General features: G+C 66.0%; 39 protein-coding genes, 2 tRNA genes and 3 rRNA genes (1 of these 44 running past the window's edge). 18 read left to right on the top strand and 26 right to left on the bottom strand.

Annotation, left to right across the window (positions count from 1 at the left end; genetic code table 11):
• From ACR9ZH_RS11615 to ACR9ZH_RS11585, 7 genes are all read left to right on the top strand, one after another.
• Positions 1 to 692: ribosomal RNA gene (locus tag ACR9ZH_RS11615) — 16S ribosomal RNA — on the top strand; its annotated part reaches 392 nt to the left of the window's first position; the annotation flags it as partial.
• Between the two features lie 97 nt (positions 693 to 789).
• Positions 790 to 866: transfer RNA gene (locus ACR9ZH_RS11610), tRNA-Ile, on the top strand.
• 16 nt (positions 867 to 882) lie between these two features.
• A tRNA-Ala gene (locus ACR9ZH_RS11605) sits at positions 883 to 958 on the top strand.
• Between the two features lie 192 nt (positions 959 to 1,150).
• Positions 1,151 to 4,035, top strand: a 23S ribosomal RNA gene (locus tag ACR9ZH_RS11600).
• 115 nt (positions 4,036 to 4,150) lie between these two features.
• Positions 4,151 to 4,265 (top strand): 5S ribosomal RNA (gene rrf / locus ACR9ZH_RS11595).
• A gap of 103 nt (positions 4,266 to 4,368) precedes the next feature.
• Positions 4,369 to 5,970, top strand: coding sequence for an ExeA family protein (locus ACR9ZH_RS11590; RefSeq protein WP_481290902.1), 1,602 nt, complete (start codon positions 4,369 to 4,371; stop codon positions 5,968 to 5,970).
• Positions 5,971 to 5,972: 2 nt separating this feature from the next.
• Entirely contained in the window at positions 5,973 to 6,656 is a 684-nt protein-coding gene (locus ACR9ZH_RS11585; protein WP_481290901.1) for a rhomboid family intramembrane serine protease, read from the top strand.
• Here ACR9ZH_RS11585 and ACR9ZH_RS11580 read toward each other — a convergent pair.
• Both ACR9ZH_RS11580 and tfpB read right to left on the bottom strand, forming a co-directional pair.
• Complete coding sequence (locus ACR9ZH_RS11580; protein WP_481290900.1) at positions 6,645 to 7,382, bottom strand: glutamine amidotransferase; 738 nt, start codon at positions 7,380 to 7,382, stop codon at positions 6,645 to 6,647. The genes ACR9ZH_RS11585 and ACR9ZH_RS11580 overlap by 12 nt on opposite strands.
• Positions 7,379 to 9,193: a type IV pilus assembly ATPase TfpB gene (tfpB, locus tag ACR9ZH_RS11575; RefSeq protein WP_481290899.1), complete on the bottom strand. Its 1,815-nt coding sequence runs from the start codon at positions 9,191 to 9,193 to the stop codon at positions 7,379 to 7,381. The genes ACR9ZH_RS11580 and tfpB overlap by 4 nt, the downstream gene beginning before the upstream one ends.
• 65 nt (positions 9,194 to 9,258) lie before the next feature.
• Between tfpB and glyQ the strand changes: the two genes are divergently transcribed.
• Positions 9,259 to 10,173: a glycine--tRNA ligase subunit alpha gene (glyQ, locus tag ACR9ZH_RS11570; RefSeq protein ID WP_481290898.1), complete on the top strand. Its 915-nt coding sequence runs from the start codon at positions 9,259 to 9,261 to the stop codon at positions 10,171 to 10,173.
• On the top strand, positions 10,163 to 12,307 hold the full coding sequence (glyS, locus tag ACR9ZH_RS11565) for a glycine--tRNA ligase subunit beta (protein WP_481290897.1): 2,145 nt from the start codon (positions 10,163 to 10,165) through the stop codon (positions 12,305 to 12,307). The genes glyQ and glyS overlap by 11 nt, the downstream gene beginning before the upstream one ends.
• Before the next feature lie 50 nt (positions 12,308 to 12,357).
• Here glyS and ACR9ZH_RS11560 read toward each other — a convergent pair whose 3' ends face one another.
• Positions 12,358 to 12,954 (bottom strand): helix-turn-helix domain-containing protein, encoded by a 597-nt coding sequence (locus ACR9ZH_RS11560; RefSeq protein WP_481290896.1) that lies wholly within the window; start codon positions 12,952 to 12,954, stop codon positions 12,358 to 12,360.
• Between the two features lie 540 nt (positions 12,955 to 13,494).
• Between ACR9ZH_RS11560 and ACR9ZH_RS11555 the strand changes: the two genes are divergently transcribed.
• From ACR9ZH_RS11555 to ACR9ZH_RS11545, 3 genes are all read left to right on the top strand, one after another.
• Entirely contained in the window at positions 13,495 to 16,539 is a 3,045-nt protein-coding gene (locus ACR9ZH_RS11555; RefSeq protein ID WP_481290895.1) for a TonB-dependent receptor, read from the top strand.
• Between the two features lie 491 nt (positions 16,540 to 17,030).
• Positions 17,031 to 20,081: a TonB-dependent receptor gene (locus tag ACR9ZH_RS11550; protein WP_481290894.1), complete on the top strand. Its 3,051-nt coding sequence runs from the start codon at positions 17,031 to 17,033 to the stop codon at positions 20,079 to 20,081.
• Between the two features lie 330 nt (positions 20,082 to 20,411).
• Positions 20,412 to 21,257, top strand: a complete 846-nt coding sequence (locus ACR9ZH_RS11545; RefSeq protein ID WP_481290893.1) for a DUF1481 domain-containing protein — start codon at positions 20,412 to 20,414, stop codon at positions 21,255 to 21,257.
• Between the two features lie 61 nt (positions 21,258 to 21,318).
• Here the strand turns inward: ACR9ZH_RS11545 and ACR9ZH_RS11540 are convergent, their stop codons facing one another.
• From ACR9ZH_RS11540 to pepN, 5 genes are all read right to left on the bottom strand, one after another.
• Positions 21,319 to 23,115, bottom strand: coding sequence for an autotransporter outer membrane beta-barrel domain-containing protein (locus ACR9ZH_RS11540; RefSeq protein ID WP_481290892.1), 1,797 nt, complete (start codon positions 23,113 to 23,115; stop codon positions 21,319 to 21,321).
• Between the two features lie 173 nt (positions 23,116 to 23,288).
• The gene (locus ACR9ZH_RS11535; RefSeq protein ID WP_481290891.1) at positions 23,289 to 25,622 is read right to left on the bottom strand and encodes a Tex family protein; all 2,334 of its coding nucleotides are present in this window, start codon (positions 25,620 to 25,622) and stop codon (positions 23,289 to 23,291) included.
• Between the two features lie 91 nt (positions 25,623 to 25,713).
• The gene (locus tag ACR9ZH_RS11530) at positions 25,714 to 26,472 is read right to left on the bottom strand and encodes an RDD family protein (RefSeq protein ID WP_481290890.1); all 759 of its coding nucleotides are present in this window, start codon (positions 26,470 to 26,472) and stop codon (positions 25,714 to 25,716) included.
• A gap of 161 nt (positions 26,473 to 26,633) precedes the next feature.
• Positions 26,634 to 28,508 carry a tRNA uridine-5-carboxymethylaminomethyl(34) synthesis enzyme MnmG gene (gene mnmG, locus ACR9ZH_RS11525; protein WP_481290889.1) on the bottom strand — a complete coding sequence of 625 codons (1,875 nt, stop codon included), beginning with the start codon at positions 28,506 to 28,508 and terminating at the stop codon, positions 26,634 to 26,636.
• A gap of 415 nt (positions 28,509 to 28,923) precedes the next feature.
• Positions 28,924 to 31,572: an aminopeptidase N gene (gene pepN, locus ACR9ZH_RS11520; protein WP_481290888.1), complete on the bottom strand. Its 2,649-nt coding sequence runs from the start codon at positions 31,570 to 31,572 to the stop codon at positions 28,924 to 28,926.
• A gap of 69 nt (positions 31,573 to 31,641) precedes the next feature.
• Between pepN and ACR9ZH_RS11515 the strand changes: the two genes are divergently transcribed.
• From ACR9ZH_RS11515 to ACR9ZH_RS11500, 4 genes are all read left to right on the top strand, one after another.
• Entirely contained in the window at positions 31,642 to 32,646 is a 1,005-nt protein-coding gene (locus ACR9ZH_RS11515; protein WP_481290887.1) for an aldose epimerase family protein, read from the top strand.
• Positions 32,643 to 33,593: a threonine ammonia-lyase gene (locus ACR9ZH_RS11510; protein ID WP_481290886.1), complete on the top strand. Its 951-nt coding sequence runs from the start codon at positions 32,643 to 32,645 to the stop codon at positions 33,591 to 33,593. The genes ACR9ZH_RS11515 and ACR9ZH_RS11510 overlap by 4 nt, the downstream gene beginning before the upstream one ends.
• 130 nt (positions 33,594 to 33,723) lie before the next feature.
• Positions 33,724 to 34,272: a DNA-3-methyladenine glycosylase I gene (locus ACR9ZH_RS11505; RefSeq protein ID WP_481290885.1), complete on the top strand. Its 549-nt coding sequence runs from the start codon at positions 33,724 to 33,726 to the stop codon at positions 34,270 to 34,272.
• A 46-nt stretch (positions 34,273 to 34,318) separates the two neighbouring features.
• Complete coding sequence (locus tag ACR9ZH_RS11500; protein ID WP_481290884.1) at positions 34,319 to 35,182, top strand: DUF72 domain-containing protein; 864 nt, start codon at positions 34,319 to 34,321, stop codon at positions 35,180 to 35,182.
• A 10-nt stretch (positions 35,183 to 35,192) separates the two neighbouring features.
• On the opposite strand, the gene bioC is transcribed toward ACR9ZH_RS11500, so the two are convergent.
• Genes bioC through bioB form a run of 5 tightly spaced genes read right to left on the bottom strand, consistent with a single transcriptional unit; the run spans position 35,193 to position 39,831 of the window.
• Complete coding sequence (bioC, locus tag ACR9ZH_RS11495) at positions 35,193 to 36,080, bottom strand: malonyl-ACP O-methyltransferase BioC (RefSeq protein ID WP_481290883.1); 888 nt, start codon at positions 36,078 to 36,080, stop codon at positions 35,193 to 35,195.
• Positions 36,077 to 36,850 carry a pimeloyl-ACP methyl ester esterase BioH gene (bioH, locus tag ACR9ZH_RS11490; RefSeq protein WP_481290882.1) on the bottom strand — a complete coding sequence of 258 codons (774 nt, stop codon included), beginning with the start codon at positions 36,848 to 36,850 and terminating at the stop codon, positions 36,077 to 36,079. The genes bioC and bioH overlap by 4 nt, the downstream gene beginning before the upstream one ends.
• Entirely contained in the window at positions 36,847 to 37,584 is a 738-nt protein-coding gene (locus tag ACR9ZH_RS11485; protein ID WP_481290881.1) for a sulfurtransferase, read from the bottom strand. The genes bioH and ACR9ZH_RS11485 overlap by 4 nt, the downstream gene beginning before the upstream one ends.
• Positions 37,585 to 37,612: 28 nt before the next feature.
• Positions 37,613 to 38,830: an aminotransferase class I/II-fold pyridoxal phosphate-dependent enzyme gene (locus ACR9ZH_RS11480; protein ID WP_481290880.1), complete on the bottom strand. Its 1,218-nt coding sequence runs from the start codon at positions 38,828 to 38,830 to the stop codon at positions 37,613 to 37,615.
• Entirely contained in the window at positions 38,827 to 39,831 is a 1,005-nt protein-coding gene (gene bioB, locus ACR9ZH_RS11475; protein WP_481290879.1) for a biotin synthase BioB, read from the bottom strand. The genes ACR9ZH_RS11480 and bioB overlap by 4 nt, the downstream gene beginning before the upstream one ends.
• 139 nt (positions 39,832 to 39,970) lie before the next feature.
• Between bioB and ACR9ZH_RS11470 the strand changes: the two genes are divergently transcribed.
• Positions 39,971 to 40,174, top strand: coding sequence for a hypothetical protein (locus tag ACR9ZH_RS11470; RefSeq protein ID WP_481290878.1), 204 nt, complete (start codon positions 39,971 to 39,973; stop codon positions 40,172 to 40,174).
• A 15-nt stretch (positions 40,175 to 40,189) separates the two neighbouring features.
• Positions 40,190 to 40,909: a ComF family protein gene (locus ACR9ZH_RS11465; protein WP_481290877.1), complete on the top strand. Its 720-nt coding sequence runs from the start codon at positions 40,190 to 40,192 to the stop codon at positions 40,907 to 40,909.
• Positions 40,910 to 41,034: 125 nt separating this feature from the next.
• On the opposite strand, the gene ACR9ZH_RS11460 is transcribed toward ACR9ZH_RS11465, so the two are convergent.
• The 13 genes from ACR9ZH_RS11460 to ACR9ZH_RS11400 form a co-directional block, all read right to left on the bottom strand.
• A complete protein-coding gene (locus ACR9ZH_RS11460) occupies positions 41,035 to 42,528 on the bottom strand; it encodes a CehA/McbA family metallohydrolase (RefSeq protein ID WP_481290876.1) in 1,494 nt (497 codons plus the stop codon).
• Entirely contained in the window at positions 42,528 to 45,017 is a 2,490-nt protein-coding gene (locus ACR9ZH_RS11455; protein ID WP_481290875.1) for a TonB-dependent receptor, read from the bottom strand. The genes ACR9ZH_RS11460 and ACR9ZH_RS11455 overlap by 1 nt, the downstream gene beginning before the upstream one ends.
• Before the next feature lie 195 nt (positions 45,018 to 45,212).
• Positions 45,213 to 46,094: a 4-hydroxybenzoate octaprenyltransferase gene (ubiA, locus tag ACR9ZH_RS11450; RefSeq protein ID WP_481290904.1), complete on the bottom strand. Its 882-nt coding sequence runs from the start codon at positions 46,092 to 46,094 to the stop codon at positions 45,213 to 45,215.
• Positions 46,095 to 46,249: 155 nt separating this feature from the next.
• Positions 46,250 to 46,408, bottom strand: a complete 159-nt coding sequence (locus ACR9ZH_RS11445) for a hypothetical protein (RefSeq protein WP_481290874.1) — start codon at positions 46,406 to 46,408, stop codon at positions 46,250 to 46,252.
• A 105-nt stretch (positions 46,409 to 46,513) separates the two neighbouring features.
• The gene (gene ilvN, locus ACR9ZH_RS11440; protein ID WP_481290873.1) at positions 46,514 to 46,855 is read right to left on the bottom strand and encodes an acetolactate synthase small subunit; all 342 of its coding nucleotides are present in this window, start codon (positions 46,853 to 46,855) and stop codon (positions 46,514 to 46,516) included.
• A 2-nt stretch (positions 46,856 to 46,857) separates the two neighbouring features.
• The gene (gene ilvB, locus ACR9ZH_RS11435; protein ID WP_481290872.1) at positions 46,858 to 48,720 is read right to left on the bottom strand and encodes a biosynthetic-type acetolactate synthase large subunit; all 1,863 of its coding nucleotides are present in this window, start codon (positions 48,718 to 48,720) and stop codon (positions 46,858 to 46,860) included.
• Between the two features lie 159 nt (positions 48,721 to 48,879).
• Positions 48,880 to 49,899, bottom strand: a complete 1,020-nt coding sequence (ilvC, locus tag ACR9ZH_RS11430; RefSeq protein ID WP_481290871.1) for a ketol-acid reductoisomerase — start codon at positions 49,897 to 49,899, stop codon at positions 48,880 to 48,882.
• Positions 49,900 to 50,048: 149 nt separating this feature from the next.
• Positions 50,049 to 51,776: a dihydroxy-acid dehydratase gene (ilvD, locus tag ACR9ZH_RS11425; RefSeq protein ID WP_481290903.1), complete on the bottom strand. Its 1,728-nt coding sequence runs from the start codon at positions 51,774 to 51,776 to the stop codon at positions 50,049 to 50,051.
• A 26-nt stretch (positions 51,777 to 51,802) separates the two neighbouring features.
• Positions 51,803 to 52,867 (bottom strand): 3-isopropylmalate dehydrogenase, encoded by a 1,065-nt coding sequence (gene leuB, locus ACR9ZH_RS11420; protein WP_481290870.1) that lies wholly within the window; start codon positions 52,865 to 52,867, stop codon positions 51,803 to 51,805.
• Positions 52,864 to 53,460 (bottom strand): 3-isopropylmalate dehydratase small subunit, encoded by a 597-nt coding sequence (gene leuD, locus ACR9ZH_RS11415; RefSeq protein ID WP_481290869.1) that lies wholly within the window; start codon positions 53,458 to 53,460, stop codon positions 52,864 to 52,866. The genes leuB and leuD overlap by 4 nt, the downstream gene beginning before the upstream one ends.
• On the bottom strand, positions 53,457 to 54,872 hold the full coding sequence (leuC, locus tag ACR9ZH_RS11410) for a 3-isopropylmalate dehydratase large subunit (protein WP_481290868.1): 1,416 nt from the start codon (positions 54,870 to 54,872) through the stop codon (positions 53,457 to 53,459). The genes leuD and leuC overlap by 4 nt, the downstream gene beginning before the upstream one ends.
• Positions 54,869 to 55,816, bottom strand: a complete 948-nt coding sequence (locus ACR9ZH_RS11405; RefSeq protein ID WP_481290867.1) for a branched-chain amino acid transaminase — start codon at positions 55,814 to 55,816, stop codon at positions 54,869 to 54,871. The genes leuC and ACR9ZH_RS11405 overlap by 4 nt, the downstream gene beginning before the upstream one ends.
• 10 nt (positions 55,817 to 55,826) lie before the next feature.
• Positions 55,827 to 57,053, bottom strand: coding sequence for a 2-isopropylmalate synthase (locus tag ACR9ZH_RS11400; protein ID WP_481290866.1), 1,227 nt, complete (start codon positions 57,051 to 57,053; stop codon positions 55,827 to 55,829).
• Between the last annotated feature and the right edge of the window lie 618 nt (positions 57,054 to 57,671).

Genomic DNA, 57,671 nt, shown 5'->3' with positions numbered 1-57,671 from the left:
GTGTCGAAGCTAACGCGTTAAGTTCGCCGCCTGGGGAGTACGGTCGCAAGACTGAAACTCAAAGGAATTGACGGGGGCCCGCACAAGCGGTGGAGTATGTGGTTTAATTCGATGCAACGCGAAGAACCTTACCTGGCCTTGACATGTCCGGAATCCTGCAGAGATGCGGGAGTGCCTTCGGGAATCGGAACACAGGTGCTGCATGGCTGTCGTCAGCTCGTGTCGTGAGATGTTGGGTTAAGTCCCGCAACGAGCGCAACCCTTGTCCTTAGTTGCCAGCGAGTAAAGTCGGGAACTCTAAGGAGACTGCCGGTGACAAACCGGAGGAAGGTGGGGATGACGTCAAGTCATCATGGCCCTTACGGCCAGGGCTACACACGTACTACAATGGTCGGTACAGAGGGTTGCAAGACCGCGAGGTGGAGCTAATCCCAGAAAGCCGATCCCAGTCCGGATTGGAGTCTGCAACTCGACTCCATGAAGTCGGAATCGCTAGTAATCGCAGATCAGCTATGCTGCGGTGAATACGTTCCCGGGCCTTGTACACACCGCCCGTCACACCATGGGAGTGAGCTGCTCCAGAAGCCGTTAGTCTAACCGCAAGGGGGACGACGACCACGGAGTGGTTCATGACTGGGGTGAAGTCGTAACAAGGTAGCCGTATCGGAAGGTGCGGCTGGATCACCTCCTTTCGAGAAACGACACGTCCTTTCATCGCAAGGCTTCCACACAAGTCACCTGCACATCCACGCATGGGTAACCCATGCATGCCGTAAGCGAGCACCTTATGGGTCTGTAGCTCAGGTGGTTAGAGCGCACCCCTGATAAGGGTGAGGTCGGTGGTTCGAGTCCACCCAGACCCACCACTCGAGCACACCTTATGGGGCCTTAGCTCAGCTGGGAGAGCATCTGCTTTGCAAGCAGAGGGTCGTCGGTTCGATCCCGACAGGCTCCACCAGTGTCACGGTAGCGGATGTGTAGCGCACACGAAGATCGTTTTGAAGCCCACCGGCGCTGAGGCCGGTCGGGTGTTCTTTGAAAATCTGTAAACGAGTGACAAGCGTCTTGGTTCGTAACCGAACCCAAGACAAGTGTTAAGGCGAAACGAAGTGGCTTGGATTGTAGGCCCCGAGGCGACTTGGGGTTATATGGTCAAGCGACTAAGCGTATACGGTGGATGCCTTGGCAGTCAGAGGCGATGAAGGACGTGGCAGCCTGCGAAAAGTGTCGGGGAGCTGGCAACAAGCTTTGATCCGGCAATGTCCGAATGGGGAAACCCACCGCGTTAAGCGGTATCGCATAGTGAATACATAGCTATGCGAGGCGAACCCGGGGAACTGAAATATCTAAGTACCCGGAGGAAAAGAAATCAACCGAGATTCCGTCAGTAGCGACGAGCGAACGCGGACTAGCCCAAAAGTGTCGCACATTCTAGTCGAACCGCTTGGAAACGCGGGCCGTAGACGGTGATAGCCCGGTAGACGAAAGGGTGCGTGGCATGAAATTGAGTAAGGCGGGGCACGAGAAACCCTGTCTGAACATGGGGGGACCATCCTCCAAGGCTAAATACTCCTGACTGACCGATAGCGAACTAGTACCGTGAGGGAAAGGCGAAAAGAACCCCGGAGAGGGGAGTGAAATAGACCCTGAAACCGTATACGTACAAGCAGTGGAAGCCCGCAAGGGTGACTGCGTACCTTTTGTATAATGGGTCAGCGACTTACTGTCAGTGGCAAGCTTAACCGTATAGGGGAGGCGAAGGGAAACCGAGTCTGAATAGGGCGAATAGTCTCTGGCAGTAGACCCGAAACCGAGTGATCTATCCTTGACCAGGTTGAAGGTGCGGTAACACGCACTGGAGGACCGAACCCACATCTGTTGCAATAGATGGGGATGAGTTGAGGATCGGAGTGAAAGGCTAAACAAACTCGGAGATAGCTGGTTCTCCTCGAAAGCTATTTAGGTAGCGCCTCGTGCGAACACTGTTGGGGGTAGAGCACTGTTATGGCTAGGGGGTCATTGAGACTTACCAAACCATGGCAAACTCCGAATACCAACACGTGCTACACGGGAGACACACGGCGGGTGCTAACGTCCGTCGTGAAAAGGGAAACAACCCAGACCCGCAGCTAAGGTCCCAAAGTCATAGCTAAGTGGAAAACGATGTGGAAAGGCATAGACAGCCAGGAGGTTGGCTTAGAAGCAGCCACCCTTTAAAGAAAGCGTAATAGCTCACTGGTCGAGTCGGTCTGCGCGGAAGATTTAACGGGGCTAAGCTATGCACCGAAGCTCGGGGTGTACACCTTTGAGGTGTACGCGGTAGAGGAGCGTTCCGTAGGCCTGTGAAGGTGAGTCGTAAGGCTTGCTGGAGGTATCGGAAGTGCGAATGCTGACATGAGTAACGATAAGGGGGGTGAAAAGCCCCCCCGCCGAAAGCCCAAGGTTTCCTCGCGCAACGTTCATCGGCGCAGGGTGAGTCGGCCCCTAAGGCGAGGCAGAAATGCGTAGTCGATGGGAAGCAGGTTAATATTCCTGCACTTTTCTACAGTGCGATGTGGGGACGGAGAAGGTTAGGTCTACCAGGCGTTGGTTGTCCTGGGGAAAGGCGGTAGGCGGTGATCTTAGGCAAATCCGGGATCACATACGCCGAGCACCGAGACCAGTCCTATGAGGACGAAGTGACTGACACCACGCTTCCAGGAAAAGCCACTAAGCTTCAGCTGTAGAAAAACCGTACCGTAAACCGACACTGGTAGGCAGGGTGAGAATCCCAAGGCGCTTGAGAGAACTCGGGTGAAGGAACTAGGCAAAATGGCACCGTAACTTCGGGAGAAGGTGCGCCCCTTGGTGTGGTCACGTGCGTGACTGAGCATCGAGGGGTCGCAGTAACCTGGCCGCTGCGACTGTTTATCAAAAACACAGCACTCTGCAAACACGAAAGTGGACGTATAGGGTGTGACGCCTGCCCGGTGCTGGAAGGTTAATTGATGGGGTCAGCCGCAAGGCGAAGCTCTTGATCGAAGCCCCAGTAAACGGCGGCCGTAACTATAACGGTCCTAAGGTAGCGAAATTCCTTGTCGGGTAAGTTCCGACCTGCACGAATGGCGTAACGACAGCGGCGCTGTCTCCACCCGAGACTCAGTGAAATTGAAATCGCTGTGAAGATGCAGCGTTCCCGCGGCAAGACGGAAAGACCCCGTGAACCTTTACTATAGCTTTACATTGAACGTTGAGTTCTTCTGTGTAGGATAGGTGGGAGGCTATGAAACCGAGACGCCAGTTTCGGTGGAGCCATCCTTGAAATACCACCCTGAAGTGCTTGACGTTCTAACCTAGGTCCGTAATCCGGATCGGGGACCATGTATGGTGGGTAGTTTGACTGGGGCGGTCTCCTCCCAAAGAGTAACGGAGGAGCACGAAGGTACGCTCAGCGCGGTCGGACATCGCGCACTGTGTGCAAAGGCATAAGCGTGCTTGACTGCGAGATCGACGGATCAAGCAGGTACGAAAGTAGGTCTTAGTGATCCGGTGGTTCTGTATGGAAGGGCCATCGCTCAACGGATAAAAGGTACTCCGGGGATAACAGGCTGATACCGCCCAAGAGTTCATATCGACGGCGGTGTTTGGCACCTCGATGTCGGCTCATCACATCCTGGGGCTGTAGCCGGTCCCAAGGGTATGGCTGTTCGCCATTTAAAGTGGTACGCGAGCTGGGTTCAGAACGTCGTGAGACAGTTCGGTCCCTATCTGTCGTGGGCGTTGGAGATTTGAGGGGGGCTGCTCCTAGTACGAGAGGACCGGAGTGGACGTTCCGCTGGTGTTCGGGTTGTCATGCCCATGGCATTGCCCGGTAGCTACGAACGGAAGTGATAACCGCTGAAAGCATCTAAGCGGGAAGCACGCCCCAAGATGAGATCTCCCGAGAGCTCGACTCTCCTTAAGGCACCATCAAGACTAGGTGGTTGATAGGCGCGGTGTGGAAGTGCAGCAATGCATTGAGCTTACGCGTACTAATGAGCCGTGAGGCTTGACCATATAACCCCAAGACGCTTCACCGTCTTAAACTTGTCTTCCGGTCATGACCCCGGACGCTTGTCACTCGTTTACACCCTCTGTGGAGCCGGCGCACCTGCGCTGCTCCCACCCCTTCCCTGGCGGCTATAGCGGCGTGGTACCACCTGATCCCATCCCGAACTCAGAAGTGAAACGCGCATGCGCCGATGGTAGTGTGGCTCAAGCCATGCAAGAGTAGGTCACCGCCAGGGGCTTTATCCCAAAAAAACCCGGTCTCATTGAGGCCGGGTTTTTTCTTATCCGTTTTTTCGCGCCCGGCACACCCGCCGCGGGCCGATCGGCTACAGTAGGCCCATGTATCTACAGACTTTCGGACTTCGCGAACCGCCGTTCGGCGACGCACCGGATCCGCGCTTCGCGTGTCTGTTTCCGCGCGAACGCGAGATCCTGGCGCACGTGGAATACGAGGTCGGTGCCGACCAGTCCAGTGTCACCCTGGTAACGGGCGAGCGGGGCATCGGCAAGACGCTCCTGTGCATGTTGATCGAGGCCGATGCGCCGAACCATGGCGTACGCGCCGTACGCCATGGCGCGGGCGACTACGCGCTGGAGACGGTCGCCTGGTTGCGCGCCCTCTATGCCGGCTTCGGCCTGCCGCTGCCGTTGAGCGCCGAAGCGAATACGGAGGACCACCTGGTCGATGGCCTCGCCGCAGGCCTCGGACGCCTGGCCCATCACGTCAACCATCGTTTCCTCTGGATCCTCGACGACGCGCAGGAGTTGTCGGACGAAGACCTGGCCATCGTCATGCGCCTCCTGGTGGCCTGCGAAAAGGCCGCCGCCCCCTTCTACATTGTCCTGGCCGGCGAGCCCACGCTACGCGAGCGCCTGGCGGGCCCGGGTGCACCGGCGCTGGCCGCGCGTATTCGCAGCAGCCTGCCGCTGGCTCCCCTGAATGCCGAAGAGAGCGAGCGTTATGTCCGCCATCGCCTGCATGTCGCCGGCACGACGCAGATGCCCTTCAGCCGGCTCGGACTGCGCAGCCTGCGCGACGACGGCAAGGGCAATCCCCGCCGGCTCAATACCCTGGCTCACCGGGCGCTCGAGCGTGCCGCCGAGCGCGGCGAAAAATCGATCGGCGAGCGGGCGCTCGGCTTCGTGGTGCGCGAGGCGCTGCCGCAGCATGCGCGCTACTGGCTGAGGCGCTACCGCCGCCCGATCATCGCCATCGGCGTGATGGTCGCCATTCTCTTCGTCGGCGGCATGGCCACATGGATCCTCACCGGCCACAGCCCTTCGCGGCCGAAGAACCTGGTCATCGCCAGTCCGGAGCAGGCCCTGGCCAAATTCCACGACGCCTTGCCCGCGCCGGAGGTCGGCAAGCTGCGTGTCTGGGGCGAATTGCTCGCGCGCTGGCAGGTGACATCGAAGGAAACCTCGGTCGCCAACGCGATGAACTGCGACGCGACCATCTTCCCGGGCTTCGCCTGCGTGAGTGGCCGCGGTTCGCTGGACCAGCTCGTCCGTTTCGATCGCCCGCTGATCCTCGAGCTTGACGATGCGAACGCGAAGCAACAGGTGCTCCTCGTCGGCGCAGGCACCGAAGCGGTCCGCCTTTACCTCGGCGGGAAGTACGTCGACCTGACCCGGGATGCTTTCCAGCATGTGTGGAACGGTCGCTTCTATGCCGTGTTCCGTGTCGATCCCGCCATGCCGGGGAAACTCTCACGGGGCGACAGCGGCGACGGCCTGGCCTGGGTCCTGGCGCGCCTTCCACCGCGTGCCGGCGCCGCCGCGGAGCGTCCGACCAGCTTCGACAGTTCCGTCGAAGCCCGCGTCCTGAATGTGCAGCAGCGCTTCGGCATCGCCGCCGACGGCGTCGTGGGACCGGAAACCATGTTCGCCCTTTCCTCGCTGGAAGCTGAGGGCCCGCACCTCGCGCGCGGCGTTCCTTGAGCATGTTCGTCCACGTCGACACGCGCCGGCGTTCCCGGTTGTGCTGGGCGACCATGCTCGTGGTGATTGTGTGCGTGGTCTGTTTCGTTGCCCTGGCGCTCACGAGTCCGGCGGAACGCAAATCGATCATGCTGCATTGGGGCACGGTTCCCGCGCACCTCTTCGGTACGGGCCTGCCGCTATGGGAGCAGGTGAGCGATCCCGCCCTGCTGCGCCTGTTCACGGCCACCTTCATCCATGCCGGCTGGCTGCACCTGCTCAGCAACCTGCTCTTCCTGGTGATCTTCAGCCTGCCGGCGGAACGCAGCCTCGGCTCGCCGCGCTTCCTCCTGCTGTTCCTGCTCGGCGGCGTGGTGGCGAACCTCATCGGCGCGGTATCGCTCACCGGCGTGCGCGTGGCGATCATCGGATGCAGCGGCGCCGTTTCCGCGGTCGTAGGCGCCTATGTCACGCTATTCCCCCGCGCGAAACTCGGCCTGGTACTGCCGTTAGGCCTTTACCTCGAGTTCGTGCGCGTGCCGGCATTCGTGCTCATCGGCATGTGGGCGCTCGTGCAATTGCTTTTCAGCTATGCAGGCGCCAGCTACGGCGCCGTCGTATGGTGGACCCACATCGGCGGCTTCCTTTTCGGCATCGTGTTCGCCGTGTTCTCCCGTGGCGCGATCGCGCGCCGCTTACGCGGCTGACATCTCGCGCGGTGCCAGCAGGTGCTCGCGCACGAAGCCGCGCAGCAGCATCGTGGCATGCGGGGTAGGTACCACCGCCGCGAGCAGTGCGTCCGGCGAATGTCCTTCCTTGCTGAGGGCGTCGCGCTTGCGCCGGATGTAGGCGCGCATCACTTCCGCCGAAAACTCGGGATGGAACTGGGTGCTCACGGCGTGCTTGCCGTAACGCACGAGGTGGTGCGGGTCGCGTTCCGAGCGGGCCAGCGATACCGCGCCACGCGGCAGTTCGAGCACGCTCTGCTCGTGCGTCGCATGGGCGTGGAACGAAGCGGGCAGGGCCGCGCCCAGCGTGTCTTTCGCCGCGCCCGCATGGGTCTCTATGCGCAGCGTGCCCATCTCGCGTCCGCCTGGCAGATAGTCCACGCGGCCGCCGAGCGCGTGCGACATGAGCTGGTGCCCGTAGCACACCCCGAGCATCGGCAGGTCGGCATCCATCGCATTGCGGATCCACCCTGCGGTGCGTTCGCTCCACGGCAGCCGTTCCGTGACCATCGACGCGGAGCCTGTGATCACCGCGCCAGCGCAGTCGTCCGTATCCGGCAGGGCATCGCCGTGTTCCACGTCGACGATGCGGAAGCAGGTTTCGCGCAGGCGCAGTCCCAGGCGGAACCAGCGGGGGAAATCGCCATGGCGGTGGCTGATGGTATCGGGTGCGCGGCCGGTGCGGATGATGAGAACAGGCTTCATGCAGTCGTGCTTTCGTCGATATCGGTCGGAGGAAGCACGTTGAGCACTTCACGGACGGTGGTCAGGCCGGCGGCTACCTGCATCGCCGCGGAGATACGCAAGGGTTTCATGCCTTCCCGCAGGGCTTCGTCGCCGAAGCGGCCTAGGTCGAGTTCGGCGGAGATGAGCGAACGCAGGCGCGGGGACATCGGCATCATTTCGTAGACGCCGGTACGGCCGAGGTAACCGGTCTTCCGGCATTCCAGGCAGCCTACCGGCTCGAATACCTGCCCGGGCAGCGGGATGTCCCAGCCGCGGGTGAGCACGCGCCAGGTATCGGCGTCCTGCGCGGTCGCCGCCTTGCAATGCGGACAGAGCGTGCGCACGAGGCGCTGCGCCACCACACCGGCGAGGGTCGACTGGATGAGGTAATGCGGCACGCCCAGGTCGAGCAGGCGGGTGACAGCGCTGGGCGAGTCGTTGGTGTGCAGCGTCGATAGCACCAGGTGGCCGGTGAGCGAAGCCTGCACCGCCATCTGCGCGGTTTCCAGGTCGCGGATCTCGCCGATCATGATGATGTCCGGGTCCTGGCGCAGCAGCGTGCGCACGCCTGCGGCGAAGTCCAGGTCGATGGACGGCTGCACCTGCATCTGATTGAGTTCCGGCGAGACCATTTCGATGGGGTCTTCGACGGTACAGACGTTGAGTTCCGGCCGGGCCAGGTGCTTCAGCGTGGAGTACAGCGTCGTGGTCTTGCCCGAGCCGGTGGGGCCAGTAACCAGCACGATGCCATGCGGGCGCTCCACCATCCCGCGCCAGACGCGGTCTTCCTCGGCGGAAAAGCCGAGTTGCCCGAAATCCTTCATGACGAGGTCGGGATCGAAGATACGCATCACCACCTTTTCGCCGAAGGCGGTAGGCATGGTCGATATACGCAGTTCCACTTCGCGCCCGCCGGCCGAGCGCGTCTTGATGCGGCCGTCCTGAGGGCGCCGCTTCTCGGCCACGTCCATGCGCGAAAGAATCTTCACGCGCGCGGTCACCGCGGTCATCACGGGCGGCGGCAGTTCGAACACCTTCTGCATCACGCCGTCGATGCGGAAGCGCATCTGCCCGGCGTCGCGGCGCGGTTCGAGATGGATATCCGACGCACGCTGTTCGAAAGCGTATTGCAGCAGCCAGTCGACGATATGCACCACGTGCCGGTCGTCGGCACCCACCTCGCCGGCCTTGCCCAGTTCCACCAGCTGCTCGAAGTTGATGATCTTCGAGGGTTCGCCGCCTTTCGCATCCTGGGCGAGCTGGATGGAACGCTGCACGCCGTAGAACTCGAGCAGGTAGCGGTTGATGTCGATCGGATTCGACACGACGCGGCGCACGTCGCGGCGGAGCATGTGAGCGAGGTCGTTGGCCCAGCCGGTGTCGAACGGCTCCGCCGTGGCGAAGGTGACCTCCACGGACGAGGCCGCCACGGGCAGGATCCGGTGGCGCTGCGCATAGGCGCTGCTGACGGCCTGCGTGGCCTGGGCTACGTTGACCTTCATCGGGTCGATCTTCAGGTAGGGCAGGTCGGCCTTGCCGGCAAGCCATTCCACCAGTCCCTCCAGGCTCAGCGGACGGCCCGGGTCGCGGCGGTTCTCGAGCTTGGCGTTGGCGATCAGGACGAGGGGGTGCAGTTCGATGGCCGACTTGCCGCTGCGCGAGCCCATGCGCACCCGCTTCGCATCCTCCCCGGTGAGGTAGCCGTCCACGACGAGGGAAGCCAGCACCTCGTCCAGTTCCAGACGGCCACGACGCCCGAGGTGCGCGCCGGGTTGCGGATTCACTGCCATTGCCTGCGACCCTGTGTTAATGCCACGCCGCTATACTAGCCCGCTTTCTCAAGGACCCGGGAACCATGTCCGCGCCCACCTTCCAAGACGTGATCCAGACCCTGAACCGCTACTGGGCGGACCAGGGCTGCGTACTGGTCCAGCCCCTCGATGCCGAGGTCGGTGCGGGTACGTTCCATCCGGCCACCTTCCTCCGCTCTCTCGGACCCGAACCCTGGGCGGCCGCCTACGTGCAACCCTGCCGCCGTCCGACGGACGGCCGCTACGGCGACAACCCGAACCGCCTGCAGCATTACTACCAGTACCAGGTGGTGCTGAAGCCGAACCCGGACGACATCCTGGAACGTTACATCGGCTCGCTGAAGGCACTGGGCATCGACCCGCTGGTACACGATCTCCGCTTCGTCGAGGACAACTGGGAATCGCCCACGCTGGGCGCCTGGGGCCTCGGCTGGGAAGTCTGGCTGAACGGCATGGAGGTCACCCAGTTCACCTATTTCCAGCAGGCCGGCGGCCTCGAATGCCGTCCTGTCACGGGCGAAATCACTTATGGCCTCGAACGCCTGGTGATGTACCTGCAGAACGTCGACAGCATCTACGACATCGTCTGGACGCATGCGCCGCACGGCGTGGTCACCTATGGCGACGTGTTCCACCAGAACGAGGTGGAGCAGAGCACCTACAACTTCGAGCACGCCAATGTCGCCGAACTCTTCCACTGGTTCGACGTGTGCGAGGGCGAGGCCGGCAAGCTGATCGCGGCGGGCCTGCCGCTTCCCGCCTACGAGCAGGTGTGCAAGGCCAGCCACGCGTTCAACCTGCTCGACGCGCGCCGGGCCATCAGTGTCACCGAGCGCCAGCGCTACATCCTGCGCGTGCGCACGCTGGCCCGCGCTGTCGCCGAGGCCTACGTGGCGCAGCGTGAAAAGCTCGGATTCCCAGGCCTGAAGAAAGACAAGGAGGCCGTCCATGGCCGATAAGCGACTGCCGCTCCTGATCGAGCTGGGCACGGAAGAACTGCCGCCGAAAGCGCTCGACGACCTCGCCGGCGCATTCGCACGCGGTGTCGTCGAAGGCCTGGAGAAGCGCGGCGTTGCCGCGGACTACGGCGCTGCACAGGCCTACGCGTCGCCGCGCCGTCTCGCCGTGCATGTGCCGAATGTGGCTGTGGCCCAGCCGGAGCAGACCGTCGAACGCCGTGGTCCCGCAGTCGCCGCGAGCACCGGTGCCGACGGTGCACCCGGCAAGGCGCTGCTCGGCTTCGCCCAGTCCTGCGGCGTGGATGTCGCGGCGCTGGAAAAACTCGAGACCGACAAGGGCGCCTGGTTCGTCTTCCGCGCGGTGAAGCCCGGCCAGCCCACGGCCGCCTTGCTGCCGGAAATCGTCGCCGAGGCGCTGAAGGCCTTGCCGATTCCCAAGGCCATGCGCTGGGGCGATCGCGAGGACAGCTTCGTGCGTCCCGCGCATACCTTCCTGATGCTGCACGGCGCGGACATCGTCGAAGGCGAGGTGCTGGGTCTGAAGAGCGGCCGTCTCAGTCACGGCCATCGCTTCCATCATCCCAAGCCGGTGCACGTGGCCGATGCCGACAGCTGGCTCGACGCGCTACGCCATGCGCACGTGATCGCGGATCCCGCCGAGCGGCGCCAGCGCGTGCGCGACGAAGTGGCCCGCGTGGCCAGTGGTGGCGAGCCGCGCCTGTCCGAGGGCCTGCTCGACGAGATCGCCAACCTCACCGAATGGCCGGTCGGCATCGCCTGCACCTTCGAGCGCGAGTTCCTTGACGTGCCGCCGGAAGCACTGGTCACCACGATGGAGACGAACCAGAAGTTCGTGCCCGTCTTCGATGCCGAAGGCCGCCTCACCGAGCACTTCATCGGCGTCGCCAATATCGAAAGCCACGATCCGGCGGAGATCCGCAAGGGCTACGAGCGCGTGATCCGTCCGCGCTTCGCCGATGCGAAGTTCTTCTGGGACGAGGACCTCAAGACGCCGCTGGCCGACTACCAGGAAGGCCTGAAGAACGTCACCTACCAGCAGTCGCTCGGCAGCCTCTGGGACAAGACCGTGCGCGTGGCCGAGCTCGCGCGCGTCATCGCCAACCGCGTCGGTGTCGACGCAGGGCAGGCCACGCACGCCGCGGCGCTGGCCAAATGCGACCTGCTCACCCGCATGGTCGGCGAGTTTCCGGAGCTGCAGGGGGTGATGGGGCGTTACTACGCCACGCGCCAGGGCATCGCGGCCGAGGTGGCCGACGCGCTGGACAGCCATTACCAGCCGCGCTTCGGCGGCGACGCCATTGCCTCGGGTGCGGTTGGCCGGGTGCTGGCCGTGGCCGAGCGCCTCGACACCCTCGCCGGCATCTTCGCCGTGGGCATGAAGCCCAGCGGCAACAAAGATCCGTTCGCCCTGCGCCGTGCGGCACTGGGCCTGGCACGGACGTTGATCGAGGGTGGCCTCGACATCGACCTGCGCGCCGCGCTGACGGAAGCCTTCGACCTCGTGCCGGAAGCCGGTCTGGTCGCCGGCGTGAAGCCTGGGAAGGAAGGGAAGCCGCCGGTGGTCGACATCGGCGCGCGCCGTCGCGAGCTGGGCGGCGAGGTGCATGCGTTCGTGCTCGACCGCCTGCGCGGCTATTACGCCGACCAGGGTTTCTCGGCCGACCAGTTCGAGTCCGTGCTCGCCGTGTCACCGGCCACGCTGCCCGACTTCGATCGCCGCCTGCGTGCCGTGGGCGAGTTCTCCCGCCGCGCCGAAGCCGCCAGCCTGGCGGCCGCCAACAAGCGTGTGGCCAACATCCTGCGCAAGCAGGCCGAGGAGAGCGGAGCCGAGCCGGTCAAGGCCCATGTCGATCCGGCCCACTTCGAGCTCGATGCGGAACGCGAGCTGCATGCCGCGCTCGCTGCGGCACGTGCGGATACCCAGGGCCTGCTCGCCAGCGGCGACTACACGGGCACGCTTGCCCGCCTGTCGTCGCTGCAGGCGCCGGTGGACCGCTTCTTCGACGACGTGCTGGTCAACGCAGAGAATCCGGCCGTGCGTGCGAATCGCCTGGCCCTGCTGGCCCAGCTCAAGGCAAGCTTCGGCGCCATCGCCGACATCTCGCGACTGTAGGAGCGCGCAGGCGCGCTCCTACAACAACCTGCCAGCCTCTGCGTAGCCTCTCAGGCAGGCACGCCCTGCTCGTCCTGGATGCGCGATACCAGCGTGCGCCGGAACGCGACCATGCGATCGGCGTAATCGGCCTCGCCCGAACGTCCGAGGATCGAATACATCTCCGCCACCAGGTCGGCATGGCGCACGGGCGAGAAGCGGCTGCCGGCCATCTCGATGTCCGACTGCAGCAGTTTCATCGCCGCGGCCAGCCGGCTCGGGTCGAGCGCCAGGCTGCGATTGGCCGGCACGTCGCGGCCACTGGCGGCAGCGTCGGCTCCGTTTCGCGACGCCGTGCCATCGGTCGAACCGTCGAGCATCATCGGGCCTTCGCCCGCGGCCAGCCACACCAGGGACAGGCCCAGGGTCTTGGCCATCGTTACGCAGCGGCCTCGCGAGGGATCGGTATTGCCGTCGCGCCAGCTGCGCACGACGCCTTCAGAAAATCCGCAGCGGCGAGCAATCTCGCTGACGCTGCCGGACATCTTGATGACGGCGCGCACGCGGCTGGCGAACGAAGAAGGCGCAACCATGGCTTCCGCGTGAGCGGTATCCAGACCCCCTCGGGAGGCCTCGGCCAGGACGGATCCCCGTGAGTTGTCGTTCATGCGAATGGAACCTCGTTGTTAAAAGACCGCCCCCCGGCGATTCGCGAACCAACGCGCGAGCCCATGGTTCGGTGTACAGGAACTTGCCTTCGGAAGCCTTTCATTGAGGTCCGGGGCAGGTCTTGCCGAAAAAACGTGTTACGCCGGTCCGTGCAACCCCTCAAAACTACTAGGAACGTTTCCTAGGTAAAAGTCCCATATGTGCCGGAAGTCATGCTTCGGGTAGCGCCGTAAGTTATTGCTTCAGCAGCGGATTCGAGCTTTGAACGGGTGATGCTGTCACGCAAGTAACTGCGCAAACAGGTAAAAAACCTGTAAGTTTTTCATATTGCGGGACGATGACTCCGCGCGTATATCTGTAGGCGATCACCTAGAAGGTGATGTTCCCGGGGGCGGGATCCTTTCACGGATTCCGTTGTTTTGTGGAGAGATTCCAAGACCAGGCGAACGAGCAGCCCCGAGTGATTGGGGACGGGTTCGGCTTGCCGCGACATTCGTATTAATTCGCGATGCGCGGCTTTTTCATGGGGAGAGCATTCAATGAGTTCACGTCATTTCAGCGCCACGTCATCGCTTGGCCGCCGGACGGCCCTTGCGCTGGCGATCAGCCTCGGAACCGTATCCGGCGCCGTGTTCGCGCAGGCCACCACGGGTTCGATCTTCGGCCAGGCTCCGGCCGGTGCCGGCCAGACCGTCACGGTCACCAGCGATACCGGCGTGACCCGTACCGTCAACGTGGGGGAGGACGGCCGTTACACGGTAGGCCAGCTGCCGCTGGGCAACTACAAGGTCACGCTCAACCGTGACGGCGCCGCCGTCGACTCGCGCTCCAACGTGACCCTGCGCGTCGGCGCAGGTACCGAAGTGGGTTTCGGCGCCGCAGCCTCCGCATCCCAGGCGGCAAGCCTGGAAGGCGTGACCGTCTCCGCGAACGCCCTGCCATCCATCGACGTCAGCTCGGTCGACTCGCGTACCGTCATCACTTCCGAGCAGCTCGCCAAGCTTCCGCTCGCTCGCACGGCGGAAGCGATCGCCCTGCTGGCGCCGGGCGCCGTGAGCGGCAGCTCGTTCTTCACCGGCCCGACCGGTAACGCCCTCGTCTCGATCGCCGGCAGCGCCGTGACCGAGAACGCGTACTACATCAACGGCTTCAACACGACCGATCCGCTCAGTGGCTTCGGCGGCATCACGCTGCCGTACGGCGCCATCGACCAGCAGGAAATCCTCGCCGGTGGCTATGGCGCGGCGTATGGCCGTTCGGCCGGCGGCGTGATCAGCCAGGTCGGCAAGCGTGGCAGCAACGAGTGGCACTTCGGTGGCCAGGTCCTCTGGGAGCCGAATGGCACCAAGGCCAGCCCGATGAACTTCTACCAGAAGATCGGTCCTAACGCCGGAGAGATATTCGACCGGAACGACAAGGACAAGCTCTGGCGGACCACGTACTCCGCGTATGCCGGAGGCCCGCTGATCAAGGACACCCTGTACATCTTCATTGCGGCCGAACAGGAACGCCGCGAGGGCAGCCAGACGACGAATATCAACGCGCCGTTCGTGTACAAGCAGAGCTACCGCAATCCGAAGTACTACGGCAAGATCGACTGGAACATCAACGACAGCAACATCCTCGAACTAACCGGCGCTTCGAACAAGCAGGAATACGATGCCTCGATCTTCGAGTACGACTATGACACCAAGACCCGCGGCGCTTTCGTGGGCAAGGACACGGCAGGCGCGCCGCAGAACAAGTCGGGTGCCGACGTCTATTCCGCCAAGTTCACCAGCTACATCACGGACGACCTGACCCTCACCGCGCTCTATGGCAAGATGAAGGGCACGTACTACACCGCGACGGCAGGCGAGACGACCCTTCCGTCGATCCTGACGCCGACCAGGCAGGATCCGGCACTGAATGGCGGTTCGCCGATCAGCAACGCGAATCCCTCGGCGCAGATCGCGGACCCGAGGCACAAGTCGACCAATACGAACCTGCGCATCGACCTGAGCTATCACATCGGCGATCACACGATCACCGCCGGTATCGATAATCAGAAGGTGTTGGACAAGAACGACGGTATCACCACATCGGGCCCGGGTTACGCCTGGGAATATAACCTGGGTAAGCCCGGGACGCCGATCATCGGCACCTCGCCGACGGATGCCGCCTATGTCGCCCCTCCGGGCGGTAACGGTTACTACGTCGCTCGCTACGTGTACAGCACGGCTGCCTCGGTGCGCACGACGCAGCGCGCGCAGTACATCGAAGATTCGTGGCAGGTCAACGACCGCTGGCTGGTGAAGGTCGGTCTGCGTAACGACCAATTCACCAACTACAACCAGAACGGCCAGGCTTACCTGCGCCTGACGACGCCGCAGTGGGCCCCGCGTCTCGGAGCCACGTGGGACGTCAACGGTGATTCGAGCCTGAAGATCTACGCCAACGCGGGTCGCTACTTCCTTGCGCTGCCGGCTTCGGTCGCACTGCGCTCGGCCGGTGCGTCGCTATACACGCGGGAATACTTCACCTATACCGGGATCGATCCCGAAGGCATCCCCACGGGCCTCACCCCGATCTTCAGCAGCACCGGAGGGCCGATCTCGGCCAACCGCGAGTACGGCATCCCGCGCGATCCGAGGACGGCCGCGTCGACCAACATCAAGTCCGAGTACCAGGACGAATTCATCGTCGGCTTCGATGCCATGCTCACGGACAAATGGACCTACGGCGCGAAGGCAACGGTGCGCAAGCTCCGCAATGCGATCGATGACGTGGGCGACGCGGATGCGATCCTGCGCAAGATGGACCGCATGGGCATCGACCCCGACACGATCGGCGATATCCAGGGTAGCTACCTGTTCAATCCCGGCCGCGCCAACACGTTCCTCATCCCGAACACGGCCGGTGGTTACTACACCGTCGACATGAACAACGAGGACTTCGGATTCCCGCATTCGAAGCGCAACTACTATGGCCTGAACCTGTACCTCGACCACGCGTGGGACGGCAGGTACCAGGTCCGCTTCGACTACCTGTACTCGAAGAGCTACGGTAACTCGGAAGGCCAGGTGCGTTCCGACATCCGTCAGGACACGGTCTCGGCGACGGTGGACTGGGATTACAACGAGGTCATGCAGTACGCGAACGGCGAGCTGGCGAACAGCCGCAAGCACCAGTTCAAGATCTACGGTTCGTACCAGCTGGCGCCGGAGTGGATGGTCTCGGCCAACGCCCTTCTGTCGTCCGGTGCGCCGAAGAGCTGCCTCGGTTACTTCGGTCCCGATGAAACCAATCCGAACCTGGGTTACGGCTCCTACTACCACTGGTGCGCCGGCCAGCCGTCGCCTCCGGGCAAAGCCGGCCACAACCCGTGGACCTACATCGTCACCGGTGCAATCGAATACCGTCCGGTGTGGGCCGACAGCAAGCTGGCCTTCAACGTCACCGTGTTCAACCTGTTCAACCAGCGCAAGGCGACCCAGACGTTCCCGATCCGCGAGTTCGCGGACGATCCGAACCCGCGTTACGGCGTGCCGCTCTACCAGACCACGCCGCGTTACGCCCGCTTCGGCATCACGTACGACTTCTGATAAGGCAACCACTGGTACCGCTACAACAAGAGAAGGCCCCGGGAGCAAGGGAAGGCTCCCGAGGCAAAGGCAATATGCCTCCCCAGATCGCCCTCAGCCTCCCGGCCGGGGGCGCTTTTTTTACGGAACTGTTTCACCCGTAAGCAAAAAATCCCGAATATCTGGACATTTCAATAGGCCTTCGCTGAGAAGAACGTAAGAAAAACAGCGCTCCCCTTGTAAATAATTTGTTGACACGGGCCTCGGCGTAAGCCTAGATTCGGCGTCGACGATTCTGGACAGAGCCTTCCTACGGACACGGCGGAAGGATCGGTTCAGCAAGTCCATGGCTTGTCGGATGCAGGTCACGGGGGCGAACGCACCACTCTGGGAGAGCAGGGGCGTAGGCAACATCCCCGCAAACGTGCGCCGAGTGAGCCACTTTTTTTCCGGCTTCGGTCGGTTTTGCTCGTTTTCAGGCCCGGTTTAGGGCTGATCTGGGGAGATTTGCAATGAGTTCTCGCAGCATCCGGCAGGCATCCGTCCTGCGTCACTCCGCGTTGGCCCTGGCCCTCGCGATCGGTCTCGGCGGCACGGGCGTCGTTCTCGCCCAGTCGACTACCGGTAACATCTTCGGCACCGCCCAGCCGGGCGACACGGTGCAGATCAGTGGCTCCACGGGTATCACCCGCGAAGTGCCGGTCGACGCCTCGGGCCGCTACCAGTTCAACAACCTGCCGGTCGGCAGCTACCAGGTCGACCTCAAGCGCAACGGCGCCGTCGTCGATTCGCGCAAGAACGTGAGCCTCACGGTCGGCAAGGGTTCGGACGTGTCGTTCACGGCTCCGGCCACCTCCGGCGACGCCCAGTCGCTCGAGTCGGTCACCGTCACGGCCAACAGCCTGCCGCCGGTCGACGTCTCGACCGTCGACTCGCGCACCGTCATCACCTCGGAGCAGCTGGCCAAGCTGCCGCTGGCCCGCACTGCCGAATCCATCGCGCTGCTGGCGCCGGGCGCCGTGCAGGGCAGCGGTTACTTCTCCGGTCCGACCGGTAACGCCCTCGTCTCGATCGGCGGCGGTTCGGTCACCGAGAACGCGTACTACATCAACGGCTTCAACACCACCGATCCGCTCAGCGGCTTCGGCGGCATCACCCTGCCGTATGGCGCGATCGACCAGCAGGAAGTGCTGGCTGGTGGCTACGGCGCCGCTTACGGCCGTTCGGCCGGTGGCGTGATCAGCCAGGTCGGCAAGCGCGGCACGAACGAATGGCACTTCGGTGCGCAGGTTCTGTGGGAGCCGCGCGGCACCCGTTCGACCTCCGGTAACGACCTGTACATCATCGACGGCCCGAGCACCAAGGCCGGCCAGGTGTACAACTACAACCGCAAGGACACCCAGATGCGTACGGTCGAGTCGGCCTACGTGGGTGGTCCGCTGATCAAGGACAAGCTGTACATCTTCCTCGCTGCCGAGCAGGAGCGCCTGAACCAGGACACCTACAAGTCCGCGGACACGGGTGCGTACTACGATCGCGAATACCGCAATCCGAAGTACTACGGCAAGCTCGACTGGAACATCAACGACAGCAACATCCTCGAAGTGACCGGCGCGTCGAACAAGTCGAACTATGACGCCAATGTCTATGCCTTCGACTACGGCACGCTGCAGCGTGGCGCGCTGATCGGCAAGGATACGTCCGGTGTGCCGCTGAACAAGAGCGGTGCGGATCTGTACACGGCCAAGTTCACGAGCTACATCACCGACGACCTGACCCTGTCGGTGCTGTACGGCAAGATGCACGGCACGTACTACAGCCAGGTGCCGCAGACGCAGACGCCGCACATCATCAATCCGAACCTGCAGAACCCGGATCTGACGGGTGGCGCTGCGAACGGAATCACGAACGAGAACCCGTCGACCCGCGTCTACGACCCGGAGCACAAGTCGACCAACCGCAACCTGCGCATCGACCTGAGCTACCACATCGGCGATCACACGATCACCGGCGGTATCGATAACCAGGACGTGCGCGACCAGAACGACGGCCTCGGCACCTCCGGTCCGGGTTACGCCTGGGAATACGGCACCGCCGACGTCGGCGCACCGATCGCTGGCGAGCCGGGCAGCAGCACCTTCGTGGGTCCGCCGGATGCGCAGGGCTTCTACGTCGATCGCTACGTTTATGTGGCGCGTGCGTCGGTTCGCGTGAAGCAGCGCGCGCAGTACCTCGAGGATTCGTGGCAGGTCAACGACCGCTGGCTGGTGAAGGTCGGTATCCGTAACGACCAGTTCACCAACTACAACGGCGATAGCCAGCCGTACCTCACCCTGACGAAGCCGCAGTGGGCGCCGCGCATTGGTGCTACCTGGGACGTCAACGGCGATTCCAGCCTGAAGATCTACGCCAACGCGGGCCGCTACTACCTCGCGCTGCCGGCTTCGGTTGCGCTGCGTTCGGCGGGCAACTCGCTGTACACGCGTGAATACTTCACCTACACGGGCATCGACGCGCAGGGCATCCCGACCGGCCTGACGCCGATCGAGACCGCCACGGGTGGTCCGATCTCGTCGAACCGCGAGTACGGCATCACCCGCGACCCGGTGACCGCCGCTTCCCGTGGCCTGAAGTCGGAATACCAGGATGAGTTCATCCTTGGCTTTGACAAGACGCTGGGCGACAAGTGGGTCTACGGTGCGAAGGCGACCGTGCGCAAGCTGAAGAATGCGATCGACGACGTTGGTGATGCCGACACGATCACGAACGCGCTCATTCGTCAGGGCGTGGATCCGGCGACGATCGGTCCGGTGCAGGGCAGCTACCTGTTCAACCCGGGTCGTGCTTCGGACTTCCTGGTGCCGAATCTCAACGGTGGCTACTACACCGCGCACGTCAGCAACGCCGACTTCGGCTTCCCGCACCTGAAGCGCAACTACTACGGTCTCGAGATGTACCTCGAGCATCCGTTCGACGGCAAGTGGTACGGCAAGGTCGACTACCTGTACTCGAAGAGCTACGGTAACTCGGAAGGCCAGGTGCGTTCGGATATCGGCCAGACCGACGTTTCCGCGACGGTCGACTGGGATCTGCCGACCCTGATGGAGTACTCGAACGGCGAACTGTCGAACAGCCGCCGACATGTGCTGAAGGCTTACGGTTCGTACCAGCTGACCGACGAGTGGATGCTGTCGGGCAACGCGACGCTCGCCTCCGGCGCGCCGAAGAGCTGCCTTGGCTACTACGGTGCGAACGAGACGGATCCGACCGGTTACCAGTCGTACTACCACTACTGCTACGGCGAACCGTCGCCTCCGGGCAAGGCAGGTCACAACCCGTGGACGCTGCTGGTCGACCTGAGCGCCGAATACCGCCCGGCATGGGCCGACAAGAAGCTTGCCTTCAACGTCACGGTGTTCAACGTGTTCAACGATCGCGAGCGTCTGGCGACCTATCCGCAGGCAGGTCGCAGCGGCACGGACTCGGTCGATCCGAACTACCGCACGGCGCTGTTCCAGACCACGCCGCGCTACGCCCGCTTCGGCGTCACCTACGACTTCTGATCCATCGAAGTCGAAGATCGTCCCGCGCTCCCTGGAGCGCGGGGTGAACTGGAAAAACGCCGCCTTCGGGCGGCGTTTGTCTTTGCCCGGAACCGGAAAAAGCGTCTCGATTCAGACGATTGCCGTTTTTCGGCAAGTCTGACTGCCAGCTTTCCAGCGGGCTCCGGAAAGCCACTCGTGTCTAGTTCGTCACTTGACTTTTCTGACGGCGCATTTGCCGGTATCCTCCCAGGTTCCCCCGGGAGTTCCGGTGCGCCATGCGCGTGCGTATCTTCCGTGACCCCACGACCATTCCATTCGTTACGAGGTTCGACCATGCGCAGGATTTTCTTGTCGCTCGCATCCGTGGCCGCGCTGGCGGCCCTCGCCGGTTGCAGCGGCGGCTCCGACACCAATGGCCAGCAGCCGGCTTCCAGCGGCAGCACCGATAGCAAGCCCGCCGCCCCGGCCAATGCCGTCACCGGCACGGTCAGCCTGCGCGACGCGAGCGCCCAGCTCAGCCCCGACGCCAAGCTCGACCTCAAGCTGGTCGACGTGAGCGCCGAGGGTTCGCAGCCGCTGGCTTCGAAGACCATCGCGCCGGTCACCATGCCGCAGTCGTTCCAGTTGGATTTCAACCAGACGGACGTCAACCCGAATGACATGTACATCGTCGAGGTGTCGCTGCAGGACGGTGAGCGCCATTACTCTTCGCCGCTGAAGACGCCGGTGGTGACCAAGGGCGCGAAGAACGCCGTCACCATCCAGCTCGTCGGCGAAGCCACCCCGGGCGAGAAGGAGCTGGCCGGCTACAACAGCCTCAAGAAGAACATCGGCGGCATGAAGGTCACCCAGGGCACCGCACTGAAGGAAGGCGAGTCGCGTGGCTGGCAGATCTTCAAGAAGGGCAACGACGTCCAGTTCGTCATCGAGTTGGTCGACTACGGCGACAAGGGCTTCACCTCGACCAACTACGCCTACAAGAACGGCAAGCCGTGGGTCATCGTGCAGGAGAAGAAGTCGAGCAAGGACGCCAAGCCGAACTCGACGGCGCGCGCGGGCTGGAACGATGCCGGCGAGCTGGTGCTCAAGCAGAACGAAGCCGGCGGCAAGGTCGATACTCTGTCCGACGACGACGCCAACAACCTGAAGAAGCAGGCCGAGGCCATGTATTCGAAGGCGGGCGGCAAGAAGTAAAGCCGTCCATCCAGAAAAAAAACGCCGGCCAGAAGCCGGCGTTTTTTTGGCTCCCGGTTCGTCAGAACGCGAGCTTCACCCCAAGGTTCAGACCGTTGTAACGCTGCGTGTCGTCGCCGAAGCGGCCGCTGTAGCTGACCCAACCGCTCCAGCTCTGGTTGAAGTCGGCCGTGACGCCGAGGTCGGCGGTCATCCAGGTCTTGTCGGGCGAGAAGCCCTGCACGCTGAACTGGCCGGCCATGTTGGTCAGGCCGGCTGTCACGTAGCGGTCGTCTGCGCGGCCGTCGTGGTTGTAGGCGACTTCGGCGAACGGACGCAGCATCGTGTTGCCCGACTGCCAGGCGCCCTGCAAGCGCCAGCCGGCGGTTTCGATGCGCGAATTGCGGATCTGCTTGTCGAAGCGCATCGCCGTGCTGGTGTCGTTGCGCTCGGTATAACCGAACACGCGCAGCTGCTGCCATTCCACCGAGACGAAGGGGCCGGTCTTCAGCGTGTCGCTGCCGAACCACCAGCCGCCGCTGAGGCCGGCACCGACGTGCGAGCCGTCGGTCTTGCCGGTCTCGGTGCGGCGTGCCGCGCCGAGGTCGATGCGGCGGTCGATGTCGGTGAAGCTGAGCTGGCCGAAGCTGGCGAAGCCGCCGAAGTAGCCGCCACCGTTATGGTAGAAGGCGTAGCCCGAGCCCGCGATGTCCTGCATCTTGTAGCCGCCACCGCCCTGGAAGTCGGCCTTCGACTGCGCCACGCCCATGGCCACGCCGACCGAGACATGGTCGTTCACGCGCGCGTCGGCACCGATCGTGAGGTTGACGTTGTCGCTATCGGTCTTGGGCGAGGTGTCGGTGTTCTTGAACTTCTGCTGGCCGTAGTCCACCGCCGCGAAGAAGCGCGAATCGGCACCGAAGTTGTCGGCCATCATCTGGTTGCGCAGCGTGCGCACGTGCGCGGCGTTGGAAGCGAGGCCCGCTTCGCCCAGCAGCGAGATCTGCTGCGGCGCAGTGATCACCGAGATCGCGTACTGGCTGAGCAGCGCGTGCGCCGCGGTGGTCGGATGGATGCCGTCGGCGAACAGGTAGGTGGCTGCCGCGTTCGGATCGCGCAGCGTCGCCGGCGAACAGGTGATCGAGCTGGCCGTGGTGCAGGCGGGCACGGTCACGTTGGTGAAGCCGTAGGTGCCCGGGCTGGCGATGACCTCGTTAAGCAGGGCATAGGTGTCGATCGGCACGATGCCGCGGTTGGCCGAAGCCAGCCCGCCGCTGAGGACGCCGTTGTAGACCTGGCTCAGCTGGGTGATGCCCGCCGACGCAGCGGCCCCCTGCGACAGGGCGGCCGGCGTCTTGCCCACGTCCGGCAAGTTGAAGACGACGATGGTCTTCGCGCCGGCGTCCTGGAGGGCCTTGATCTGCGCGACTTCGTTGGTCGCCGCCGTCGCCACCGTCACCTGGGCCGTGGCCGGGTTCTGCACGGCCGCCAGCAGGTCGTTGGCGCCGACCCACATGGTGTACAGCGCGTTCGGGTTGGCCTTGCCGCCATTGGCCGCGAGGTACTGCTGGACCTGGGTGGAGGTGGCCGGCACCGGATTGGCGATGGCGGCACGCGCGCCGCCGAAGGCGTAGTCCGTGCCGCCCTGCAGTGAGGGCGTCAGCGACAGGTTGAAGTGCTTCGCGATGTTTTCGACGGCGACGGTACCCGGGTTGGTCGTGAAGCGGGTGACGACCGGGGAGCCCGAAAGGATCGCGACGTTGCCGTTATCGCTCAGGCTGTCGCCGAAGGACACGACCTGCTGGTACCCGTCGGCGTGCGCCCCGGCACTGAAGAGAAGGGCGGCACCGATGGCACCGGCAAGATGACGAATTCGCATGAGGTCACTCCGTGTGGGGCGTTAGAGAAACGTTACGGTAATGGAAAACCATACGGCGGCGCATGCTGCGCCGCGGTACGCGTGAAGGGGCATGGACAGCTGGCGTGGGAAGCGTGCTTCCCACGGGTAGGGTCCGGATCTCCGAAGTAGGGTCCGGACCTTTGAGGCCTCAGTTATTTCTTAAGCGCGCGGGAAAAGGCGTCGGCAAAGGCGCTGTTGGCTGGCGCGGGGGCCGCCTTCGGCGGCTGCGCCGGCCGGCCGCCTGGGCCGCCGCCTCGCCGGTTACCGCCGCCCGGCGTTTCGTCGCGCTGGGCGGGGCGTCCGCTCCGGGCTTCGCCCGGCACGTCGTCCAGGCGCATGCTGAGGGCGATGCGCTTGCGCGGGAGGTCGACCTCCATCACCTTGACCTTGACGATGTCGCCGGCCTTCACCGCGTCGCGCGGGTCCTTGACGAAGGTGTGCGAGAGCGCCGAGACGTGGACGAGGCCGTCCTGGTGCACGCCGATGTCGACGAAGGCGCCGAACGCCGCCACGTTGGTCACGCGGCCTTCCAGGACCATGCCGACTTTGAGGTCCTTCAGGTCCTCGACGCCCTCGGCGAAGCTGGGCGCCACGAATTCAGGACGCGGATCGCGTCCGGGCTTTTCCAGTTCCTTGAGGATGTCGCGGACCGTCGGCAGGCCAAAGGTGTCGTCGGTGAACTCATCGGCCTTCAGGCCACGCAGGAAGGCGGTATCGCCGATGACCTGCTTCACTTCCCGGCCGCACTGCTTGAGGATCCGTTCAACGACGGGATACGCCTCGGGATGGACGGAACTGGCGTCCAGCGGATTGCTGCCGCCGGTGATGCGCAGGAAGCCCGCGCATTGCTCGAAGGCCTTGTCGCCCAGGCGGGGCACCTTGAGCAGGTCCTTGCGGCTGGGGAAGGGGCCGTTCGCATCGCGATGTTTCACCACGTTCTCGGCCACGCTGGCCGACAGGCCGGCCACGCGCGCGAGCAACGGCGCGGAAGCCGTGTTCACGTCGACGCCGACCGCGTTCACGCAATCCTCGACGCGCGCGTCTAGCGCGCGGGCCAGCTTCACCTGGTTCACGTCGTGCTGGTACTGGCCCACGCCGATCGCCTTGGGCTCGATCTTCACCAGCTCAGCGAGCGGATCCTGCAGGCGGCGCGCGATGGAGACGGCGCCGCGGATCGAGACGTCCAGATCCGGGAATTCCTTCGCGGCGAGTTCGGACGCGGAATACACCGACGCACCGGCTTCGCTCACCACGATCTTGGACAGGCCGAGGTCGGCGTGCTTGCGCATGACTTCGCCGACGAGCTTGTCGGTTTCGCGCGAGGCGGTGCCGTTGCCGATCGCGACGAGGTCCACGCCGTGTTGCTTCGACAGCTGGGCGATCCGCGCGATGGACTGGTCCCACTGGTTGCGCGGCTCGTGCGGGTAGATCGTGTCGTGGGCCAGCAGCTTGCCCGTGGCGTCGACGATGGCGATCTTGCAGCCGGTGCGGATGCCGGGGTCGAGGCCCATGACGGTCTTCGCGCCGGCGGGCGCCGCGAGCAGGAGGTCCTTGAGGTTTTCGCCGAACACGCGGATGGCTTCGTCTTCCGCGCCTTCGCGCACGCGGCCGAAGAGGTCGAGCGTGAGGTGCAGGTGCAGCTTCACGCGCCAGGTGAGGCGCACGGTCTCGCGCAGCCACGCATCGGCGGCACGGCCGCGATCAATAATGCCGGCACGTGCGGCGACGCGGCCTTCGCCTTCGGCATGTCCCTGGTCGGCATCGACGCCCGGATTGAGGTCGATCTCGAGCACGCCTTCGTTGCGTGCGCGCATCAGCGCGAGCAAGCGGTGCGAGGGGATCTTCGCGATCGGTTCCACGTGGTCGAAATAGTCGCGGAACTTCGCGCCTTCGTTCTCCTTGCCGGCGACCACGGTGGCGCGGATCTGCCCCTTCTCCCAGAGCCAGTCGCGGAGTTCGCCGACCAGCGCGGCGTCCTCGGCGATCGCTTCCATGAGGATGGCGCGTGCGCCGTCCAGCGCGGCCCGGGTGTCGGCGACGCCCTTCTCCGCATCGACGAAGCCGGCGGCGAACGTTTCCGGATCCAGCGTGGGATCCTCGCGCAGGCCCAGCGCCAGCGGCTCGAGACCCGCTTCCCGGGCGATCTGTGCCTTGGTGCGGCGCTTGGGCTTGTAAGGCAGGTAGAGGTCTTCCAGTCGCGCCTTGGTGTCGGCGCTGAGGATGTCCGCGCGCAGCGCGTCGGTCATCTTGCCCTGCTCGGCGATGCTGTCCAGGATCGCGGCGCGGCGGTCCTCGAGTTCGCGCAGATAGCGCAGCCGCTCCTCGAGCAGGCGCAGCTGGGTGTCGTCGAGGCCGCCGGTCACTTCCTTGCGGTAGCGCGCGATGAACGGCACGGTGGCGCCGCCGTCGAGGAGCTCCACCGCCGCACGCACCTGTTCGGGCTTCGCGGCGATGTCCTGGGCAATACGTTGTTCGATGCTCTGCATGGGTCTTCTTGTGACTTGCCGGACTGCCGATGATAGCAAGCGCGGGGAAGACCCTCGCGGGAAGCGCGCTGGCGCGCGAAGGGGGCTGGCCTCAGGCGTCGAAACTGCCGCCCGGACCGCTGCGGGGAGCAGGCATCGCCACCGTCTTCTCGGCGCGCCCGGTCAGCACATAGGTGCTCGCCAGGAGATCATGCACGCCCTGCTTGCGCCGGGTGAACGCGGCGGTGACGTAGAAGACCATCGGCACGAGGAAGGTGAAGGCATTCACCAGGCGAATGGCGTTGCGGCCCGCCGCGCGGCCCACGCTGATGCGGCGGCCCTCGGTATCGGTGACGCGGATGCCGACAGCCATCTTGCCCGGCGTGGCCTGCCACTTCGAACTTTCGAAGAAAGCGTAGTAGATGAAGCCGATCGTCAGCAGGACATAGGTGATCGGCTGCACGGCGGCGGCGTACGCGGTGAGCGCGGCGGCCTGGTCCTTCTCGAACTGGCCGAGCAGTGCCGTCATGGCCGCGCCGAGGCCCATGCCCAGGCTGATCACGGTGAAGGGCACCATCAGGATCAGATAGTCGATCACCCAGGCGCCAAAGCGCAGCCAGAACCCGGCGTATTCGGGTTCCGCAACGTCCGTCACGCCCAGGAAAGGCGGCGGGGATGGGGGCATCGGCGGCACGGTGCCCGCGGCAGGCCGCTCGTCCGGGAACAGTTCGCCGAGAGGACGCCAGTCCGTCATGCCCTCGTACCAGCCCAGCTCCTCCGGACGACAGGTGCCGTCGCGCAGCCACTGCCGGACTTCACCTTCTTCATAAGGGCCGAAGCGCTCGCCGTTCCGTCCGATCCAAACCTGCATGGTGTGCCTTCCGCTCGCTACGTCGATGCCCGAATGATGCCAGATGGCGCTAATAGCGCGTAGGAGCGCGCCTGCGCGCGACAGCTCTTCGACTCAGTCTGAATGCTCGCGCACCAGCCCGCAGGCACGGCCTCAAAAGCTGTCGCGCGCCAGGCGCGCTCCTACGCCGCCCGTCGTTTCAGGTGGACGAGCAGCAGCGAAATCGCCGCCGGCGTCACGCCGCTGATGCGCGAGGCCTGGCCGATGGTGGCGGGAAGCGAACGCTTCAGCTTCACCAGCACTTCCGCCGACAGGCCGCGGACGCGGTCGTAGTCGAAACCTTCGGGAATCGCGGTGGACTCGTGGTGACGCTGGCGCTCGATCTCTTCGCGCTGACGCTCGAGGTAGCCAGAATACTTCGCCTGCACTTCCACCTGGGTGGCGACTTCGGCGTCGTCCACCGGCGGCCCGAGTTCGGGCACGGTGGTGAGGGTGGCGTAATCCAGTTCCGGACGGCGGAGCAGGTCGAGGGCATGCGTCTCGCGGCTCACCGCGATACCGAGCGAGCGCTCGATCGCCGCGCCGAGCGCATTGCCCGGAGCCGCCCAGAGCCCGCGCAGGCGCGCGCCTTCGCGCTCGGCGGCTTCGCGTTTGGCCTCGAGGCGCCGGAAGCGCTCGTCGGACACCACGCCGCGCGCATGGCCCTGCGGCGTGAGGCGCAGGTCGGCATTGTCCTCGCGAAGGTGCAGCCGGTATTCGGCGCGCGAGGTGAACATCCGATAGGGCTCGATGGTGCCGTTGGTCGTCAGGTCGTCGATCAGCACGCCGATGTAAGCCTCGTCGCGGCGCGGATACCAGGGCGCCTCGCCGCGCGTGGACAGCGCGGCGTTCATGCCGGCGACGAGGCCTTGCGCGCCCGCTTCCTCGTAACCCGTGGTGCCGTTGATCTGCCCGGCGAAATACAGGCCCGGGATAGCCTTCGTCTCGAGCCAGGGGTGCAATCCGCGTGGATCGAAATAGTCGTACTCGATGGCGTACCCGGGGCGTGTGATGTGCGCGCGCTCGAAGCCCGGAATCGAGCGGACGAGGGCGTACTGCACGTCGAACGGAAGCGAGGTGGAAATGCCGTTCGGGTAGATTTCGAAGGTATCGAGCCCTTCCGGTTCCACGAAGATCTGGTGCGAGGTCTTGTCGGCGAAGCGGACAACTTTGTCCTCGATGGATGGGCAATAGCGCGGGCCCACGCCTTCGATCTGGCCGCTGTACAAGGGCGAGCGATCCAGCGAGCCGCGGATGAGCTCGTGGGTGGCCTCGGTGGTGTGGGTGATCCAGCAGCTGACCTGGCGCGGATGGTCGGCGGCCGATCCCATGAAGGAGAAGTGCGGCATCGGGTCGTCGCCCGGCTGCTCGTCCAGCACCGAGAAGTCGATGCTGCGGCTGTCGATGCGCGGCGGCGTGCCGGTCTTGAGCCGGTCGGCCGCGACGGGCAGTTCGCGCAGCCTGGCGGCCAGCGTCGAGGCGGGCGGATCGCCTGCGCGACCGCCGGCATACTGTGCCGGCCCGATGTGGATCTTGCCGGCCAGGAAGGTGCCCGCGGTGAGCACCACCGCCGGCGCCTGGAAATCCAGGCCCATCTGCGTGCGCACGCCGGCCACGCGGCCGCCAATGAGGATCAGGTCGTCCACCGCCTGCTGGAACAGTACGAGGTTCGGCTGCGCCTCCACCATCGAGCGGATGGCGGCCTTGTACAGGGCACGGTCGGCCTGGCAGCGCGTGGCCCGCACGGCGGGCCCCTTCGAGGCATTCAACGTGCGCCACTGGATGCCGGCGCGATCCGCGGCCAGGCCCATGGCGCCACCCAAGGCGTCGATCTCCTTGACCAGGTGGCCCTTGCCGATGCCGCCGATGGCCGGGTTGCAGCTCATCTGGCCGATCGTCTCGATGTTGTGGCTGAGCAGCAGCGTGCGCGCCCCGGCGCGGGCGGAGGCGAGGGCGGCTTCGGTGCCGGCGTGTCCGCCACCGACCACGATGACGTCGTAGGTTTCGTTATGCAGCATGGTGGGAGGATTTTACGCCCTGCCGTCACCCTTGGGGTGGCATGGCTCGTGCTTGATAGTGCATGCACTTCTTCCGGGCAGACGCAGCGCGATCATCCGCGCGCCGAGGCCAGACGCAGGGGTTTGGCCGTGTGCCGGACGAAGGAAGCGGGATGCGGGCACGGACGCCCCATTCGGTTCGACGAATGAGATCTGGCGCCCGGCGGTCTCAGGAACAGGGGGAATCCAGGATGACCGTGCTGCCGGGCGCCAGAAACCGAGTGATCGGCACGAAGAGCCGCGGCTTTGGCCGCGGCTTTCTTCGTTGGGCCCAACAGTACACTTTCCGAATGAACCGTGTGTGACTTTTACGTCAAGAACGTACTCGGTTTCGGCAATTGGTGACGCAGTACGTCAGTTTCTCTCCCACATCGTCCTAGCCGAGCGCGACACGGCCCAGGATATCGGTGAGATCGCGGGAAAGATCGGTCCGTGCAGCAAGTCCCGCGACCACGGCATGGGCTGCTTCCCGGCGCACCGGCTCAAGGCGCTTCCAGCCGTTGAAGGCCGTGGCGAGCCTGGCGGCCACCTGGGGATTCAAGGCATCGATGCTCACCAGCCGGTCTGCCAGCCAGCGGTAGGCGGCGCCGTCCGCGCGATGGAAGCCGGTCGGGTTGGCGCGGGCGAAGCTGCCGAGGAGCGATTGCACGCGGTTGGGGTTCTTCAGGGTGAAGGCCGGATCGCCCTCCAGCGCCTGGACGCGCGCGAGCGCGTCGGCACCCGGCAACAGCGCCTGCATGGCGAACCATTTGTCCAAGGCCAGGGCATTCCCTTCGTAGCGCCGGCGGAAATGCGCGATGGGCTCGTCGGCCGACGACGGGGCGTAGGTCGCGAGCGTGGTCAGCGCAGCGAGACGGTCGGTCATGGCCGGCGCCTGCTCGTATTGGGCCCTGGCCCGCACCACCGTGCCCTCGGGGTCGACCAGGGCGAGCAGATCGAGGAGGCGGCGCTTCAGCTGGCGGCGTGCCTGGGCCGGCGCATCCAGTGCGGCGCTAGCCGTGGCCCGCAGCTGCTCGTAGCGCTCGCGTAGCGCGTCCGCGCCGATGCGCCGGGCCAGGGCGCGCAACATCGCCTGCCGGGCGATGCGGATACGCTCCGGGTCGCGCTCCGGCTGGCGTTCCACGAGTTCGATTTCGCCCGGGGGCGTCAGCAGTTCGGCCAGCAGCGCGTCGTCCACGCTGCCGTCGGCGAACAGCTCGGTCAGGGCGCGGGTCCAGGCTCGCAGGGCCGAGCCGTCCACGTTGCCGTCCCGGCAGTCGTCGTAGGCCAGGCCGGCAAGCTGCTGTCCGGCTTCCCAGCGGTTGAACCCGTCCGCGTCGTGGCGCAGCAGGATGGCCAGCTCGCCCGGCAGGTAATCGCATTCGAGGATCACCGGCGCGGAGAAGCCGCGCAGCAGGGAAGGTACCGGCGCGGCGTCGATGTCCTCGAACACGAAGCTTCGCTCGGCGCCGTCGAGCACCACGGTGCGTTCCGTGGCCGTGGCGCTGCTTTCGCCCTCGAGGCGCAGCGGCAGGGCGGCACCCGAACGGTCGAACAGCGACAGCCGCACCGGGATCGGCAGGGCCTGCTTGGCCGGTTGCCCTGCCGTGGCCGGCGTGCGCTGGCGCAGCGTGAGACGGTAGCGGCGTTGCGCGGCATCGAAACGGCCCTCCGCCGTCAGGCGCGGCGTGCCCGCCTGCCCGTACCAGGCGAGATAAGGCGTGAGGTCGGCGCCGTTCGCGTCGCCGAGTGCCCGGAGGAAATCCTCGATGGTCGCGGCCTGCCCGTCGTGCCGCTCGAAATACAGGTCCATGCCCTTGCGGAAGCCGTCGGGGCCGAGGTGGCCGGCGAGCATGCGCACCAGTTCCGAGCCTTTCTCATAGACCGTGGCCGTGTAGAAATTGTTGATTTCGCTGTATTGCGACGGGCGCACCGGGTGCGACAGCGGACCGGCGTCCTCGGGGAACTGCGCGCGGCGCAGCAGTGCGACGTCCTCGATGCGCTTCAGCGGCGCCGAATTCATGTCCGCGGAGAAGCTCTGCTCGCGGAACACGGTGAGCCCTTCCTTCAGGCTGAGCTGGAACCAGTCGCGGCAGGTGACGCGGTTGCCGCTCCAGTTGTGGAAGTACTCGTGAGCGACCACGGCCTCGACGTGACGGTATTCGTCGTCCGTGCTCGAGTCCGGATCCGCGAGCAGGTACTTCGCGTTGAAGATGTTCAGTCCCTTGTTCTCCATCGCGCCCATGTTGAAATCGTGCGTGGCGACGACGTGGAATACGTCGAGGTCGTAATTTCTCCCGTAGGCGCGCTCGTCCCACTGCATCGAACGGATCAGCGAATCCATGGCATAGCCGCAGCGATCGATGACGTCGGCTTCGGCCCAGATGTGCAGCGCGACGGCACGGCCGTCGGCAGTGGTGTAGTCGTGGCTGATCCGCTCGAGCCGGCCGGCAACCACGGCGAAGAGATAGCTGGGCTTCGGATGCGGATCGACGAAGCGTGCCCAGTGCCGGCCGCCGTCCAGGTCGCCCGATCCATCGGGGTTGCCGCCCGCCAGGAGCACCGGAAAGCGCTGCTTGTCGGCGCGGAGCGTCACCGTATACCTGGAAAGCACGTCCGGGCGATCCGGGAAAAAGGTGATGTGGCGAAAGCCCTCGGCCTCGCACTGGGTCAGCAGGAACCCCTTGTCCCGGCTGCCCGAGAGGTAGAGGCCTTCCAGCGCGGTGTTTTCCGCCGGGTGGATGGCCACGCGGGTGGCGAGGATGCAGCGGTCGGCGTCGACGGCGACCTCGAGGATCCCGTTGGCCAGGATGTATTCGCCGTCGCCCAGGCGCCGGCCGTCCACGGATAGCTCGAGCAGTTCCAGGCCCTCGCCGTTGAGGCGCACGGGCTCGTCGGCATGACGCACCACCTCGAACGTGGCCGCGACCTCGGTGCGGTCTATCCCGAGGTCGAACGCCAGGTCCACGTGTTCGACGGTCCAGGCCGGCGGCCGGTAGTCGGCGAGGCGGATGACGGAGGTGGGGGCGTCGGAACGATCGCTCATGGCGGCACGGCGTTATTTGGTCTGATGGCAGGCTAACATGCGTCCGAATCCGTCAAAAGGAAGGCATCCATGTCTCGTTTCACCGTCACGCGCTCGGTTCTGGGCGCCCAGGAACTGGTGGTGCTGGTCGACGCGGACGCGGACCGGGAGGTCCGCATCGCCCGCCGCGGCGCCACCGTCCTGTCGATCGTCACCTGTTCGCCCGAGGCGCGGCGCGACATCGCCGACGGCTTCCGCGACGAGAAGGAGCTGCTGGGCCATAAGGGATCGCGCTTCGCGATCATGGCGCCGTTCGCCAACCGGGTGGACGGCGCCCGCTACACGTTTGAAGGAAAGTCCTACGATTTGCAGCCAGGAGCCGTCGGCGCGGATCGTGCGATCCGTCACGGCTTCCTCCGCGGGGAACTGTTCGACGTCCAGCGCGAGCATGCCGACGACGACCATGCTTTCGTCACGCTGTTCACCCAGGCGATCCGCCCCGATGCGCATCCGGGCTATCCGTTCGCGCTCGACGTGACCGTCACCTTCACGCTCGACGACAAGGGGCTGACGGTCGAGGCGAAGACGCGAAACGTAGGCGAGCATGCCGCGCCGACCTTCTTCGGCTGGCACCCGTACTTCCGTCTCTCGGACAATCCGATCGAAGGGTGGGAACTGCACGTTCCCGCCGATACCGTGATCGCCACGGGCGAGGACTTCATCCCCTTGCCCGGAACGCGCGCCTGGCAGTCGCTGGACAAGGCCGAGCCCAGCGTGGATTTCCGCAAGGCACGCGCCATCGGCGACATGCAGCTGAACCACACTTACGCCGATCTCCAGCTTGACGCGGATGGCCGGGCGCGCACGCGCATGCGTGATCCGAAGAGCGGCGCGGGCATCGCCGTGTGGCAGGAGAAAGGCGTGATGCTCGTCTTCACGTCCGACACCGCCGAGCGCGACGCGCGCAAGTCCGTGGCGCTCGAGCCGATGGAATGCATGGCCGATGCCTTCAACCGCGACGACTGCACGCCACTGGTCACGCTGGGCCCGGGCCAGGAGCGCCGCTTCGTCTGCGGCGTGGAGTTCGACCAGTGAGCGCACTGCCCAGCTTCGCGGAGATCCGCGACGCCGCAGCGCGCATCGCGCCGCATGCGTTGGTCACGCCCGTGCTGCGCAGCGATCGCATCGACGCGCTGCTGGGCGCGCCGATCGTGTTCAAGTGCGAGAACCTGCAGCGCGGCGGCGCCTTCAAGTTCCGTGGCGCCACCAATGCGGTGTGGGCGCTGACGGACGAGGAAGCGGCGAACGGCGTCGTCACGCACTCGTCCGGGAACCACGGCAACGCGCTTGCGATGGCCGCCCGCACGCGGGGCATACCTGCGCACGTGGTGGTGCCCGAAGGCGCGGTGAAGGCGAAGGTGGACGCGATCGTCGCGGCTGGCGCGACGGTGCATCGCTGCGCACCCAATACCGCGGCGCGCGAGGCAGCGGCGGCCGAGGTGCAGGCCGCCACCGGCGCCACCCTCGTGCACCCTTACGCCGATGCGCGGGTGATCGCCGGGCAGGGCACGCTGGTACCGGAACTCTTCCGCCAGGTTCCCGGGCTGGATACCGTGCTGTTTCCTGTCGGTGGCGGCGGACTCGCATCCGGCTGCTCGATCGCCGCGCATGGTCTCGACCCGGGCATCGCGTTGTTCGGTGCGGAGCCGGAAGGAGCCGACGACGCGGCGCGCTCGCTGGAGTCCGGCTCACGCGTGGGCCCGTTCGTGGCCGACACGGTCTGCGACGGCCTGCGCACGCTGATCGGCGAGCCGAACTTCCATGCCCTGCGCGATCACGGTGTCGCGGTGCTGCGGGTGAGCGATGCCGAGGCGATCGCTGCGATGAAGCTCCTCTGGAGCGAGCTGCGCATCGTCGTGGAAGTGTCGAGCGCGACCGTTCTGGCGGCCGCCTTGCGTTATCCGCAATATTTCGCCGGACGCCGCGTCGGAGCGGTGCTCACGGGCGGCAACGTCGACCTGGATGCGTTGCCCTGGCGATAGCGGGCGTGCTGTGGGTGACGCCCAACACGGATAACGCGTATGCGCACATGGGCGCACGTTGCGAGCGGACATCCACGCAAAAAGTGCAACGATAACCTCCTCGCTCCTTCTGGGAAGATGCGAGGTGGCTATGCGTTGTGCATGGGCCGAGCAGAGCGACGCGGAACGCGTCTATCACGATACCGAATGGGGTGTCCCTGTCCACGACGACCGGTTTCTCTTCGAGAAACTGGCGCTGCGAGGCGTGCAGGCAGGCCTGGCCTGGCGCATCGTACTGACCAAGCGCGAGGCGTTCCGCCGCGCGTTCCACGGGTTCGACATCGCCCGCGTCGCCGCCATGAGCGACGCGGAGCTGGCCGCGGTTCGGGCGGATCGTGGCGTGATCCGCAATCGCCTCAAGCTCGAGGCGATCCGCTCCAACGCACGCATCGCCCTGCGCATCATCGAGGACGAGGGCTCGTTTTCGGCCTTCCTCTGGGCGTTCGCGGGCAGTGTGCCCAAGGTGAACATGCGCAGGGAGGGCGAGCCGATGCCCGTTTCCGACGAAGCATCGGATCGCATGAGCGCGGCCCTCCGACGGCGCGGATTCCGCTTTGCCGGCAGCGTGATCTGCTACGCGACGATGCAATCGGCCGGCATGGTCGACGATCACGTCGTTGAATGTTTTCGCCGCCGCTGACGCCGTATTCACCCTCGCTGCACCGCCGGCGCGCTGCCATGCGCGCATGGCTAAGACAAGGATTGGCATCTCCGGCTGGCGCTATGCCCCGTGGCGTGGCGTCTTCTATCCGAAGGATCTCGTCCAGCGGGACGAGCTCGCGTTCGCTTCGCGCGAATTCCCCACGATCGAGATCAACGGGTCGTTCTATTCGCTGCAACGGCCGGAAAGCTACGCCTCGTGGTATGCGGACACGCCGCGCGGCTTCGTCTTCGCCGTGAAAGGCCCGCGCTTCATCACCCATAACAAGCGCCTGCGGAACATCGAGAAGCCCATGGCGAACTTCTTCGCCTCCGGGGTGCTTGCCCTGCGCGAAAAACTCGGTCCGATCCTCTGGCAGTTTCCGCCAAATTTCCGCTTCGATCCCGATCTGTTCGAGAGCTTCCTCGCGATGCTGCCACGTACGTCCGCGGAGGCCGCCAGGATGGGGCGCGGCCACGATACGCACCTGAAGCGCGAGCCTTACCTGGAGGTCGCACGGAGCCATCGACTGCGTCATGCCGTCGAGATCCGCCACGAAAGCTTCGTCGATCCCGCTTTCATCGCCCTCCTGCGCAAGTACGGCGTCGCCTTCGTGGTCGCGGACACGGCAGGCAAATTTCCGCGCTATTTCGACGTGACGGCGCCGTTCGTCTATGTGCGCCTGCACGGAGACAAGCAGCTCTACGCGAGCGGCTACGGCGACGAGACGCTGGATGAGTGGGCGCACCGCATCCGCGCGTGGCGGCGCGGGGCGCAACCGGGAAAGGATCCGCGCATCAGCCGGACGGCGCCGCCGAAGCGCGCCTCGCGCGACGTCTACGTGTACTTCGACAACGACGCAAAGGTGAAGGCGCCACGGGATGCCCACACGCTCACGCGGAAACTGTGACCACGAAGGATCAGAACGGCGTCTTGCGTCGCGATCCGCGCAGGTTCTCGATCGGGAAGCTCGCGATCTCGCCGCCGCCTTCGCGGCGTGACTGGCCCGCGGGCGGCCCCCACGCGTGGGCCGTCACCACTTCCCAGGTGGAAGGAATGACGCCGTCGCTGCGCAGGGCCTCGTAGGCGTCGATCATGCGGCGGTAATCCTGCTTGCCGGTGAGGCCGCGCGGGCGGTCGGCATCCGCATTGTTCGCACCGAGTCCCTTCAACTCGTCCAGGAGCGCGCGTGGGGTCGGGTAGGTGAGCGTGTAACGCTCGGCGAACAGCACGGGATCGCGCAGGCCTTGCGCGAGCATCGCGTCGCCCACGTCGTGCATGTCGAGGAAGCGGGCCACGTGGGCCTGCTGATCCGCTTCCGCCCACGCGGCGCGCAGTTCCTTCAGCGTGTCGGGGCCGAAGGTGGAGAAGGTAAGCAGGCCGCCCGGCTTCAGCACGCGCGCGCACTCCGCGAAGAGGCGGGGCAGGTCCTCGCACCACTGGAAACAGAGGTTCGAAAACAGCACATCCACGCTGTGGTCGGGCACGGGCAGCGTATAGGCGTCCGCGACGACACGGCCGAACGGCTTGAGCCAGCCCACGTGCTGCTTCGCCTGTTTGAGCATCGGCAAGGCAAGGTCGACGGCGATCACCTGCGCCTTCGGATAGCGCTTCTTCAGCGCGGCGCTGCCGCGGCCCGTACCGGCGCCGACGTCCAGCACCACCTCCGCTGCCTGTTCGTAGACGTCCAGGCGGTCGATCAGGGTGGCCTGCACCTCGCGCTGGAGCGCGTCGTGCTTTTCGTAGGTGCCTGCGGCGCGGCCGAAGTTGCGTCGGACCTGGCGCCGGTCGAAATGGAAGTCGCTCATGAGTGTGTGTCGATGAACCGGGTCAGGACATCGGCCACCACCGTCGCGTGTCCGATGAAGGGGGCGTGTCCCGCATGCGCGATCTCCTCGAACTGGCCGCCCGCTGCCTCGGCGGACCAGCGCATCGCCTCGGGATGCACTATGCGGTCGCGCCGCCCGGCTATCCAGAGGCTGGGCTGGCGGATCGCCGGAAGCCGCGGGCGAAGGTCGGTGGCCTCGAGCAGACGTATGCCTTCCATGAGCACGCGCGGATCGGGTTCGCCGCGGGAGAACGCTTCCTCCTTCAGCCGCCGCGCCTCGGCGCGCGGATCGGCGCTGCCCATGGCTTCGAGGGCGATGAAGCGTTCCACGGTGGCCTTGTAGTCGGCCTCGAGGTCCGCGGCGAGCTGGCGCACCATTGCGGCGTCGTTCCCGTAGGGCCAGTCTTCGCTGCGGACGAAGCGAGGGGTGGAGCACATCGGTACGACCATGCTTACGGCGTCGGGCAACTCGAGTGCGGCGGTCAAGGCGACCAGTCCGCCCATCGACCAGCCGAGCCAGGCCGCCGGTGGCGTCTCCGAGGCGATGGCGCGGGCGCAGGCCAGGGGCTCGAGCGGGATATTGGACTGGCAAGAGTAACCATGGCCCGGCAGGTCCACCGCGTACACGGTGCAGCGCTCTGCCAGGGCCTCGACCAGCGGCGCGAGGATGCCGCCGTGCATGGCCCAGCCATGGATCATCACCAGCGGTATCGCGCCGCTGCCATGGGTTTCGATGTGAAGTCCGCTCATGCCGCGCTGCTCGGCGTCAGCGAGGGATCGAGCGCGCCGCGTCCGTCGAAGACGAAGCAATCGCCGCGCCAGTGGGCGCCCCCGACGTCCTCGAAGTACTTCAGGATGCCGCCTTCGAGCTGGTACACGTGCTCGATGCCGATCTCGCGCATGTGGATGGCGGCCTTTTCGCAGCGGATGCCGCCGGTGCAGAACGAGACCACCGTCTTGCCTTCGAAGCGCTCGCGATCGGCAGCGACCGCGGCAGGGAAACCGGTGAAGCTGGACAGTCCATAGGCCACGGTGTTCTCGAACGTGCCGGCGGCCACTTCGTAATCGTTGCGTGTGTCGAGCAGCACGACCGGCCGGCCGTCGTCGTCGTGGCCCTGGTCGAGCCAGCGGCGCAGGTCGGTCGGCAACACGTGCGGCGCACGCCCTTCCGCAGGACGGATGGCCGGCGCACGCATGGTGATGATTTCCTTCTTCAGGCGTACGCGCATGCGTGCGAACGGCAGCTCCGTGGAGAGGCTCTCCTTCGGCACGATGTCGGCGAAGCGCGGGTCCTCGCGCAGCCAGTCGACGAAGGTCTCGACGGCTTCGCGGGGTGCGGCCAGGAACAGGTTGATGCCTTCCGGGGCGAGCAGGATCGTTCCCTTCAACGCGAGCGCCTCGCAGCGCTCGGCGATCCGCTCCCGCAGGCTCGCAAGCTCGTCGAGCCCGACGAACTTGTAGGCGGAGATGTTGAGGATCGTCATGGGCGGGCCCGGGGAATGCGACCGGTCATTATACGACGGCGCTCTCGAGGGGGCGGGGCAGGCGCGCGAGGGCGTCCAGGAGCGCGTCGATGCGGCCGGGCGTGTGCAGCGCCGAGAGGGTGATGCGCAGGCGGGCCCCACCGCGCGGCACGGTCGGAGGACGGATCGCCGCCACCAGGAAACCCGCGGCCTCCAGCGTGGCGGCGGCGTCCGTCGCGGCCGCCGGCGTCCCCATCAGCACGGGCTGGATCGCCGTGCCGGATGGCAGGAGCGGCAGGCCCAGCTGGGCGGCGCCCGCGCGGAAACGGGTGATGTTCTCCGCCAGCCGCTCGCGGCGCCCGTCGCGGTCGAAGCGGGCCAAGCGGACGGCGGCGCGCGTCGCGGCCGCCAGCGCCGCGGGCATCGCCGTCGTGTAAACGTAGGTGCGGGCGAATTGAGCGATGCCTTCGATCACCGCGGCATCCCCCGCGACGAAGGCGCCGGCGCAGCCCAGGGCCTTGCCGAGCGTGCCCATGAGCACCGGCACGTCGGCCACGCCGAGGCCGACCGCGCTCACCGAGCCGGCACCCTGGTCGCCAAGCACGCCGAGCCCATGCGCGTCGTCGACGTAGAGCAGGGCACCGCGTGCGCGGCAGATGCCAGCCAATGCCTGCAGCGGCGCCACGTCGCCGTCCATGCTGAACACGCCATCGGTGGCGACCAGCGCGGGAAGTCCGCTCCGTGCATCGAGCTGGCGCGCCGCGCCTTCGGCATCGCCATGCGGGTAGCGGCGCAGCTCGGCACCGGCCAGTTGCGCGCCGTCGATCAGGCTGGCGTGGTTGAGCCGGTCCTGCACGCAAAGCGCCGAACCGCGCCCCCAAACGGGGAGGGTGTCTGCGCCGAGCAAGGCTTGCAGGGCGCCGAGGTTTGCCATCACCCCGGTGGAAAAAAGCAGGGCGCGCTCGCGCCCCGTCCAGTCGGCGAGCTCTTCCTCGAGCGCCGCGTGTTCGCCGCGGTGGCCCGACACCAGGTGCGCCGCGCCGGTGCCCACGCCTTCCGCCGCGGCGGTTCGCGACAGCGCCGCGACCAGGTCGCGGTGCCCCGCAAGGCCGAGGTAGTCGTTGCCGCAAAAGTCCGTCAGCGCCCGTCCGTCCACGAAGCGGCGGCCACCGAGGGCGTCGCACGTGCGGGCCCGGCGCAGCAGTCCCGCCTGTTCCCGCGCGGCGCGTGCGCCTTCCAGGCGGGCGAGTAGGTCCGGCCGGTTCACGCCTCGGCGGGCTCGACGATGTCGGCGTGAACGGTGCCGGGCTCGATCTCCACTTCCATGGGCTTCAGGCCGAGCCGCGCGAACAGCTGGCGGTCGTGCTCCACGTCGGGATTGCCCGTGGTAAGCAGCTTCTCGCCGTAGAAGATCGAATTGGCACCGGCGGCGAAGCACAGCGCCTGCAAGGCGTCGTCCATCGTTTCGCGTCCGGCCGAAAGGCGCACGACCGAGGCCGGCATGAGGATGCGCGCGACGGCGATGCTGCGCACGAACTCGAACGGATCGAGCGCTTCCGTCCCGGCCAGCGGGGTGCCGGCGACCTGCACGAGGCGATTGATCGGCACCGATTCCGGGTGCTCGGGTAGGTTCGCCAGGGTGGCGAGCAGGCCGGCGCGCTGCGCGCGCGACTCGCCCATGCCCACGATGCCGCCGCAGCAGGTCTTCAGGCCGGCCTCGCGCACATGTTCCAGCGTGTCCAGGCGATCCTGGTACTCACGCGTATGGATGATCTCGCCGTAGAAGTCGGGCGAGGTATCCAGGTTGTGGTTGTAGAAGTCGAGGCCGGCCGCCTTCAGCGTGTCGGCCTGCGGCTGGGTCAGCATGCCCAGGGTGGCGCAGGTCTGCAGCCCGAGCGACTTCACCGCGCTCACGATCTCGGCCACCTTGGCCACGTCGCGGTCCTTCGGCGAGCGCCAGGCGGCACCCATACAGAAGCGGCTGGCGCCGGCGTCCTTCGCCGCCTGCGCCTTCGCGAGTACGGCTTCCACGCTCATCAGCTTCTCAGCCTTCACACCCGTCGCGTAGCGCGCCGCCTGCGGGCAGTAGGCGCAATCCTCGGGGCAGCCGCCGGTCTTGATCGAAAGCAGGGTCGAGACCTGCACGGCATTGGGATCGTGGTACTGCCGGTGGACGGTCTGGGCCTGGAAGAGCAGGTCGTTGAACGGCAAGGCGAAAAGGCGCTCGACCTCGTCGCGGGACCAGTCGTGGCGTAGGGCTGCGGTCATGGTGGTTTCCCGGGGGCGAAGGCGCGAAGTGTGGAAACCTCGTAGGCCGCTGTCAACCTTAACGACACCCTACAGGTTTACATTGCTTCGTCGCCGCCTGCCGTACGATGGCCGTCGTGATTTCCGAGGAGACGTGTGCATGAGCAATGGACAGGGCAGCACCGGCAACGTGCTTGCCGCGATCTGCAGTTTTTTCATCCCCGGCCTGGGGCAGCTGGTGCAGGGTCGCGTCTTCAAGGCGCTGATCATGTTCGTGCTTGCCGCGGTGCTGTGGGTGATCTGGCTGGGCTGGATCATCCACCTGTGGTCGATCGTCGACGCGGCCATGTACCGGCGCGACTGAGGTTGTCGAAGACGCATGGACGCGTCCCGGTTCATGGCATGGCTGGCGGCGGCGGGGCGGTTCGTCCTGCCGCCGCGTTGTCTCGTCTGCGATGGGCACGGCAGTGGCAGTCTGGAGTTGTGCGACGGTTGCCGGCGGGTCCTCGTGCGTAACATCGCCTGCTGCGGTCGCTGCGCGCTTCCCCTGCCATCGACGACGCCGATCTGCGGACAATGCCAGCGGATGCCGCCGCCGTGGCATGACGTCTGGGCTCCCTTCGTCTACGCCTGGCCGCTCGACGTCCTCGAAAGCCGCTTCAAGTTCTCCGGCAGTCTCGCCGCGGGACGCGTGCTTTCCGCGTGCTGGCTGTCCTCCGGCCTTCCGCCCCTCATGCCCGGTCTTCTGGTGCCCGTGCCGCTGCATGTCAGCCGGCTGCGCCAGCGCGGATACAACCAGGCACTGGAACTGGCCCGGCCATTGGCGAGGCGTTTTGGCGTGCCGATCGCGCCCGATATCCTCGGGCGCGCCCGCAGGACGGACGCGCAGACCGAACTCGATGCCGCCGCACGCGCCACCAATGTTCGCGCAGCGTTCGCTGTAAGGCGCGTGCCGGCACAGAAACATGTGGCGATCGTCGACGACGTGATGACGACCGGGGCGACGCTGGGGGAGTGCGCGCGGGTCTTGCTTGCGGCGGGAGTGGAACGCGTGGATGTGTGGGCATTGGCGCGGACGCCGTTGCCGCAGCACCGCTAGGCTTGGTCGGAAGCGCGTGCGGGAAGCATGTGCGTGTGGGAAGCGCGCTGGCGCGTGGATGGGTGCTTGCGGCCAGGACCGTTCGCGCGCCAGCGCACTTCCCACGCTAAACGGCGTGCTTGGAGTCAGTGGTTTACGTAGATTGGGTTGCCCAGGATCAGCAGCTTCCCATCCTGCGAACGGATGTCCACGCGCAGCCAGTGTGCCTTGCCGTCGCCGGTCCAGTCGAACGAGACCTTGCCGTCCGGAGGGATCGTCTGGCCTGCGCTGGCCAGCGGCGCGCCATCCACCGTGACGGCGACAACCTGGCCCTGCACCGCGTTGGTGTGCACGGCCACATGCAGCATTGCGCCGTTCGCCACCGGGATCGCGTCGCCCATGCCGGCCAGCGCGGTACCCGCGCTGGCGACGATCTCGAGCGAACGGTCGCGTGTCCCTTCCGCATCCACGAACACGTGCCCGGCGCGAATGCCGTCGAGGATGCCTTCCATGGAAAGTTCGTGTGCATGCACCACCGTGGTCGGCGTGCCGATCGTCCCGGCGAAGGCGTCGCGTGGATCGTCGGCGCCGATATGGCTGTCGCTGCCGCCGATGGCCGTGATGTGCAGACCCTCGTTCAGCTGCTTCTCCCAGAACGGTATGCCGGTATCGGCGCGTTGCGCATCGGTGCCGTTGATCGCTTCGATCGCCTGGAAGCCATGCATGTCCACCGGCTTCTTCGGGGTGAAGCCGCAACCCATGCAGGTTTCGTCGTTTGGCCGGCGCGGATGGTTGATCGAGATCACGCCGTGCGCACGGGCGACATCGGCCAGCAGGGCGTTCCAGTCCGGAACCTCCTTGCTGCCCACGCGGAAGTCCACCGTGCGGGAGACGCCGAACAGGTTGGCGTGTCCCTCGAACGTGGTGACCTCGCGGGCGGGGATCAGCAGCATCGTGTCGACATACGCCTGCATCTCCCGAAGCCCGGACACCTGCGACATCGTGTTGTGGTCGGACACCGCGATGAAGTCGAGGCCGCGTTTCGCCGCCGAGGTGACGGTGAGGAACAGCGGGCAAGGCACTTTCTTCGTCTTCGACAGGTTCAGGCAACCGCCGTCGCTGTGCGCCGAGTGCATGTGCAGGTCGCCGCGATACCAGCGGTCGTCCGTGGCAAGCGGCGTCGCGAGGCCGTGTTCCGGACCGAACCTTTCATCGTCGCGCGAAAGCCAGATCTTCGCGGTATAGGCGGCCTTCGAAGCGGGGCGGATGTTCGGTATGCCGAGCAGCAGGCGCCACTTGCCCGGCTCGATGGCGCCGGGCAGGTAGGAGGCCGTGGCGTCCGTGGCCGATACCGTGAAGCGCCGCTTGCCGCCGCCGCTCCAGCCACGGAATCCGTCCTGTGCCTCGAAGCCGCCCGGGCCCAGCAGCCCCAGGTCGATCGTGGTCCGTTCCTCGTGCCCGGTGTAATCGAAGTCGATCGTAATACGCGACGTGCCCTGGGGTACGTCGAACGGCAGTTCGCGATAGGTGTGCTGGTCCGCGCCGGACAGCTGGCCCCGAAGGACCAGGTCCGGCGCCCGCTCCGCCGCCACACCAGTGACGGCGAAGCAAAGGATCAGGATAGCGAGCAGCGCGCGCATCAGAACCGGTACATCGCGGCGAGGCGGAACGAGCGCCCGAGCAGCGGGCGGGCGATGAACGTATTCGCGCCCGCATCCGAACTCAGCAATTCGCCGGCACGCGGATTGCCCTCGGTCAGGCCCAGCGAGTTGGTGATGTTGTCGGCATAGAGGAACAAGGACAGCTGTTGCGTGGCATCGTAGCGGGCGCTGGCGCCGACCACGTGGTATGACGGCAGCACCACCGTGTTCGCGGTATCGACGTAGCGCTTGCCTTCGTGCTCGTACGACACCTGCAGGCGCAGGCGGCCGTCGAGCAGGTTGACGCCCGGCACGATGCGGTAGCTGACCTTCGGCACGCGGATGAGCTGGTTGTCGTCGTAGTCGCGCAGCACCGGCGCGTTGGCGACCACGTCGGTATAGCTCAGGCCCTTGTACTTCGGATCCTGCAGAGTGGCGTTGAACTGCACGTCGAACCACTTGGTCGGGTACAGCGTGCCTTCCAGTTCCAGGCCATAGGTCTTCGTGCTGGCGAAGCCGGTCTGCGGCGTGGAAGTGTTGCCGTTGCGGTCGAAGACGTTGTTGGTGAAGCTGACGTTGTCGTATTTCGTGTAGAAGGCCGTCGCGTACAGGTCCATGAAGCGGTCGCTGTACTTCCAACCGGCCTCGGCCAGGTCCATCGTCTGTAGCAGCGGCGTGGCTGTCGGGCTGGTGATGTAGGTGCTGAGGTTCGGCAAGCGGAAGGCCGAGGTCCAGCGGGCAAACAGGCCCTGGCGCGGCGAGAACTGCCAGTTCGCACCCAGGGTCCAGCCGGTCTTGTCGAACGACTGGTCGTAGTGGGTGAACACGCCGTTACCCGTGAGGACCGTGGTGGCCGCCGGTGAGCCGCCGATGTCGACGGTCTGCTTGCCTTCCGTATAACCCTGCACGTTGACCTTCTCGTAGCGAAGGCCGCCGTCGATGCGCAGCTCCGGGGTCACCTGCCACTCGTCGGAGGCGTAGAAGGCGTTGGTGTTGGACTTGCCGCTGGCGTGTTCCCACTCGTAGCCGTAGCGGTAGATGCCGTGATCGGTGAGCGAGCCAAGCACGTTGCCGTTCGCGTCCACACCCACCAGGTCGAGCACGCGGGCATTGTCGGTCGCGTCGGTCAGCATGGTCGACGAGTAGCGGTCGAAGTCCTGCTCGAAGTTCGCATGGTAATAGCCGAAGGTGACGTCGTGGCTCTGGTCGCCGAACTCGAACTTGCGCAGCACGCGCGTGTCGTTGATGAACTCGTCCACGGGCATGGTCACGCCACGCAGGCCTTCGGTCACCACCAGGCCGTTGCCGTTCTGGTTGGCCACGTTGAACACCTGCGAGGGGTTGTCCACGTAGCGGAACTGCAGGCCGGTGGCACCCGGGATGGCGGTGAGCCGCTTGGTGTCCTGGGCGATGAAGGAACTGGCGCTCTGCAGGGCGTTGGGGAACACGCCGTTGCGCTGCGTGTCGGTGGTGCTGTAACGCATCGACTCGGCCAGCTTCCAGTCGTCGCCGAGGTCGTGGTCGAACTTGAACGACACCTGCGTGCGCTTTACGTGGGTACCTTCGTCGTTGTCGAAGTTATAGAGGCTGCCGTCGCCCTTGCGCATCAGCACGTGCTCGGTCTCGGGGCCGGCGAGGGTGCCGTAGTTGCCGTTGAAGCCCGGTACCGGACGGATGTCGCCGTTGGCGTTCGTGCGCATCGGGATGCCGAGGTACAGGGCGACCTTGTCGTCCATATGCTTCACGTCGAAGCTGATGTCGCCATGCTCGAGTTCCTTCGACAGCGTGGCGCGCAACTGACCCCCATCGTCCGCGTGGAACTGCGGGCGGCGGATGCCATCGTCCACGCGCCAGAAGCCGCCGACGCCGAGCTTCCAGCCGCTGCCGATGGGCGTGCCGTACCAGAAATCGAGACGGTTCAGCGAGTAGTTGCCGACCGTGTACTTCACCAGGCCTTCCGGCGTGTCGCCGACCTTGCGCGGGATGAAGTTGATCGCACCGGCCGGCGCGTTCGAATAGAAGATCGACGAGGGGCCGCCGCGGACCACTTCGACGCGCTCGATCGTTTCGTCGAGGCGGAAGGCCTGGTCGGCGTTGAGATAACCCAGTGCGGGATCGTGTTGCACCGGAATGCCGTCTTCGAGCAGGGTGACCGAGCCGTAGCCGTCCACCGGGATGCCGCGCGCGCGTATGTTGCCCGAGGCTTCGCCGCCGGAGGACTCCACCCAGAAGCCCGGCACCGACTTCACCGCTTCGGTGACGCTGGTGGGGGCCTGCATGCGCAGACGGTCCTCGTCGATCGTGGTGATGGAATAGCTGGTTTCTGCCTTGGTGCGGGTCTCGACGCCAGAACGCGCGGTGACGACGACGTTGTCGAGGTCCGTCGTCTTCTTCTCGGGGTTGCTGTCCTGGGCCTGGGCGGCGGCGGAAACGAGGAACGCGCCTAGGAGCGCCGCGCGCACGGCGCGGCTGAGCAGGGTGTTACGCATGTTGGGTATCTTCCGGGGAAAGGGCTGCGCGCACCCTCCCCCCGGACCGTGCACGCTGTGCCGGCCCGCGGCCACTCCGTGGGTCCGCGACCCTCGGAAACTTATGCGTCAGCGATGACCGGATCGCTGAATTTTCATGACGGCCCTATTTCAATCGAGACAAATGGTCATCGGTGGCTCACGGCGTGATCACGCTCACAAAGCGAGCGCGATCACGATACCGAGCCACAGGGCCAATCCGACCCAGTTATTGTTGCGGAAGGCAGTGAGGCATGGCCCGCGCTCGCGGTCGCGCATGATCCATTGCTGGTAAGCGAACAGGCCGGTGGTCGCCGCCAGTCCGAGCCAGTACGGCCAGGCCAGGCCGGCCCGCGTTCCGACCAGCAGCATGGTGAGCAGGAAGGTGCCCATCAGCACGCCGATGATGACCAGGTCGGCATCGGCGAAAAGGATGGCGGTGGACTTGGCCCCGGCCTTGATGTCCTCGTCGCGGTCGACCATGGCGTATTCGGTGTCGTAGATCACCGACCAGAGGATGTTGCCGATGAACAGCAGCCATGCCAGGGGCGGCACCGTGTTCGTCACGGCCGCGAACGCCATGGGGATGGACCAGCCGAAGGCCGCGCCGAGCACCACCTGGGGCAGGTTCGTATAGCGCTTGCTGAAAGGATAGATGGCCGCCAGCGCCGCGCCCGCGAAGGAAAGCAGGATGGTGAGCCGGTTGGTGAAGAGCACCAGCAGGAAAGAGAACGCCAGCAGGCCGGCGAAGACATAAAGCGCCTCCCGCGGCGTGACCCTGCCGCTGGCGATGGGGCGTCCCGCCGTGCGCGCCACCTGCGGGTCGAGCCTGCGATCCGCATAGTCGTTGATGGCGCAACCGGCGGAGCGCATGGCGAAGACGCCAAGGGTGAAGATCACCAACGGGCCGATAGGCGGAAAGTCCTTCGCCGCCAGCCAGAGCGCCCACCAGGTCGGCCACATAAGGAGCAGTGCGCCGATGGGACGGTCCATCCGGGTGAGGACCAGGTAGGCGTGGATTTTTTCGCGGCGTGCCGCGGGCAGGCCCTTGAGCAGCATGGCGAGCACGCGCTCGGCGGTGGTCGAGGCATCGGCCGGACGTGCGACCGGCGGTGGCGCGGCCGGCTTGCGGCCGGCCGGGCCTGTTTTGCGGCGTGACGGTGTTTTACGGGATGCGGGACTCATCCATGAAGTCTAGCCGAGTGTCCGGATGGTCAGCGCTCCAGCGGCTCGATCGGATCGTCGTCGACCGGCGGCTCGGGATCGGCATCGCGTTCCGGCTTGTAATGGCCGGGCTGGCGGATTTCGTCTTCCGGGCGGTTCTTGCCCGGTTCGGCGATGGGCGGCTGCGGATTGGTGGGTGTGTACGGCATGGGGAAGCTACTCGGGTGGGGAGGAACTCCAACCTAGGCAGCGTGGAGTGAAACAGCCGGGTAGGTCCCGTAAAGCCGGGGTGGAGACGGGCGCCGTGCAGCCCGCTACGAGGCCTGCCAGGCGGTCTCCCCACGCGCACGCTCCGCGATATCGTTCGCAAGCTTGAGCAGGGCCTGGAACGCGACGAGCGACTCGGGTTCCGCCTCCCCAAAGCCGCCGAGGTCGGTGATCTCGATCACGTCGACGAGCTTCGCGGACTGTTTCACGATCTGCTCGAACGCCGCATCGTCGACGTCCACCGCGAGGGTCAGCCGCGACACGTCCGTGTCCCGCGTCGCCGCCACGATCAGCGACTCGATGTTGTAGCCGCGCGACGCGAACAGGCCGGCGACGCGAGCCAGCGCGCCGGCCTCGTTTTGCAAGAGCATGGAGATGAGGTGACGCATCGTCAGAACATTCCCGTGGGTTCGGCGGTCCGGGCCGCAGGCCGTTCGCGGCTCGGAATCCAGTCGCCGGTAATCATTTCCGCATAGGTCGCACCCGGGCCCACCATCGGGTAGACGCCGGCGTCCGGATCGATCACCACTTCGAGGAAGGCGGGCCCGTCGAAGGCGAGGAAGTCGGCGATGGTGGTCTCGATGGCCGCGGGATCGTCCAGCCGCCGGGCCCATTCGAAGCCGTCCGCCTGGGCGGCACGGACGAAATCCTTCTTGTGCAGGCTCTTGTCCGAGGCGGAGAAACGCCCCTTGAAGAAAAGCTTCTGCCATTGGCGGACCATGCCGTCGCCGCTGTTGTTCAGCACGACGATCTTCACCGGCAGGTTGTACGTGGTCACCGTTTCCAGCTCGCCGATATTCATGCGGATGCTGGCGTCGCCGTCGACGTCGATCACGATGCGGTCGCGCCGGGCGAACTGCGCGCCGATCGCCGCAGGGAGTCCGAAGCCCATCGTGCCCATGGCGCCGGAGGTGAGCCAATGGCGCGGTTCGCGGAAGTCGAAATACTGCGCAGCCCACATCTGGTGCTGGCCGACGCCGGTGGTGATGATGGCCCGGCCGTCGGTGCTGCGGTTTATCGCCTCGATGACGGCGCAGGGGTGGATGCTCGTGCCGTCGCGGCAGAAATCCATCGCGTGGTTGGTCTTCAGTGCGGCGATATGCGCGTGCCAGGCGACGTAGTCGCCGCGGATGCCCTTGGCCCTGCCGTACGCGGTCAGCCGTTCCAGCGACTGGTCGAGCGTACCCACATGGTGCCAGTCCACCGGCTTCACCTTGCCGATCTCGGCGGGATCGATGTCGATCTGCGCTATGGCTCGCGCCGCCGGCGCGAACTTTGCCGGCACGCCGACCACGCGATCGTCGAAGCGTGCGCCCAGGGCGAGCACGAAATCGCAGTCGTCCATCGCATAGTTGGCATACGCCGCACCGTGCATGCCGAGCATGTCCAGCGCGAGCGGGTCGGTGGTGTCGAACCCGCCGATACCCATCAAGGTGGTGACGACGGGAATGGCATGTTCGTGCGCGAAATCGCGCAGGGCCTCCGCCGCACCCGCTGACACCACGCCGCCGCCGGCATAGATCAGGGGGCGTTTCGCCTGGCCGAGAAGTTCGAAGAAACGTGCGCATGCCTCGTCGGGAATCGTCGCCGATTCCACGGCGTGCAGGCGGTTTCGATAGCCTCGCACCGGCAGTTCATGGCTGCCGTGGAACACGAGCGGAGCGTTCTGCACGTCCTTGGGGATGTCGATGACCACCGGTCCCGGGCGGCCGCTGCGGGCGATATGGAAAGCCGTGCGGAGCGTGGCTTCCAGGGTGGCCGGATCGGTCACGAGGAAGACGTGCTTCGCACACGAACCCATGATCGTGCTGATGGGCGCTTCCTGGAACGCGTCCGTGCCGATCGCCGCGGTCGGCACCTGTCCGCAGACCACTACCAGGGGGATGGAGTCGGCCATCGAATCGCGCACGGGTGTCACCGCATTGGTCGCGCCCGGTCCGGACGTGACCAGCGCCACGCCGACCCGGCCCGACGCGCGGGCATAACCCGCAGCCATGAAGCAAGCGCCCTGCTCGTTGGCGGGAACGATCAGCGGCATCGGTTCGCCGCCGTCGTCCCGCGGATGTGCCGCGTTGTAACGGAATACCGCGTCGTAGACCGGAAGGATGGCGCCGCCGGAATAGCCGAAGAGGACATCGAGACCTTCGTCGGCGAGTACCTGCACGACGATGTCCGCGCCGGTCAGGGTCTGACCGGCCAGGGGATGCTTCGAATGAGGGCGAATGTCGCCGACGGTGTCCAGTTGAGCGTTCACGGTATGTCGTTGTCCTCTGTTACGCACAAGCGATCGGTGTAGGAGCGCGCCGCGCGCGCGACATCTTTTCGCCCCGGTCGGTAAGCTCGCGCGCCAGCTCCGGGCCACGGCCTCAACACATGTCGCGCGCAGGGCGCGCTCCTACATTCGAACCCAGGGTCACTCGGCCTTCGCGGGTTCCGGGGCCGCCTTCGGCTGGCTGGCCGCGAGCCACGGCATGCGTGCACGCAAGCGCGCGCCGACCTTCTCGATCGGGTGCTCGAGGTCGCGCTGCTTGAACGCCTTGTAGTTCGGCAGGCCTGCCTGGTACTCGGCCGTCCATTCGCGGGCGAAGGTGCCGTCCTGGATCTCCCTGAGCACGGTCTTCATGCGTTCCTTCGTGCCCTCGTCGACCACGCGCGGGCCACGGGTGTAATCGCCGTACTGCGCCGTCTCCGAGATGAACTCGAGCATGCGCGCGATGCCGCCTTCATAGAACAGGTCCACGATGAGCTTCAGTTCGTGCATGACCTCGTAGTAGGCGATCTCCGGACGGTAGCCTGCTTCCACGAGCGTCTCGAAGCCCTTGATGACGAGTTCGGACGCGCCGCCGCAAAGCACGGCCTGCTCGCCGAACAGGTCGGTTTCGGTTTCTTCCTTGAAGTCTGTTTCGATCAACATGGCGCGAGCGCCGCCGATCCCTGCAGCGTAGGCCGTGGCGCGCTCGGTGGCCTTGCCGGTGGTGTCCTGGTGCACGGCGTAGAGGCAGGGCACGCCGCGGCCGATCTCGTATTCGCGGCGGACCAGCGCGCCCGGGCCCTTCGGCGCGACCAGCACCACGTCGATGTCGGCACGTGGCTGGATTTGCCCGAAGTGCACGTTGAAGCCGTGCGCGAAGAGCAGGGTGGCGCCGGGCTTCATGTTCGCTTCGATGGCGTCCTTGTAGATGCCGGGCTGGGTCATGTCCGGCGTCAGCACGGCGACGAGGTCCGCACCGCGCACGGCATCGGCGGGCTCGGCCACGGCGAAGCCGTCGACGTACGCGCGGCTCCAGGAGGGGCCGCCGGGGCGAAGGCCGACCACGACGTCGAGGCCGGAGTCCTTCAGGTTGAGCGCATGGGCGCGGCCCTGGCTTCCGTAGCCGAGGACGGCGATGCGGGCGTTCCGCAGGGGGGCGGTGGTGGCTTGGGTATCGGTCACGGGTTGTCTCCTCGAATATGCCAACAATGGATGGAGCGTCGTTTGTTTGTAGGAGCGCGCCTCGCGCGCGACATCTTTTCGCGATCACGTCGCAGGACCTGTCGCTCTTCGCGAAAAGCTGTCGCGCGCGAGGGGCGCGCTCCTACAGATCAGTTGCCTATGAGTTCCTGGGTAAGGTCTTCGTCTTTGAATTCGCGTGCCTGCGTTACGACCACGGGTGCATCGTCGAACGCCTGGGTGACCGCGCCTTCGGCGGCGGAGCCGACGAGGCGGGCGTACTTGGCGAGGACGCCGCGGGTGACCTTCGGCGTTGCCGGCCGCCACGCGGCGCGGCGCGACGCGAGGTCGGCGTCGGTACGGAGTTCGCGCGTGGATGCGTCGATGAAGACCGCATCGCCCTCGCGCAGCAGGCCGATGGGTCCGCCGCGCGCCGCCTCGGGCGCGATGTGCCCGACCATGAAACCGTGCGTCGCTCCGCTGAAGCGGCCATCGGTGATCAGCGCGACGTCGTTGCCCAGCCCCCGGCCGACGAGCGCCGCCGTCACGGCCAGCATCTCGCGCATGCCGGGGCCTCCCGCGGGGCCCTCGTTGCGGATCACCACGACATCGCCGGCGCGGATGCGACCCGCCTGCACCGCGGCGAACGCAGCTTCCTCGCTTTCGAACACGCGCGCCGGGCCGGCATGGCTCGTGCGGCCGTGCCCGGCGAGTTTCAGGATGCAGCCTTCCGGCGAGAGGTTGCCGTAAAGGATGCTGTACCCGCCGCGCGGCTTGAACGCATTGTCGACCGGCCGGACCACCTGCTGGCCCTCGGTGGCGGCGGGTGCCGCATCGAGTTCGGCAAACAGGCTGCGCCCGGTGACCGTCTGCGTATCCGCGATCAGCCCGGCCTTGCGCAGTTCGCGCGCCACGAGGGCCGTCCCGCCGGCGGCGGTGAGTTCCACCGCGCTGAAGCGTCCGCCTGGCTTCAGGTCGGCGATCACCGGCGTGTGTGCCGAGGCGGGCTCGAAGTCCTCGATGGAAAGCGGCACCCGCGCCTCGTTCGCCATCGCCAGCAGGTGCAGCACGGCGTTCGTGGATCCGGCCGTGGCAGCGACCATGCGCGCGGCGTTATCGAACGCCGTGCGGGTCATCACGTCGCGCGGCCTGCGATTCGCTTCCAGGCAGGCCATGGCGAGTTCGCCGCAGCGGTAGGCGGCATCGCGCTTCGCCGGATCGGTGGCGGGGATGTCGTTGAAGCCCAGCGGTGACAAGCCGAGCGTGGTCAGCACCATCGCCATGGTATTGGCGGTGAACTGGCCCCCGCATGCGCCCGCGCCCGGACAGGCATGCCGTTCGACGTCGTCGAGTTCGGCGTCGTCGATCTTCCCGGCCCCGTGGGCGCCGACGGCTTCGAACACTTCCTGCACGGTGATCGGACAGCCGTTGCGGCTGCCGTGGGCGATGCTTCCGCCATAGAGCGCCACGCCCGGAATGTTCAGCCGGGCCAGGGCCATCGCGGCGGCGGGAATGGTCTTGTCGCAGCCGCACAGCACCACCATCGCGTCGAGGCAGTGGCCGTCCACGGCGAGTTCGATGGAGTCCGCGATCAGTTCGCGGCTCACCAGCGACGAGCGCATGCCCGGCGTGCCCATGGCGATGCCGTCGGTGACCGCGATGGTGTTGAATTCCACCGGCGTGCCGCCGGCCGCGCGTACGCCTTCGGCAGCCGCCTCGGCCAGTTCGCGCAGGTTGAGGTTGCACGGCGAGACGTTCGACCAGCTGTGCACGATGGCGACCATCGGCCTGGCGATGGCGTCGTCGTCGAGGCCGGTGGCGCGCAGCATCGCGCGGGCGGGCGCGCGGTCGGGACCGGTCTTGATCGCATCGCTGCGCAGCGTGCGGATGGGAATGCTTTTCGTGGTCATGCGGCCTCCGCTTTGGCGGTGCAGGCATCGAGGACGGCGCGGGTCACGGCGTGCGTCGTCGCACTGCCGCCGAGGTCGCGGGTGAGGTCGGCGTGCTCGAGCACGTGGTCGACCGCGGCTTCCACCACAGCGGCCTCCTCGGGAAGACCGAGCGAATGGCGCAGCAGCATCGCGGCCGAGAGGATCGTGCCGAGCGGATTGGCCAGGGACTTCCCGGCGATGTCCGGCGCCGAGCCATGGATCGGCTCGTATACGCCCGCACCGGGGCCACCAATGGACGCCGAGGGCGACAGCCCCAGCGATCCGGCCAGCACCGACGCTTCATCGGTGAGGATGTCGCCGAACATGTTCTCGGTGACGATCACGTCGTAATCGGCGGGGCGGGTGAGCAGGTGCATCGCCATGGAATCGACCAGCTGGTGTTCCAGCTCGACGTCCGGATAATCGGCGGCGACCCGCGATGCGACCGAGCGCCAGAGGCGCGAGGTTTCCAGCACGTTGGCCTTGTCCACCGAGGTGACCTTGCGGCGCCGGGTGCGCGCCAAGTCGAACGCGTGGCGCAGCACGCGCTCGACTTCCTCGACGCTGTACCGGCATTCGTCGGTGGCGTCCGTCTCACTGCGCGTTTTCGCGCCGAAGTAGATGCCGCCGGTGAGCTCGCGGATGAACACCAGGTCCACGCCCTTGGTGCGTTCAGCCTTCAGCGGCGAGAGCGCCGCAGTGCGCGGATGCAGCTTCAGGGGACGCACGTTGGCGAACACGCCGAGCAGCTTGCGCATCGCGAGAAGGCCCTGTTCGGGCCGGACCTTCGCGTTCGGATCCGACCACTTCGGACCGCCCACGGCGCCGAGCAGGATGGCGTCCGACGCCAGCAACGCCTCGCGGGTCGCCGGCGGCAGGGGATCGCCGAAGCGGTCGATGGCGTCGCCGCCTATGGCGTGCTCGGCGAAGGTGAAGTCGTGCCCGAAGCGCTTCGCGACCTCGCGCAGCACGGCCACGCCGGCGGCGGCCACTTCGGGACCGATGCCGTCACCGGGGAGTACGACGATCGAAGCCTTCATGCGGCATCCTCCATGCGTTGTTCGTAGGCGGCGATGGCGGTTTCCTGCTGCAGCAGGAAGCCGAGCTGGTCCACGCCGTTCAGCAGGCAGTGCCGCGAGAAGGCGTCCAGGTCGAAGTGGACCGCGCCGCCGTCGGGGAGCCGGATGACGCCCTCGGCGATGTCGATGCGCAGCTCCACGCCGGGGTTGTCGAGCAGCCAGCGGTGCTCGGCTTCGCTGACGACGATGGCGACGAGACCGTTCTTCAGCGCGTTGCCGCGGAAGATGTCCGCGATCTCGCTGGAGATGACCGCGCGGATGCCGTAGTCGAGCAGGGCCCACGGCGCATGCTCGCGCGACGAACCGCAGCCGAAGTTATGCCCGGCGACCAGGATGCTGCAGCCACGCGCCTGCGGCTGGTTCAGCGGGAACGCGGGATCGTCGCTGCCGTCGGCGGCGTAGCGCCAGTCTTCGAAGCAATGCTTGCCGAGACCGGTGCGCTCGGTGGTCGTGAGGAACCGCGCCGGGATGATCCGGTCGGTGTCGATATTTTCATGGCGCAGCACCGCCGTGCGGGAATGCACGTAGGCGAGCGGGCGGCTGGACTGACTCATGCGGCGGCTTCCTGTTTCATGTATTCGCGAGGGTCGGCGACCCGGCCGGCGACGGCGGAAGCCGCGGCGACCAGCGGGCTGGCCAGCACGGTGCGTGCCCCCTTGCCCTGGCGACCTTCGAAGTTGCGATTGCTGGTGGCGACGACGAGCTGTCCCGGCTGGGCCAGATCGCCGTTCATGGCGATGCACATCGAGCAGCCCGGCTGGCGCCACTCGGCGCCGGCAGCGAGGAACACCTCGTGCAGGCCTTCGCGCTCCGCATCGCGGCGCACCTGTTCCGAGCCGGGGACCACGAGCATGCGCACGCCGCTGGCGACGCGGCGCCCGCGCAGGATCCCCGCCGCGGCACGCAGGTCGGAAAGACGGCCGTTGGTGCAACTGCCGATGAATACGACATCCACCGCTTCGCCGGCGATCGGCTTGCCGGCCGTGACCTTCATGTAGTCGAGCGCGCGCTGTTCGATCGCATCCGCCGCGGCAGGCACCGGTGCGTGGATGGGCACGACCATGCCGGGGTGCGTGCCATAGGTGACGGACGGCTGGATGGCGGAGGCGTCGATGCGCACCTCACGGTCGTACACCGCGCCTTCGTCACTGGGCAGGGTGCGCCAATAGGTGAGGGCGCGTTCCCACGCCTCGCCCTTCGGCACGCGGTCGCGGCCGGCCAGCCAGGCAAAGGTCGTCTCGTCGGGAGCGATGAGCCCCGCACGCGCCCCCGCTTCGATGGACATGTTGCATACCGTCATGCGCTCTTCCATCGACAGCGCGCGGATCGCCTCGCCGGTGTACTCGAGCACGTGGCCGGTGCCGCCGCCGATACCGATCTTCCCGATGATGTGCAGGATCAGGTCCTTGGCGGTGACCCCGTCCTGCAGCGCGCCGTCGACGTGGATGGCGAAGGATTTCGGCTTGCGTTGCAGCAGGCATTGCGTGGCCAGCACGTGGCCGACCTCGGTGGTGCCGATGCCGAAGGCCAGGGCACCGAAGGCACCGTGAGTGGCGGTGTGGCTGTCGCCGCACACGATGGTCATGCCGGGCTGCGTGGCACCGACTTCCGGGCCCGCGACGTGGACGATGCCGCGCTGCGGGCTGTCCCAGCCCATGAGGTCGATGCCGAACTCGCGCACGTTGGCCTCGAGCTTTGCCACCTGCGCCTCGGCTTCCTTCGTGTAATAGGGGCGCTTGCCGTCGGCATCCGGCGGAAGCGTGGGCGTGGAGTGGTCCAGCGTTGCCAGCGTGCGGTCGGGACGGCGCACCCGCAGGCCGCGGCTGCGCAGTTCGTCGAAGGCCTGCGGCGACGTGACTTCGTGCACCATGTGCAGGTCGATGTAGAGCACGCCGGGCGTGCTTTCCGTTTCGGCCTTCACCTGATGGGCGTCCCACAGCTTGTCGAACAAGGTACGCGCGCTCATGCGGCGGCCCTCCCTGCGGTCGCGTCTTCGACCGGCGTCAGCCAGCCCCAGCGATCCTCGGTGCGCCCGTCGAACAGGCCGAAGAAATCCTGCTGCAATTGCCGTGTGACGGGGCCGGGACGGCCGCTGCCCACGGGCTTGCGGTCCACCGAGCGGACGGCGGTGACTTCCGCGGCCGTGCCGGTCATGAAAACCTCGTCGGCGAAGTAGAGCATTTCGCGCGGCAGCGACTGCTCGACCACGGTGTAGCCGCGCTCGCGAGCCAGCGTAAGCACCGTATCGCGGGTGATGCCGCAGAGGATCGAAGAGGCGGCAGGGGGTGTATGGATCACGCCCTTGCGCACGACGAACAGATTCTCGCCCGCGCCTTCGCTCAGCAGGCCGTCCGTACCCAGCGCGATGCCTTCGGCGTAGCCGCCGTTCACCGCCTCGCGTGCGATCAGCTGGCTGTTGAGGTAGTTGCCGCCTGCCTTCGCGCCGCTGGGATAAGTATTCGGCGCCGCGCGGTTCCAGGACGACACGCAGACGTCGACCCCTTTCTCGATGGCCTCGGCACCGTGATAGGCGCCCCAGGGCAGGGCGATGACGGCGACGTCGACCGCCGTGTCCAGCGACGGCGCGAGGCTGAAGGTGAAGCCGCTGCGGAACACGATCGGCCGTACATAAGCCGACTGCAGGCCGTTGGCGACGATTACCTCGCGGCAGGCGCGGTTGATCGTGGCGGCGTCGTACGGCATGACGAGGTCGTACACGCGCGCCGAGTGGAACAGACGCTCGGTGTGTTCTTCCAAGCGGAAATAGCGCGCCCCGTCCGGCGTGGCGTAGACGCGTACACCTTCGAAAACGGAGGAGCCGTAGTGCAGCGCATGCGCGCCCACGTGGGTGGTGGCGTCGGCCCAGGCCTTGATGCGGCCGTTGTGCCAGAGATGCGTCGGAGCTTCCATGGTCCCTCCTTCAGGGCTGGACCGCGACAGCGGTCAGGTGGTGGTTCTGGTGCTTGTCCATCAGCGCGATCAGGTCATCGTTGGTGATCGAACGCTGCTTGTCTGTAAGGTTCTTGAAGCTCTCGAAGACGGCATCGAGCGTGGGTTCGTCGACTTCGAACTCCAGGTCGATCAGGCGCTGGCGCAAGGCGTGGCGGCCCGAGTGCTTGCCGAGTACCAGCGAGGTTTTCGCGCCTACGTCCTGCGGCCGCATGATTTCGTAGGTGCCGCGATGGTTGAGCATGCCGTGCTGGTGGATGCCGGACTCGTGGGCGAAGGCGTTGTCGCCGACGATTGCCTTGTTGCGCGGAACGGCTTGTCCGGTGACCTCGGCGAGCAGGCGCGAGGTGGGGAAGAGTTTCTGCGTGACGATGCCGGTATCCACGCGGAACAGGGGCTGGCGCGTGCGCAGCGCCATCACCACCTCCTCGAGCGCCGCGTTGCCCGCGCGCTCGCCGATGCCGTTGATCGTGCACTCGACCTGCCGCGCGCCTGCCGCGATGGCGGCGAGGCTGTTGGCCACGGCCATGCCGAGGTCGTCGTGGCAATGCGTGGAGAACACGATCTTCTCCGCCCCGCGCACGCTTTTGCGCAGGTAGGTGAACATGGCATGGATCTCGGAGGGGGTGACATAACCGACGGTGTCGGGAGCGTTGAGCACGCTGGCGCCGGCTTCGACGGCGACCGAGAAGACCTCGGCGAGGAAATCGGGCTCCGTGCGGAGGGCGTCTTCGGCGGAGAATTCGACTTCGTGGGCCAGGGCCGTGGCACGCCGGACGGCGGCGGCGGCGATATCGATGACTTCCTGCTTGCTCTTGCGGAGCTTGTGTTCCCGGTGCAGGGGAGAGGTGGAGAGGAACAGGTGGATCCGTGAACGCCTGGCGCCTTGCAGCGCCTTGCCCGCACTGTCTATGTCGATGTCCTGACATCGGGCCAGTGCGGCGATCGTGGGCGCTGTCAGCGTTCTCGCGATCTCCGCCACGGCGGCGAAATCGTCGGGCGAGGCCTGCGGGAACCCAGCCTCGATGATGTCGACGCCCAGATCCTCCAGGGCGTGCGCCATGCGCAGTTTGGCGCGCCGGTCCATCGAGAAGCCGGGGGCCTGCTCGCCGTCGCGCAAGGTGGTGTCGAAGATGCGCACGCGCCCGCCTACGTCGCTGTCGACGTCGTCGGTGCTGCCCTGGTGTACTGGATTCATGTCTGGCTCCGCTCGTGAATGAGGCGGGCCGGGCAGTAAAAAACCCCGCATCCGTTACCGGGTGCGGGGTTCTTTGGGAGTCTTCAGGTTTCTTCTTATTTCACCTGGACACTTGCCCTCAGCCCGCACCTCCGCAGGTAATAAGTACAAGGTTAATAAGAAGGAGGCCGCTGCCGAGACGCAGCTCACCGCTGACCGAGGTAAGTCGGTTCAGGGCAAAGCGGCCATGGGTGTTGCGCTGCGTCATGTAGTCGACCGTATGCCACTCCGCCGAAGGGTGTCAACACTTTCGTGAGAAACTTTATTCCTAGGACGTCTGGACGGCCAAACGAAACCGCAGTGGTTCGCAGCGCGCGGCGGCGCGGATACTGGGTATCGTCCAAGTGGTATGGCGACAGCAGTCCTTGTAGGAGCGCGCCTGCGCGCGACGGCTTTTCGCGTCGGTTGGCCCGCTGGCGCGTGCCCATGTTCTAAGCGGCTTCGCCGCACCTCGCCGGCTCGGCATTCGCCATCGCATTTTGCTTGGGCGTGGCGGCGGGTCGCCGGCGCCTGCCGTTTTTCTCGCTAAGTCCTCGTCCGGCCTACGCCTCCCTGCGGAATCGCTCCAAAAACGGCAGC

The sequence above is a fragment of the Luteibacter sp. SVR4-7G genome (assembly GCF_056755555.1).
This window is presented reverse-complemented; position numbering and strand designations above follow the sequence as displayed.

Coding starts and splice junctions, on each gene's coding strand:
- ACR9ZH_RS11590 (WP_481290902.1), top strand. CDS start 4,369: ATGTATCTACAGACTTTCGGACTTCGCGAACCGCCGTTCGGCGACGCA.
- ACR9ZH_RS11585 (WP_481290901.1), top strand. CDS start 5,973: ATGTTCGTCCACGTCGACACGCGCCGGCGTTCCCGGTTGTGCTGGGCG.
- ACR9ZH_RS11580 (WP_481290900.1), bottom strand. CDS start 7,382: ATGAAGCCTGTTCTCATCATCCGCACCGGCCGCGCACCCGATACCATC.
- tfpB (WP_481290899.1), bottom strand. CDS start 9,193: ATGGCAGTGAATCCGCAACCCGGCGCGCACCTCGGGCGTCGTGGCCGT.
- glyQ (WP_481290898.1), top strand. CDS start 9,259: ATGTCCGCGCCCACCTTCCAAGACGTGATCCAGACCCTGAACCGCTAC.
- glyS (WP_481290897.1), top strand. CDS start 10,163: ATGGCCGATAAGCGACTGCCGCTCCTGATCGAGCTGGGCACGGAAGAA.
- ACR9ZH_RS11560 (WP_481290896.1), bottom strand. CDS start 12,954: ATGAACGACAACTCACGGGGATCCGTCCTGGCCGAGGCCTCCCGAGGG.
- ACR9ZH_RS11555 (WP_481290895.1), top strand. CDS start 13,495: ATGAGTTCACGTCATTTCAGCGCCACGTCATCGCTTGGCCGCCGGACG.
- ACR9ZH_RS11550 (WP_481290894.1), top strand. CDS start 17,031: ATGAGTTCTCGCAGCATCCGGCAGGCATCCGTCCTGCGTCACTCCGCG.
- ACR9ZH_RS11540 (WP_481290892.1), bottom strand. CDS start 23,115: ATGCGAATTCGTCATCTTGCCGGTGCCATCGGTGCCGCCCTTCTCTTC.
- ACR9ZH_RS11535 (WP_481290891.1), bottom strand. CDS start 25,622: ATGCAGAGCATCGAACAACGTATTGCCCAGGACATCGCCGCGAAGCCC.
- ACR9ZH_RS11530 (WP_481290890.1), bottom strand. CDS start 26,472: ATGCAGGTTTGGATCGGACGGAACGGCGAGCGCTTCGGCCCTTATGAA.
- mnmG (WP_481290889.1), bottom strand. CDS start 28,508: ATGCTGCATAACGAAACCTACGACGTCATCGTGGTCGGTGGCGGACAC.
- pepN (WP_481290888.1), bottom strand. CDS start 31,572: ATGAGCGATCGTTCCGACGCCCCCACCTCCGTCATCCGCCTCGCCGAC.
- ACR9ZH_RS11515 (WP_481290887.1), top strand. CDS start 31,642: ATGTCTCGTTTCACCGTCACGCGCTCGGTTCTGGGCGCCCAGGAACTG.
- ACR9ZH_RS11505 (WP_481290885.1), top strand. CDS start 33,724: ATGCGTTGTGCATGGGCCGAGCAGAGCGACGCGGAACGCGTCTATCAC.
- ACR9ZH_RS11500 (WP_481290884.1), top strand. CDS start 34,319: ATGGCTAAGACAAGGATTGGCATCTCCGGCTGGCGCTATGCCCCGTGG.
- bioC (WP_481290883.1), bottom strand. CDS start 36,080: ATGAGCGACTTCCATTTCGACCGGCGCCAGGTCCGACGCAACTTCGGC.
- bioH (WP_481290882.1), bottom strand. CDS start 36,850: ATGAGCGGACTTCACATCGAAACCCATGGCAGCGGCGCGATACCGCTG.
- ACR9ZH_RS11485 (WP_481290881.1), bottom strand. CDS start 37,584: ATGACGATCCTCAACATCTCCGCCTACAAGTTCGTCGGGCTCGACGAG.
- bioB (WP_481290879.1), bottom strand. CDS start 39,831: ATGACCGCAGCCCTACGCCACGACTGGTCCCGCGACGAGGTCGAGCGC.
- ACR9ZH_RS11470 (WP_481290878.1), top strand. CDS start 39,971: ATGAGCAATGGACAGGGCAGCACCGGCAACGTGCTTGCCGCGATCTGC.
- ACR9ZH_RS11465 (WP_481290877.1), top strand. CDS start 40,190: ATGGACGCGTCCCGGTTCATGGCATGGCTGGCGGCGGCGGGGCGGTTC.
- ACR9ZH_RS11460 (WP_481290876.1), bottom strand. CDS start 42,528: ATGCGCGCGCTGCTCGCTATCCTGATCCTTTGCTTCGCCGTCACTGGT.
- ACR9ZH_RS11455 (WP_481290875.1), bottom strand. CDS start 45,017: ATGCGTAACACCCTGCTCAGCCGCGCCGTGCGCGCGGCGCTCCTAGGC.
- ubiA (WP_481290904.1), bottom strand. CDS start 46,094: ATGCTGCTCAAGGGCCTGCCCGCGGCACGCCGCGAAAAAATCCACGCC.
- ACR9ZH_RS11445 (WP_481290874.1), bottom strand. CDS start 46,408: ATGCCGTACACACCCACCAATCCGCAGCCGCCCATCGCCGAACCGGGC.
- ilvN (WP_481290873.1), bottom strand. CDS start 46,855: ATGCGTCACCTCATCTCCATGCTCTTGCAAAACGAGGCCGGCGCGCTG.
- leuB (WP_481290870.1), bottom strand. CDS start 52,867: ATGAAGGCTTCGATCGTCGTACTCCCCGGTGACGGCATCGGTCCCGAA.
- leuD (WP_481290869.1), bottom strand. CDS start 53,460: ATGAGTCAGTCCAGCCGCCCGCTCGCCTACGTGCATTCCCGCACGGCG.
- leuC (WP_481290868.1), bottom strand. CDS start 54,872: ATGAGCGCGCGTACCTTGTTCGACAAGCTGTGGGACGCCCATCAGGTG.
- ACR9ZH_RS11405 (WP_481290867.1), bottom strand. CDS start 55,816: ATGGAAGCTCCGACGCATCTCTGGCACAACGGCCGCATCAAGGCCTGG.
- ACR9ZH_RS11400 (WP_481290866.1), bottom strand. CDS start 57,053: ATGAATCCAGTACACCAGGGCAGCACCGACGACGTCGACAGCGACGTA.